This window comes from Arthrospiribacter ruber (assembly GCF_019343195.1).
Classification (GTDB): domain Bacteria; phylum Bacteroidota; class Bacteroidia; order Cytophagales; family Cyclobacteriaceae; genus Arthrospiribacter; species Arthrospiribacter ruber.
Map to the genome: position 1 here is coordinate 115,343 of NZ_RPHB01000007.1, position 57,671 is coordinate 173,013.

Genomic DNA, 57,671 nt, shown 5'->3' on the forward strand with positions numbered 1-57,671 from the left:
CTGCTGCGCTTCTTCTACTTCCGCTTCCGTATTGGTAAATGGATTGCTCTGACGGATCAAGCCATCCGGCAATTCACCTTCGGTACTTGCCACCACGCAGCAAACCGTAGCATCACCGGTCACATTCACCACAGTCCTGAACATATCCAATATCCTATCCGGTGCAATAATCAACGCCACACCTGCACCTGGTACTCCAATGGCCTCCAATACGATGATCAACATGATCAGTCCCGCACCCGGCACACCTGCCGAACCAATCGCCGCTAATGTAGCTGTCAAAACGATGGTCAATTGCTGAGAGAGTGTCAGGTCCATTCCCAATGCCTGTGCAATAAAAACTGCCGCCACTGCCTGGTAAAGACTGGTTCCGTTCATATTTATCGTAGCACCTAAAGGCAATACAAAACTACTTACCTGCTCAGAAACGCCGATTTCTTCCTCCACCAACTTCATGGTGACAGGAAGAGTAGCTGAACTGGATGAAGTAGAAAATCCCAGTAACATGGCCGGCCTCAAGGCCTTTAAAAAATGGCTGAAAGGTATTTTGGTAAAGGATTTCAACATCAAGGAATAGACGCCTACAATGATCAAAACCAATCCTCCCATTACTACCAAAGTGTACTTCAGAAGAGCCAAAAGCAACTCTACAGCAGAATCGGGATTATCTCCCGCTATTTCCACTATCAATGAAGCCATCAGGGCAAACACGCCATAAGGAGCTATCATCATGATGTACTCGACTATTTTGATGATCACATCGTTCAGCGCATCAAAGAAATCTGTAAATGTTTTCGCTTTGTCCTTAGGAATCTGGAGCAAGGCTATTCCTGCAATGATGGCAAAAAACACCACCTGCAGCATACTTCCGTTATCAGCTGCCGCTGCAAATAGATTTTCCGGCACGATATCCACCAAAGGTTGTAAAGGGCCTTGATCTTTGATGGCAGCGGCTGTATCCGCCTTGGATCCTGCCTGAGAATCAAATTGGGCCATCAGCTTGTCCCTAGTATCCTGTGGCAATTGATTGCCCGGTTTGAAAAAATTAACCAGCAAAAGGCCCAATGTAATGGCAATCACCGTGGTGATCAGATATGCCAAAATGGTCTTCCCTCCAATTCTCGAAAGTTTTGAAATATCGCCAAGGTTGGCCACTCCCACAATCAATGAAGCCAATACCAGAGGTACGGCAATCATTTTAAGGGCATTGATAAATACAGTCCCAATAGGTTTGATATAGAATACTGTGAACTCAGGTGAGAACCCAAACTGGATAATCACCAAACCAACTACGAGACCAAGAACCAGCCCCAAAATGATCTGGGTATGTAATGGTATTTTTTTGAACATATTATTTGGGTTAGCTTATTACAACTTATTTGTTCTGCTGATCAAAAGGTAATCAGCAAGTACCAAGGCGCACATGGCCTCCACTATAGGTACAGCCCTGGGGACTACACATGGATCATGTCTTCCTTTGCCCGAAACCGTAACCGACTCACCTAGCTCATTGACCGATTCTTGGTCCTGCATGATCGTAGCCACTGGCTTAAAAGCAACATTAAAGTATATATCCTGCCCATTGCTGATACCACCTTGAATACCTCCGGAATGATTGGTTTTGGTCTTGACCAGATCACCTTCTCTGTAAAAAGCATCATTGTGATCCGAACCTCTCATTTTGACCCCTTCGAAACCTGATCCATATTCAAAACCTTTGACTGCATTGATGCTGAGCATGGCTTTGCCTATTTCTGCATGCAAGCGGTCAAAGACCGGCTCACCCAAACCTGGGGGTACTCCTTTTGCAACACAGCTCACAATACCACCTACGGTGTCCCTGCTTTTCCTTACTTCATCTATGTACGCGATCATTTGCTCGGCCATTTCCCCATCCGGGCATCTTACAATGTTTTCTTCAGTATGCTCAAGGTTCAGTTCCTGATAGGTCTTGTCCAATCTTAAGTCTCCTACCTGACTTACATAAGCCTGAACAGAAATTCCAAAATGCCTTAGCATCATCTTGGCAATGGCCCCGGCAGCTACTCGGGCAGCCGTCTCTCTGGCGCTACTTCGCCCGCCGCCACGGTAATCCCGTATGCCGTATTTTTCAAAATAGGTGTAATCCGCATGAGAAGGCCTGAATTTATCAGCAATATGGCTGTAATCTTTACTTTTCTGATCGGTATTCATGATCACAATACCTATGGGTGTTCCTGTAGATTTGCCCTCAAATACTCCTGAAAGAATCTGGAACTCATCCTCTTCCTTTCTTTGAGTGGTTATCTTAGATTGACCAGGCTTTCTTCTTTGCATTTCCTGCCAGATGAAATCCTCATCTATTTCCAAACCTGCCGGACAGCCGTCTATCACTACACCCAGACCTTTACCGTGAGATTCGCCAAAGGTGCTGATCCTGAAAATTCTACCGAATGAATTACCCATTACTGTTTTTTCTGATAATCATGATGGCCAACAGTACCACTGATGCCAACAACAACAAATTGATAAAGATGGAAAAATAATACTTATATCTCTGGTATGAAAGTTTATTGCTTTCTACCTCAATTAAATCATACAAACCACCTAGGCGCTGTCTTGAAATGGCTTGATTGACTTTGGATTCCCCTACCACATTGATCACAGCGGATGGACGCAAGGTGTCGTACCTGGCTTCCACTGGATTAAAGTAAATCCATTCAAAATGGTCTCTGAGGTTTACCTCGCCAGGTTCATTGACCGTGAGGTAATAATTGTACTCTTTGATTCCGGTGACCTTTCCACCACCCCTGTTGATCTGCTGCCTTACATTGGGGTCAAAGGTGTTCAATTTATGGATTTGCTTAGTTCGGGGCGGAGAAATGGCACTGATATTTCCCTCTCCGCTGATGCCAAAGTTATAGGTAAACCCTTCCCCGGTCTGGGCTTCGGTTTCCCTGATGTTTTCCCTCAATTGAAACACACCCACACTGACTTCATTTCTGAGAGGATGCTGAGGCAAAGGTTTAACTTTGACAGCTTTTGCAGAGGAGTAGAAAGTCTTAAAATCCTCCATCCTATTACTTCCGAAAAAAGTAGGATTTCTGGCTACACGGTACTTTATCATTTCCCAAGCGATAGAAGGTATGGTAATTTCACCATCAGAAAAAGGAAAGAAAGTCGCCTCGTAAACTTTGTACTTCACCCAGTTTTTACCATTGATGGTAACTCTTTCGGGTTGGATATTGGTAATGTTGAAATTCTCTTCCCAAGCATTGGAAGGTTTCATTTTTTTGAGGATATCATCCAGCTGTCTTCCAGGTTCATAAAATTGAAAAGGAGCCTGATTGGTTTCGGACATGTAAAATGCCAGACTTACATTGAAGCCTTCACCCACAAATACCTCCGACTTATCCACCGAAGAAGCAAAGAAAGCATCATCCTCTATTTCTATAAATTCAGGTTCTTCTTCCCTCCTGTCCCTCCCAAACATATCATCAAAAGCATCAAAAGCCCCTGACCTTCTTTGGCTGGACCTTGGATCACCGACAGTGATGGTTTTGCCAGGGCTTCTTACATCTGACCCATTGACTTTGATAGTAAAAGCATCAAGCGTAAATGTTCCTTTTCGGGCAGGTTTATAGTACTGAATAACACTGTTGGTACTCGTAACCTGCCCATTGATCACATTCATGGACGAGGACTGGGAAAGTCCTTGTTTTTGAAACCCTGTGATCTCCGGAAACTCATCATACGACTTTATTTTGTCGTTAGAAATAGTTACTTTTATACTGAATGTTTCATTGAGTCCGATTTCCTCCGGACCAAGTTCTATGGTCACTTCCTGTGCCTGAATATTATGGAAATTAAATCCCATCAGGCATACAAGAAAAAGGGTGACAGCCGTTCTTATCATAACTAGGTGTTCAACTTAGTGCCGCAAATTAACTTTATATTTTAAACGCAACAAACCATTCATAGTATCGTATCAATGCTTAATGTTGTTTTAACTAACCTTAATAAATTCTTTAACTATGCTAGAGTATGTGAAAACCATTTTAATGAAAGTCAGCTTTGACGGGAGGCTCTTCGAGAAAGAGTTGCGAAAGGCACTGAATCTACTTATCCCTGATGAGATTCAGTTATTCAAAGAATGGTGTTACAGTAAGTTTTCCAGCAAGTATGAGCCGGTCTTGAATAAATACTTTATAGGCTTGGCCGGATAAAATTTCAAAACCCCGCTCGTCGGGGTTTTTTTATTCTTTTTTGAGAAACCTGACATTCCGCATCAATCCCTCATATTTTGTCCTTTTTAATGCTGATTTTTGAAAAACCTTCCCAAAAGTTTCTTTTGTCATTTCTTCCCAGTCCCTTTCCCCAAAATTCTTCAGCTCAGGGTGTGGAAGGAATTCATCTTCCTGATGTGGCTTAGAAAAGCGGTTCCATGGACACACATCCTGACAGATATCGCAGCCGAAAACCCAATTTTCCATTTTTCCCTTAAATTCTTCCGGAATAGCTTCTTTCAGCTCTATGGTCAGGTAAGAAATACACCTGGACCCGTCCACTACTCCGGCCTGCACAATAGCATCTGTAGGGCATGCATCCAGACATTTGGTGCAGGTTCCACAATAATCCTTTGCCATTGGAGGATCGGGGCTGACCTCCAGATCAATGATCATTTCTGCCAAAAAAAAGAAACTTCCCATTTTTCTGTTCAAAAGAAGGCTGTTTTTGCCCAGCCAACCCAAACCTGATTTCTGGGCCCACTGCCTCTCCATCACCGGAGCCGAATCCACAAACACCCTACCTCCAAAGTCACCTATTTCCTCCTGTAGTTTTTTCAGCAGTAATTTCAGCTTGTCTTTAATGACAAAATGATAGTCCTTTCCATAAGCATATTTGGCTAGCTTCAGGTCTTCCTTTCCTTCAGGTAGTTGATCTTGAGGATAATAATTGTACATTAGGCTGACTACAGTTTTGGCACCCTCGACCAGCTTGGTGGGATCCAATCTTTTGTCAAAATGGTTGGCCAGATACGCCATTTGCCCATGATAATGCTGATTCAGCCAGTTTTCCAGCCTAGGAGCCTCATCTTCTAAAAAACCTGCCTCCGAAATCCCACAAAAATCAAAGCCCAGAAGCTTGGCCTGGGATTTTATAATCTGGGCATATTTTTCTTTTTTCATCAATACTATCTTGCGGGATTTACGATGTACGCATTACGATTTACGAGGCCTTCCGATTAACATACCCTTTTCTACCTACTCCAACCGTCTTAAATCTTAAATCTAATGTCTTATATCTCACGTCTCATGTCTGGACAATTTACGATTTGCGATATACGATTTACGAGGCCTTTCGATTATCAAACCCTTTTCTACCTACTCCAACCGTCTTAAATCTTAAATCTAATGTCTTATTTCTTAATAATTTACGATGTACGCATTACGATTTACGAGGCCTTCCGATTATCACACCCTTTTCTACCTACTCCAACCGTCTTAAATCTTAAATCTAATGTCTTATATCTCAAACCTCGCCTCTAAAAAAGACTCCCCGTCTCTCCTCCAAAATTAGGTTTTAACTTCAAATGCTTATAAGCAAGCTCTGTGGCCATCCTTCCTCGAGAAGTCCTCTTCATATAACCTTCCTGAATCAAAAAGGGCTCATAAACTTCCTCAATGGTCTCCGCTTCTTCCCCACAGGCTGTTGCGATGGTGCTCAGGCCTACTGGACCTCCTTTGAACTTTTCTATGATGGTCAGAAGGATCCTGTTGTCCATTTCATCCAAACCATTTTCATCTACATCCAGGGCATCTAGTGCTATTTTAGCAATTTCCAGAGTGATCTTGCCATTTCCTTTGATTTCTGCAAAATCCCTTGTTCTCCGGAGCAGCATGTTGGCGATTCTTGGTGTTCCTCTACTTCTTCTGGCTATTTCATAAGCAGCCACATCATCTATAGGAGTTCCTAAAATCCCTGCTGACCGACCTACAATATCTGTGAGTAATTTGGCATCATAGTATTCCAGACGGGAATTGATCCCAAAACGGGCGCGAAGCGGTGAGGTAAGCAAGCCTGATCTGGTTGTTGCCCCGATCAGCGTAAAAGGATTGAGGGAAATCTGCACAGACCTGGCATTAGGACCTGAGTCCAGCATGATGTCAATCCTAAAATCTTCCATGGCAGAATAGAGGTATTCTTCTACCACCGGGTTTAGCCGGTGAATCTCATCTATAAACAGCACATCTCCATCTTCCAAATTGGTCAATAGCCCAGCCAAATCTGAGGGCTTATCCAGTACCGGCCCAGAAGTAATTTTGATCCCAGCTTCCAGTTCATTGGCAATGATATGGCTGAGGGTCGTTTTCCCCAAACCGGGAGGCCCATGAAGGAGTACGTGATCAAGAGGTTCCTGCCTTCTCTTGGCCGCCAGCACAAAAATCTTCAGGTTTTCCACAATTTTGTACTGACCTGTAAAGTCATCGAAACTCAAAGGACGCAAAGCCCTTTCGATCTCTTTGTCCGAGGAGTTCATCCCCTCTTTGTCTCCGCTCAAATAATCTTCTCTCATGTGTTTTTTCGGCTCTCGTACAAAGATAGGAAAATAGAATAAGGCTAAAAGTCGTGGAGAAAGATCGGTATTTTTGCAATTTTGTTGCAAAAATGAGAAAATGGAACTTTATTTTGAAAATAAGCTTTAACTTTCGGGAAAATTACCGATTCATGCGCAGTACCGCCAATAAAAACATCATATATTCTATAATTCTTCTTTTACTTGTCTCTGTGGTTTACCTGTATAGGCAAAATCAGCAACAGCCAGATGGAGAAGAAACAGTTGAGGAAACTTCAGGGCGTATCACTTTTTCGGGTAATACCATGGGTACTTCTTACAGGGTAGTTTACTTGGATGGTGGCGAGAGAAATTTCAAAGGAGAAGTTGATTCTTTGTTAAAAGTCTTCAACCAATCCCTGTCTACCTATATTGACAACTCTGAAATAAGCCGATTCAACAGGCAGGATACTTTACAATTTGAATCTCCTTTCTTCCTCAACGTCCTAAAATCCAGCAAAGAGGTCTATGAAAAAACTTCAGGGGCATTTGATCCTACAGTAGGCCCTTTGGTCAACCTTTGGGGATTTGGGCCAGGTGGTCCACAACTAAAAGACAGCGTCAATATCAACCAAATGCTTCCTTTGGTCAATTTCAGAGCGGTGGATTTTGACTCTTCTGAGGTGAGGAAAAAAACCGGAATGTACCTGGACTTTAGCGCTATTGCCAAAGGTTATGGTGTGGATGTGGTAGCGGATTTCCTGACCGATCAGGGCATTGACAATATGCTTATAGAAATCGGCGGAGAACTGGTAGCCAAAGGTACCAATGATAAAGGTGAAATCTGGAAAGTAGGGATCAATAAACCAGAAGAACTTGGACGAGCTGACCAATTGGTCAGTATCATAGCTTTGGACAATAAAGCTTTAGCCACATCGGGCAATTACCGCAATTACTATGAAGCCGATGGTATGAAAATTTCCCATACCATAGATCCATCCACAGGAAGACCCGTGAGACATGGACTCCTGAGCGCTACTGTGATAGCCAAAGACTGCATGACTGCTGATGCCTATGCCACCGCGATGATGGTCATGGGAACTGAGAAGTCCATAGCCCTTCAAAAAAATATGGAAGACCTCGAGATATTTTTGATTTTCAACAATGAAGACGGAGAGTTGGATTTTTATGCCAGCGAAGGCATCAAACCCTACCTTTCCTTTATAGAAGACTAATACAAATGGCATTTAATTTCACACTACTCTTTCTTACCGCTATCATTGCAGGCGGACTTGCGTATTTCATACCCAATTGGGAAGAAAGACTTTTCAAACTCGTTTTGGTTTTTGCAGGTTCGTACCTCTTTGCTATCACCGTATTACACATCCTTCCGGAGCTGTTTGTAGAAACCGAAGCCCCAACCAAGATGGGACTTTATATTTTGATGGGCTTTTTGTTGCAACAAATTCTTGCCCTTCTTTCCACAGGAGTAGAGCATGGACACATTCACCATCCCAGCCATGTGCATCAAGGTGCCAATTTAGGAGTATGGACGATTATGATCGGTCTTTTCATGCATGCATTTCTGGAAGGCACTTTACTGTCCCATGATGGCGCATTGGTTCATCACATGCACGACCACTCTCATGAAGGCCACTCCCATCACCATCACCACCATCATGGTAACAATAACCTTCTTTTTGGCATCCTATTGCACAAAGGTCCCGAAGCTTTTGCTCTTGTTGCAGTATTGATGACTGCCTTGAAAAAAAGGTGGGTTTTTGCGTTACTGATAATATTTGCTTTAGCCTCACCCGCAGGTATGCTACTAAGCCACTACTTGTACGAGAGCAAAATTCTTGGAGGGGAAACCCTAAATGTATTCTATGGAATGGTTGCCGGAGGATTTTTGCATATTTCCACCACCATTTTCTTTGAAAGCAGTCCGGACCACCGGTTTCATTTCAATAAGGTTTTGGTGAGTATTTTAGCCTTTGGCTTAGCCATATCGCTGGAAATGTTACTTTGAAATTTTTGTTGCGTTTTCAATTGATTTCCCCTTATTTTATTTGGATAAGACATACATTAAGGTAGCAGGAAGCATTTATTGCTAATATGATATACTTTCGCTAAATTGGTATATCAATCCAAATAAACCCAAATGGAGAAGCCAATCTGTCCCAAATGTGAAAACGTCAAAGTAGTAAAAAGTGGAATTCTAGGTGGTAGACAACGATTCAAATGCAAAAAATGCGGCTACCACTTCACGGTAAACAAACTTGGCAAATCCATTGATAAATACTACGTAGTCAAGGCACTTCAACTTTATATTGAAGGGATCTCTTACAGAGAAATCGAAAGAATATTGGGTGTGAGCCATGTTTCGGTCATGAACTGGGTGAAACAATACAAAATTAAAGCTCCGGAAAACTACGACTACCGTCCAACTTACAAAGTACTCAATCATACAGAATTGGTAAAATACATGGCCCAGAAAGAAAATCTGACTGATACGGGTATGCTCATCACCGAACTGGGAGATAAATTTATGATCATCAAGTGGGAAAGGTTTAAAAACCGTTAAACCAAATTTTATTTTATTAGCTATAATTTTTTTACGAATATATATGTCCACTTTTTCTTTTGTCAATCATCTTTTCAAATTGGATGCGTCTTATCCGGGATTCGCTCAAGGGTAAGAAATTGACAAAAGACCCAAATACCCATGCTTGCCAAATCTAAATGGATTATCACCCTCTTGACTTCCAGCCTACTGGCATTCAATGCCTTTAGTCAGGATACACTTGCTTTTTTCAGCACGGCCAAAGATGAAATGATGGTAGACCATTCATACAAGCCCTTGACTTTGAACCTATCCGATGATGGATCCAAATATGTCAGGTTTTTGATTTGGAACCAGATGTGGGCAAGGGCCACTCAGAATAATCCCGGAACCCTTGATGTCGCCGGTAATCCTTCTTCATTCAGCACAGATATCGGCATCAGGAGGGCTAGGTTTTTGGCATTTGCACAAGTATCACCCAGATTTTTGGTATTGACCCACTGGGGCATCAACAATCAAACCTTTACCAATGGAGGTGTGCCCGGCGGGGGAATAACCGGAAATCCAGGACAAATCCCTGTCTCGGTCAACCCTGAAACAGGGCAAGGAACTGCCGCAGGCATGTCAGCCAAAAAACCTCAACTGTTTTTCCATGACATCTGGACTGAATTTAAAGTAACAGATGCGATTTACATAGGAACGGGATTGCACTATTGGAACGGGATCTCCAGAATGAGCAGCCATAGTACACTTTCCTTTATGACCATAGACGCACCCATCTTCAACTGGCCGCTTATTGAGCTCACCGATCAGTTTGCCCGACAGTTTGGATTTTATGCCAAAGGCCAGTTTTCAAAATGGGATTACCGGATTTCTTTAAACAAACCCTTTTCAGTGGGCGCAGGCGGAAGATTTGACGAAGGCAGGCAAGTCCCGGTGGCAGCCAATATTGTCAATGACAACTGGGCCACACAAGGATATATTGCCTATCAGTTTCTGGAGACCGAGAACAATAAACTTCCATTTTTTGTAGGCTCTTATCTTGGAACCAAAAAGGTATTCAATATCGGAGCAGGCTGGCACCATCATCCAAAAGCTACATCCTCTCTAAGCGAAAGAGGAGATAGAAAGCTCCATGACATCGCCCTTTTTGGCTTGGATTCCTTTTTGGATCTCCCAATTAATCCTCTAAAAGGAACTGCATTGACAGCCTATGCTGCACTCTATCACTTTGACTTTGGACCCAACTATATCCGAAATATAGGAATTATGAATGTCGGCTTTGGACCGGGATCATCACAGAACGGCGCAGGAAACAGCCAACCTACTATCGGCACTGGGCAGATTTTCTATACCCAAGCAGGTTACCTTCTTCCCAAAAGTATCCTGGAAGAAAAAGGCAGGCTTCAACCTTTCGGCGCTTTTACCTACAAAAACTTTGAATACTTTGACACTGGCAACGCACAGTTTGATATAGGCCTGAACTATTACATTAATGGGCATCAGGCTAAAATCACTGCTCAGTACAGCAACAGACCGATTTTTGAGAATTACCGAAAATCAGGTTCAGCAGGTGAATTCATCCTACAGACCCATCTCTTTCTATAAAAAAACAAAACAACCCAAACAATGACCTCACACAAAACAAAAATGAAAGCCTATTGGAAAAGAAATCTCCAATTGCTACTGATCCTTCTCAGTATATGGTTTACAGTATCCTTTGGATTTGGGATACTACTGGTAGACCAGCTCAATCAAATTAAAATCGGTGGATTCAAACTGGGATTCTGGTTTGCACAGCAAGGATCCATATACGCATTTGTTCTACTCATATTTGTATATGTGTACCAGATGAATCAATTGGACAAGGAATTTGATGTCAACGAAGAATAAAAAAGAGCAATTATGGAAATTCTGACTTGGACATACATATTGGTAGGAGCCTCATTTGCGCTATACATAGGAATAGCTATTTACACAAAAGCTGGTTCTACAAAAGAGTTTTATACGGCAGGAGGTGGTGTATCTCCATTGGCCAATGGAATGGCAACAGCCGCAGATTGGATGTCTGCAGCGTCATTCATTTCTATGGCGGGGATTATTGCGTTTTCGGGATATGACGGATCTGTATATTTGATGGGATGGACTGGAGGCTACGTGTTGCTTGCACTCCTTCTTGCTCCTTATTTGAGAAAATTCGGCAAATTTACCGTTCCTGATTTTGTGGGTGACCGCTATTATTCCAACAAAGCCAGGGTAGTGGCGGTAATTTGTGCCCTGTTTATCTCTTTCACCTACGTGGCCGGACAGATGCGGGGAGTAGGAATTGTTTTCTCAAGATATCTGGAAGTAAGTATAGAATGGGGCGTGATCATAGGGATGTGCATCGTGTTTTTCTATGCAGTGCTTGGCGGTATGAAAGGCATCACCTACACCCAGGTAGCACAATATTGCGTATTGATATTCGCATACATGGTTCCGGCCATTTTCATTTCCATGCAGCTTACAGGAAATCCCATACCTCAACTTGGATTAGGTGATACTGTATCTGACGGAACATACCTTTTGGATAAGCTCGATGGTGTGCTGAGTGAAATGGGCTTCCATGAATACACAAGTGGACGAAAAGGAACCATGGACATCTTTGCCATTACATTGGCCCTAATGGTAGGTACGGCAGGTTTGCCACACGTGATCGTAAGATTCTTTACGGTACCTAGGGTAAAAGATGCCAGGCTTTCAGCAGGATACGCCCTTGTTTTTATTGCCATACTGTACACCACGGCTCCAGCGATAGCTGCTTTTGGTATTTACAATGCCATCGATACAGTAGCCGGACAGCCTGTAGACCAATTGCCCGTATGGGTGCAAAACTGGCAAAAAACCAATCTGATCAGTGTCAATGACATCAATGCAGATGGTATAGTCCAATACACACCTTACGCAGATACCAACGAACTCCATATAGACAAGGATATCATGGTGCTGGCCAATCCTGAAATAGCCCAATTGCCCAACTGGGTCATAGGCCTGGTAGCAGCAGGGGGAATGGCGGCTGCCCTGTCCACTGCTGCCGGATTACTTCTGGTCATTTCTACAGCTGTATCCAGAGATCTTTTCCGCACATTCAAACCTAACATGACCGAAAAAAGAGAGTTGTCCATTGCCAGAATCTCAGCAGCTGGAGCGGTGGTTCTTGCAGGATATTTCGGCATCAATCCTCCGGGTTTCGTGGCTGAAGTTGTAGCCTTCGCCTTTGGATTGGCAGCAGCCTCCTTTTTCCCGGTAATCATCATGGGGATATTTTCCAAGAGAATGAATAAGGAAGGTTCCATAGCAGGAATGGTCTCAGGCTTGTTGTTTACCATGGCCTATATCATCTATTTCAAATTCATTTCTCCCGAATCCAATACTGTGGACAATTGGTGGCTGGGCATTTCCCCAGAAGGAATAGGTAGCATTGGGATGCTGGTCAACTTCATCACCTGTTATGCGGTATCCATGCTCACTCCAGAGCCACCTATAGAAGTGCAGGAAATGGTCGAAGATATCAGGGTTCCGAGAGGCGCAGGTAAAGCGCATGCACATTAATTCCTTATCAACAAAAGCAAACTCCGGCTATGTATTAGTCGGGGTTTCGCTTTTTTACCAGATCCAAATAGAGTAATTTGAATCATGCAAATGACGCCAAAATGAAAGAAGCGCTGAAAAGCCAATATTTGTGGACAGTTTTCTTTTTGGGTATGTTTTTACTCAACTACCCATTAATGGCCATATACAATGTGGACCAAAAACTAGCGGGTATTCCTCTCCTGTATTTCTCTGTTTTTTCTATTTGGGTATCACTCATAGGCCTGACTTATTTGGTGGTAAAAAAAACAAGAACTGATAAAAATGCTTGAAAGTGGCCTGATCATATCGTTCACATTCGGTTATTTGGCATTGCTTTTTGCCATAGCCTGGTTTTCTGAAAAATCAGCCGAAAAAGGACGAAGCCTGGCCTCCAATCCATATGTTTATTCCTTATCTCTTGCAGTGTATTGTACTGCCTGGACCTATTATGGGTCTGTAGGGAGAGCGGCTACCAATGGTCTTGAATTTCTTACCATTTATATAGGCCCAAGTCTGATAGCCCCACTTTGGTGGATAGTGATGAGAAAAATTATCAGGATCAGCAAAGTACAGAGAATTTCCTCTATTGCGGATTTCATCTCAAGCAGGTATGGAAAAAACATCACACTGGGAGGTATAGTCACTGTATTCTGCCTTTTGGGAATCCTTCCCTACACCAGTATTCAGATCAAGGCCATTGCAAGTTCTTTTGATATACTTCAGTCATCAGGTGCATCTGTGCAAATGCTGAACACACCAATTTATCTTGATACAGCTTTTTATTTATCCATGGGCCTGGCTTTGTTTACCATACTTTTTGGCACCAGAAATGTCGAAGCCACGGCCAAGCATGAGGGCATGGTGATGGCAGTGGCTTTCGAATCCATTTTCAAGCTTATTGCATTTCTGGCTGTAGGGATATTCGTCACCTATTTTGTCTATGATGGGTTCAGGGATATTTTTGATCAAGCCGAATTGAGGGGCTTAGGCCAACTCTTTGTACTTTCTGAAGAAAGTAGCGGTTCAGAATGGTTTTGGCTGAGTGTGCTGTCGATGATGGCTATTCTCTTTTTGCCTAGACAGTTTCAAATGGGTGTCATCGAGAACAGCAACGAGCAGCATCTGGATAAGGCCATGTGGCTTTTTCCGCTTTACCTGCTACTGATCAATGTGTTTGTCATTCCTATAGCCCTGGGAGGTCTTGTCCATTTTGACACCAACACTATTGATGCGGACACTTATGTGCTGGCCTTACCCATCACCTATGATCAAGGCTGGCTGGCGCTATTGGTGTACTTGGGAGGATTTTCAGCTGCCACGAGCATGATCATTGTCTCTACCATAGCTTTGAGCAATATGGTGAGTAACAATTTCGTGATGCCCATTATCCTTTCGAACGAAAAATGGAGGAAAAATTACCAACATCAACTCGGAAGTATCCTGGTATGGATAAGAAGAGTCACCATTCTGAGCATTATTCTGGCCGCTTACCTGTATTACAGGGAAGTTTCGGGTTACTTCTCTTTGGTATCCATAGGCTTGATCTCATTTGTTGCCATTGCTCAGTTTACCCCAGCAATTATTGGTGGCATTTATTGGAAAAAAGGGGCCAAATCAGGAGCCCTGGCAGGAATCGTGGGCGGGTTTGTAGTCTGGTTTTTCACTTTGGTAGTACCCACTATGGTTACTGCCGGTTTTTTACCTTCCTCCATCATGGAGCAGGGACTATTTGGTCTTTCTGCCCTGAGACCCTATCACCTCCTTGGCATGGAAGGCATGGGATACGTCAGCCATGCGCTGTTTTTCAGTCTATCACTCAACCTTGCCCTATATGTATTGCTGTCACTTTATTCGGCACAATCCTCTAAAGAACACAATCAGGCGGTGGTGTTTGTAGACATATTTAAGTACAGCACCTCTATGGACAGCTCCATCATCTGGAAAGGGCAGGCATACCTTCCGGATCTGAAATCCCTCTTGGAAAATTTTCTGGGAGAAGAAAGAGCAGAAAAAGCCCTGATAGATTTTTCCCAAAGAACAGGCCGTCAACCTGGAGTGAAGAATTATGCCGATCCTGAACTGGTAAATTATTCTGAACGCTTGCTCTCAGGCATCATTGGCGCAGCTTCAGCCCGGATTCTCGTAGGCTCCGTGGTCAAAGAGGAAGAGATCAGCATGGAGGAGGTCCTGGACATTCTCAAAGAAACACAGGAATTAAAAAGTCTAAACCTTGAACTGAAAAAGAAAAGCAAGGCACTGAAAAAAGCCACTGAGGAACTTCAGGAAATGAATGAAACCCTCAGACTCAATGACATGCTCAAGGATGAGTTTATTTCTACGGTCACCCACGAAATGAAAACCCCTATTACCTCGATCCGTGCCTTTTCAGAAATTCTGATGGACGAAGACCTCCCTGATGAAGACCGGCAGCGGTTTTTGGATATCATCATTCAGGAAACGGATAGAATGACGAGGTTGATCGATCAGGTATTGGACTTGGAACGCTTCGATTCGGGCCGACAAAAACTCAAAATAGAACAGGTGGATGCAAGGATTCTGATCCTTCAGGCTACAGAGAGCATGATTCAGGTTTTCAAAGAAAAAAACCTGAAGTTTGAACTTGACCTTCAAATTGAGGAACTTTATCTGTCCCTGGATGAAGACCGAATCAAGCAGGTCATTCTCAACCTTCTTTCCAATGCTTCCAAGTTTGCTTCTTCCAAGGTGCTGGTAAGAACTTACTGCAAGGATAACAATTGGCTGGTGGAAATATGGGATGATGGCAAAGGAGTGCCGGATGAGGACATTCCTTTCATCTTTGACAAGTTTTTTCAGGCAAAAAACCAAACCAGCAAAAAACCGATTGGCAGTGGCCTTGGATTGGCCATTTCCAAAAAAATCATCGAATACCACCTAGGAAATATTGAAATAATCCGAAAAGAGGAGCAGACCTGTTTCAGGTTCTCTATTCCTCTCGAACCAGAGTTACAAATGAACCAAAACTACCCCAATACCCATGAACAAAATACTGATCGTAGATGACGAACCCAATATTCTGCTTTCTTTGGAATTCCTGTTTAAAAAAGAGGGATATAAAGTGTACATCGCCAGAGATGGAGAAGAAGCGATGGGAATAATAGATGAAAATATTCCCGAATTGGTCATTTTGGACATTATGATGCCTAAAGTGGACGGCTATGAAGTCTGTCAATACCTCAAAAAGATGTATTCCGAGGTGAAAATCGTCTTTATTTCGGCCAAAAGTAAACCGCAGGACATACAAAAAGGCATGGCTTTAGGAGCTGACCTTTATGTGACCAAGCCCTTTTCAACCAAAGAACTGGTAGGAAAAATCAAATCATTACTGAATTAATCAATCAAAAAACCTATAAATAACTAATATAATGAGTGATAGAATCCATACCCTTAGTGGTTATTTTCATGAATATCAAAAATCCGTAACCGAGCCTGAAAAATTCTGGGCAAGAATCGCTGACTCTTTTCATTGGCAGAAAAGGTGGGATCAAGTCCTGGAGTGGGATTTTGAAGGTCCGGATGTCAAATGGTTTGTCAATGGCAAATTGAACATCACTGAAAGCATTTTTGAGAAAAACCTTTTTACACATGGTGACAGGACTGCGATCATTTGGGAACCCAATGATCCAAATGAAGAAAGCCGAAATATCACTTACAAGCAACTGTATAAGGATGTCTGCCAATTTGCAAACGTGCTGCTTTCAAAAGGTATCCAAAAAGGAGACCGCGTAATCATTTACATGCCCATGATTCCTGAAGCAGCTGTAGCCATGCTTGCCTGTGCCAGGATAGGGGCCATTCATTCTGTGGTGTTTGCAGGATTTTCTGCTTCGGCCTTAGCCGACAGGATAGTTGACTGTGAAGCCAAGGCCATACTTACTTCAGACGGAAACTTCCGAGGCAATAAGAAAATTGCGGTAAAGGCAGTGGTCGATGAGGCACTGGAAAAGTCAAGTGTAGATACTGTCATTGTATGTAAGAGAACCGGTCAGGATGTTATAATGAAGGAAGGACGTGACTATTGGTGGAGTGAGTGCCTGGAAGGCATATCCACAGACCACAAAGCAGAAACTGTAGACAGCGAAGATCCATTATTTATCCTGTACACTTCCGGCTCTACCGGGAAGCCAAAAGGAGTAGTCCACACCACAGGAGGATACATGGTCTATACCAAGTATTCCTTTGAAAATGTCTTCCAGTATTCCCCAGGAGATGTGTATTGGTGCACTGCCGATATTGGTTGGATTACCGGGCATTCCTATATCGTATACGGCCCCCTTCTGGCGGGTGCTACCACCCTAATGTTTGAAGGAGTGCCGACTTTCCCGGATGCAGGCCGGTTTTGGGCTGTGATAGACAAATACAAAGTAAACCAATTCTATACCGCACCTACAGCTATCAGGGCACTTCAGGCACATGGTACAGAGCCGATAGAGCCATACAGCTTGGACTCCCTGAAAGTTTTGGGATCTGTGGGAGAGCCTATAAATGAGGAAGCCTGGAGATGGTATTATACCCATATCGGAAAATCAAGATGTCCTATTGTGGATACTTGGTGGCAGACAGAAACAGGTGGGATCATGGTATCTCCCATTGCAGGAATTACCCCAACCAAACCTGCATACGCTACGCTTCCACTTCCCGGGGTCCAACTCTGTATTGTTAATGCCGATGGAAAAGAACTTACAGGAAATTCGGTAGAAGGAAACCTTTGCATCAAATTCCCTTGGCCATCAATGATCAGAACTACTTGGGGTGATCATGACAGGTGTAAGCAGACTTATTTCTCCACCTACAAAGGCATGTATTTCACTGGAGATGGGGTCAAAAGAGACCACGATGGATACTACAGGATTTTGGGAAGGGTAGACGATGTCATCAATGTTTCAGGGCACAGGATGGGAACAGCTGAGGTAGAAAATGCCATCAATGAACATCCGCTGGTTATTGAATCAGCAGTAGTGGGTTATCCACATGAAGTAAAAGGTCAGGGAATTTATGCTTATGTGATCTGTGACATGACCAACAGAACCGAAGAAAATCTGGTCAATGAAATAAAAGATACAGTAAGTAAAATCATCGGACCGATCGCAAAGCCTGATAAAATACAGGTGGTCTCAGGCCTACCCAAGACACGTTCCGGAAAAATCATGAGGAGAATCCTGAGAAAAGTAGCTGAAGGAGTTACAGAAAATCTGGGTGACACCTCCACATTACTGGATCCTGAGGTAGTCAAGGAGATTATTGATGGACGTAAATAATCCATGAATCCAATAATTATGCGGTTTGGAGTAAATCCCAGACCGCATTTCTTATTTTTATCAAATCTTTATTCCAATATTTCCTATCCAAAATATGTCAAACGTCATTATCAGAAGGGTCAAGGAGTTTTTGAAACTCTATCCTCCCTTTTCGTTTCTGGAAGATGCTCCTCTGGAGGAAGTGGCAGAAAGTGTGGAAATAAGGTTTTTTTCCAAAGACGAACTGTTGTTTTCAAAAGGAGATCAAGCACAAAACTGTTTCTTTGTCCTCAGGCAAGGCTCAGTTACACTTTTGGACACCAGAGACGATAAGAAGAGCATCATAGAAGTCTGTGATGAAGGTGACGTATTTGGGGTGCTGGCACTTTTGGGGCAAAGGCCCTATATCCTTTCGGCGCAAGCTACAGAAGATAGCCTTGTGTATGCCGTTCCGGTTTCTGTTTTTGAAAAATTACTCAAAGAAAACAGCAGAGTCAGTCTGTATTTTGCGGCAGGATTTGCCTCAGGGCAGGTGGTCGTCAGAAATGACTTATCCGAGTCACAAAAGGCCCGCTCTGTTCTTCAAAAAAACCAAGAAGACCGTGGCCTTCTGATCTTTACCGGCAGGTCTGATTTCAATTATTCCAAAGATGTACTTTCATGCGGTCCCCAAACCAGCATAAAAGAAGCTGCCTCCTTGATGGAATCCAAAAACGTAGGCTCCATAGTAATCGTCAATGAACTTTTCCACCCACTTGGAATCATCACGGATAAGGATATACGCAACAGACTCGTTTCCAAAGGACTTCCTAATACGACCCCAGTCTCTGACTTGATGAGCTCACCTGTTTTGACCAAAAAGCAGGATTCGGATTTTTCTGACTTATACCTTACCATGGTCAAAAGCAGGCTTCATCACCTGATTTTCACAGAAAATGGAACCCCTGAAAGCCCTGTCACAGGAGTATTGTCAGATCATGATCTGCTCCTCTCTCAGGGAAATAGTCCTGCCGTACTTATCAAGGCCTTGATGAATACCGAGGACATTGCAGAAATGGCTGCCATCCGAAACAGAGCAGAAAGCTTACTGAGATATTATTTGGAAAATGAAGTCACCATGGATTTCGTGGCGAATATCATTTCGGAAATCAACGATATCATCATCGAAAAAGCTATACGCATTTCCCAAAATCAGCTTGAAAAAGAATTTCCGGAACAAAGCCAAGTGAAGTTCTGCTTCGTCTCTTTGGGAAGCGAAGGAAGAGAAGAACAGCTGCTAAGGACAGACCTCGACAACGCCATCATCTTTGAAGATGTACCAGAGAATGCATTCGAAAAAACCCAACAGTACTTCCTTGAGATGGGAGAAAAAATAGTGGAAATTTTGCTGGCATGTGGGTTCCAGCCTTGCCCAGCCAAAATGATGGCCAATAACCCCTTATGGTGCCAACCACTTGCTGTATGGAAAAATTACTTTTCGGACTGGATCCTTAGCCCAAATCAGAATGCATTGATGAAGGCTACCATCTTTTTTGATTTCAGAGCCATCTATGGTACTAAAAGGTTTATTTCCGTTTTAAGAGAGCACATTTATCGCGAAATCTCCTCCAAAAACATTTTCCTTAACTTTCTCGCCAAAAACGCACTTCTCAATCCACCACCGCTCGGTTTCTTCCGAAACTTCATATTGGAAAAATCAGGCGAACAGAAAGACAAATTTGATATCAAACTACGGGCCATGATGCCTCTTGCTGATATTGCCCGCCTCTTGATCCTGAGTCACAATGTGGTGGGGATCAACAATACTTTCAGGAGGTTTGAAAAACTGGCCGAACTCGAACCCAACCACAGCGAACTGATGAGGGAAGCGGGAAAAGCATACGAAATTCTGATGCGGATGAGGGCTATCGAAGGGATTACCCACAACAATTCCGGCAGGTATATCAACCCTGAAAAGCTTGGAAAACTGCAAAGGCAAATGCTCAAAAATACTTTCTACCCCATAGATGAATTACAGAAAATCATCAAAGTGAGGTTTCAACTTGACTATTTTGGAAGCTGATATGAGGTGGTGGAATTTTTTATTTTCAGGTACACAGCCAAAGGCAGACTTTGTCACCGCTTATGAGGAAAAAAACCAGGAGAAAACCCCTGGTAACAGGCCCATTAGTCAGCTGAACTTTGTGGTATTGGACACCGAAACCACAGGCCTTAATTCTGAAAAAGATGATTTGGTATCTTTTGGTGCCGTCTTGATTCGGAATGAAAAAATCCTGGTCAACAGCAGCAGGGAATATTTTTTTACTACCAATATTTTAAATAGGGAATCCATTAAAATCCACGAAATCATTGAGCCCAAAAACCCCGTATCCGATGAATTTTTTGCAGAAGAGTTCCTTAAATATATTGACAAGCATATCATTGTAGGACATCATATAGGCTTTGATCTCAAAGTGATAGAGAGAAAACTCGCACCATTTGGCTTCAAAAATTTCAAAAACCCTATTCTGGATACCCAATACCTTGCAACAAGACTGGAAAAGGGATATCATTATGACCTTAGAACGGGAAAACCCGGGGAATACAGCCTTGACAGCTTATGTGAAAGACATGAGGTACCCATAGATGACAGGCACACAGCGGCAGGCGATGCTTTTCTTACTGCCCAACTTCTACTAAAGCTGCTCAAAAAAGCAGAGAAAATCGGAGTGAAAGACTTCAAAAGCCTCATGAGATAATCAATCAGGAAATATTTTTTAACTTTTCCTTTAGTGAAAAAATATGGAGCTGCTTTTTTGGCTCCCTATATTCCTTACAAAAATCAGTGTGGTAGTGATGCTCGGAAAGGAACCTAATCTGGATTTCAATCCATTCTTTGGGAGAAAAAAAGGGGTTATCGAACCTGATTTCCCTAAATAGCCTATCACTTCCCAGCTCAAAAAGATCCGTCCCAAGATATTCCAGATCCGCATCAGCCACTATCTTTTCCAAAAGGTTGTGTGGGGTTTGAGGAATTCTGGTGGCCATCACCATACCACAGACTGCTTCAATTTCATCCTCATTGAATCCGTATCCCGGAAACTCTTCCCTGATAATTCCACACCCAAGAGCCTCGTGCTCTTCTTTTTTGATCAGAAATCCTGCATCATGATACAAGGCAGCAAACTTGACCAACTCGAGCTGATCTCCATTCACATTTTCCTTTCCGGCGATTTCCACCGCTTTGTTTACTACATATTGTGTGTGCTGTGCATTGTGGTAGGTAAGCTTCCCCGGCAATTCGGAATCCAAACGCCGCAAAAATTGCTCTCTTAAAGTTTCGAATGCTATCATACATCAATGCTGACCGCTTTTCCTTTTGATCAATCCTCCTTTTACTTCCTTGATACTCTGGATGTAAAAAAAGGCCTTGGGGTCTATCTCTGTTACTGCTTCTTTGATCCTGTGGATTTCCAGTCGGGTCACTATGGTCATGATGATATCCACATCTGCTTTGACATCAAAGCTTGTCGGTAAATATCCCCTTTCACCTTTGTAGACCGAAATAGCCTTCCCAAATTCATTGACTATCAACCCTTTGATCTGATCAAAATCCTTTGAAATGATAGTCATGGCAGTGTATTCTTCGAATCCGTCCACTACATAGTCCGAGGTTTTCATGGCCGTGAAGTACACCAAAATCGAATACATCCCTGTCTCAATGCCAAACTTATATGCCGCACCCAATATGATCAGGGTATTCATCACCAGAATGATTTCTCCAGATGTAAACCCTGATTTCTTTTGGGTATAATATCCAATCACTTCCAAGCCGTCTATGACACCGCCTCCACGGATGACAAAGCCAATGCCCAATCCGATAAAAAACCCTCCAAATACGGCAATCAAAACCTTATCTTCTGTTACGGGAGGAATTTCAATAAAATACATCCCAAGAGCCAATAGTATGACTGCAATCAGCGCTTTCAAACTAAAGGTCTGACCTATTTTGCTGTATCCTATAATCAAAAAAGGGAGATTGAAGAAGATCAGCAACCAGCTGATATGGATGTCCGAAAATCCTTTGACCAGAATAGATATACCTGTGACTCCTCCATCCAGAAAGTTGTTGGGTACCATAAATCCTTGGAGTCCGACTACGGCAAGAAATACCCCTAAAACAGTGTAGGTAATGGACTTTAGGGAAAAAACGGATTTCCAATTTATCTTTTTCGACAGGGCCATATACTGGATTTTGGTTTTGAATTTAGGGCATATTTTGGGATATCAAAAAATTAATTCTTATTCCAGAACTTCAAAAGCGAGTAGAGGAAGCTGTTTGTTCTTCAATTTGAGGCTACCAACTTCTTTGCATTTAAAAGATTCACGGACCAGTTCGTAGCATTTTTCCGGTATAAGAATCTGGTTTTTATCTGCCGATGCCTGCAGCCTTGCAGCTACGTTGACTGTATCCCCTATGACTGTGTAGTCAAGCCTTCTGAGGGTTTTTGAACCAATATTTCCCCACACCATGTCCCCTGTATTGATGCCAATAGATACCTCAGGCGAATAGTTTTTGGAATTGCCTTGGATACCACTTTCCTTGATCAGGTTTCTGATGGCAAGGCAGGCATCTATCGCCCTGTCCAAGTGATACTCCCCTTTGAATGTCGCCATGATGGCATCGCCCATAAATTTGTCCACCACACCGTTTTCTTTGATGATTTCTTTCACCATGATATCAAAGTAGGCATTGAGCATTCCTACAACTACATCAGCCGGTTCATTTTCACTTATAGAAGTAAAGCTACAGATGTCTATAAAGCAGACCGTACCATCTTGGATTTCATTTTCTGCCAAAGCCTTTTCGATTTCTTTAGAGCCCATGAAGTTGAGCACGGTTTCATCCACATACATTTTGAGTATGTTGTTCTCCTTAATTGCCCTGAGGGTATCTCTTAGCTGACGGACGTGCTTGATGGTTTTTTCGATGGTGATTTCTAAGTCTGCAAAATTGACCGGCTTGGTCACGAAATCGAAAGCTCCCCGGTTCATCGCTGTACGGATATTGTCCATGTCCCCATAGGCCGAAACAATAACGGACTTCAGGAGTGAATTCTGTTCGCTGATTTTAGTAAGTAGCGTCAGTCCGTCCATCTCAGGCATGTTGATATCACTCAGCACCATGTCGATGTCCTGATGTGCCTGAAGCTGTTCCAAAGCATGCCTCCCATTCATGGCAAATACAAACTCGTACTCGTTTTGTCTGATTTTTTGCCTGAACTTCTGCCGGATCAATACTTCCAGATCTTCCTCATCATCCACCACCAATATCTTTGCCATCGTATTCATTTTATAAGTTGGTCAATTTATTGATTTCTTCTTTCAGTGAATCGAAATCTATGGGTTTTGTAAAAAACTCCTTGGCTCCGGACTGTATGGCTTTTTCGTAATTTTCCTTGTCTCCATAGGCAGAAATCATGCTGACATTGATTTCAGGAAATTTTGCCTTGATTTTATCAAGCAGTTCCAACCCAGTCATACCCGGCATATTGATATCAGAAAATACATATACAAACTTGGGGGGATCCTCCGAAGATAGAATTTGCAGGGCCTCATCACCGGAAAAAGCAAATTCAAGGGAGATATCCCCTTTTCTGATTTCCTTTCTGAATTTTTGTCTGAAAAGTGTTTCTACATCCTTTTCATCATCTACAATTAGAATTTTCATGACTCATTTTTTATTTAGTACTTATACCTGATCAAAATTGACAGTTTTGTACTACAAACATTAATTAAAAACATCAACCTTTTCCTAAAAACACAGCATAATACGTCGGTACTCTTAATATGGGTTTTTTATATTTTTCTGAAAAGGTTTTAAATTAGCGAAACTAAACAATCAGCCCCAAAAAACCTCATTTCCTGATAACCCTCCTAAAAAATCCCTGGTTTGTTCATAGCCTTTTTTCACTACTTTTTCCCACTTGCTATCATCCAAAAGGGATACAGCCCTCAGGTTCATTTCAAAATACAATGACACTTTGGACTTGGTAATTTCCGCTTTTTGCTTGCTATTTAGGGTCATGGAATTGACCAAAACAGAGGTAAGGGCCGGATTGTCATATTTTTTGTCTTTTGCAAAGGCTTCTTTGAGTCGCTCCCACTTTTTGGAAAATTCTTTAGCCGCCACATCTTCCGGTTCAGAACCATTAAGCGAAATGGCAATGATGTGCTTGACCGGGTAGCGGTACATGGGCTCTACAGGCAGATTGTCCGAGACTCCTCCGTCCACATATACCTGATCTTCTATAACCACAGGAGGAAAAATGCCAGGCAAAGCAAAGCTTGCCTGAACCTGCTCCCAAATCTTACCTTTATTGTGTACCCTGATCTGCGAATTGGAAAGATTGGTAGAGACACAGTAAGAAGTGACCCAAAGGTCTTCCAAGCAGGATTCACCGAACAATTTTTTGAAATAAGCTTCAATTCCTGTTTCAGTAGTATTGGAGAACATCTTGAGAAAAAAATCATTGACCCCTTCATCCTGGGCAGTAGATTGCTGGCAAATCTGTTCTATTTTTTTAAATTCAAAATCAGCATAGGTCATGGCAATGCCATAAACCGCCCCTGCACTTGTACCCCCCACAAAATCCACCTCAATCCCAGCATTCAAAAGTGCTTTGACAGCTCCTACATGTGCATATCCTTTGGTACCGCTACCACCCAAAACAAGTCCTACTGCCCTATTGGTAAGCATTCGGCTGAGCCTTCGGAGGTCTTTGGGATTTTCTTTCCTGATATGAAGATGCAAGTTTACCGGCCTTTCCTCAAGCCACTCTTTGGTGTTGACGGGCCTCGGGGTGTCTTTTTCGTGTAGGAGAACGAGAATGGTTTTTTTATTCAACACTCCAGGCTGATACAGGCCATTGGACTCCTCCAGTTCGGAAAGCTTGCTTTCTGCCTCAGAACTACTTAGCACCACAACCAAGTCCGCATAAATCAAGCAATGCTTAGTCCATTCAGGCTCGCTTCCATTACAATACATCAGGTTGGTTCCTTTATGGGATTCCAATGAATCAAAAAGTTGCCCAATAGGGGTTTCCTTTTTTGAGTATACCTTGGCCTCCAGAAAATCATGGGTAAGCTGGGTCCTAAGCGCTTCCACAAATGATGAAATATCTTCATTCTGCTGCAGGTGAAAAATGGCTATATTCTTTGGGGCAGCTTCTACATGTTGTTGCAGGATATTTCTACGCAATCTTTTGATTACAAATCGGGTAAGAGCCGCTGCAAAATCTGGGCTTTTACTCACTATACTTGCGTATTGTTGTTTGTTTATTTCAAGTACGCTGGATCTTCTGACAGCCAAAACAGAGGCCATTCTGGGCTCACTTGTAAATAAAGCTATTTCCCCAACAGGCTCTCCTTCACCAATATCCCCAAGAATCACCATCTTGCCCTCATTGTCCTGCAAAGCCCTCAACCTTCCAGAAAGCACTACATAAAGCTCATTTTGGACATCTCCTTGTTTGAAAAGGTATTCACCTGTATCCACGGTCTTCAGGGTACCGCTTTCAAAAAACTCTTTTAGAACCGCCTCATCCACTTCTCCAAAAAGATTGCCTAAAAGTTTCTGAAAATAAGGGTCAAAATTGGATGCATTTTCCATAGGTCATTTTTTCTTAATTTAAGGTGATTTTTTTGAAATCGGTAATCTAATTTTAAATATGGTTCCTTTCTCATTTTCACTTTCAACCTCTAAAGCCCCTCCATGAGCCTTGACAATATCATAGCTTAAAGACAAGCCAAGACCGGTGCCCTGTCCTGTTGGCTTGGTCGTGAAGAAAGGTTGGAAGATTTTTTCCCTGATCGATTCCGGAATTCCAGACCCATTATCTGAAATGTTAATTTCCAGTTCATTGTCCCCTAGCTGGGTGGAAACAGTGACCTCAGGTTTATAATCTACATTTTTGCCAGAATTTCTCAAAAGCTTGCTTTTTTCGTTACAGGCATAGAAAGCATTGTTGATCAAGTTGAGAAACACCCTACCAATATCCTGCGGGACAATTTCAATTTTAGGCAAACTAGGATCAAGATCAGTTAAAAAATTGGCGTTGAAAGTTTTGTCTTTTGCCCTCAAACCATGATAGGAAAGCCTTAAGAATTCATCTGCCAAGGCATTTATGTCAGTGAGTTCCTTTTGACTCTGACTGTTGCGGCTATGCTGAAGCATGCCTTTGACTATTCCGTCTGCTCTTTTACCGTGATGGTTAATTTTTTCTAAGTTGACCTTCAGGTCTTCAAAAATATACTTAACCTCCTCTAGGTCGCCCTTTTCGAGTTCTTGTTGCATTTCTTCTACCAGCTCAGAACTGACCTCTGCGAAATTATTGACAAAGTTGAGGGGGTTTTGGATTTCATGTGCAATTCCTGCGGTAAGTTCACCAAGGCTTGCCATCTTTTCGGCATGGATCAACTGACTTTGTGTGGCCCTAAGTTCAGCCAAAGTATTTTCAAGTTCTTCCTTTTGCCTGGTAAGGGCTACAGTTCTTTCCTCTACGTCCTTTTCAAGCTGGGCTTTTATTTTCTGGGTGATTTCAAATTCACGCTCCCTTTCGATAGCAACCAGTCTTTCCGCCTCTCTGATTCTTCTCTGCTTTCTATAGGTAAAATACATGACTATAGCCCAGATAAATGCGAAAAATGAAGCTACATCGAAAATCATATCCACTTTTTTGTAAAAAGATTTGTCGATGGCTTCTATCAAGTCACCGACCACAGAGACGGCAATCAATGGGATGACAGCAATAAAAAGTGGTTTGGTATTTTGAAATTCATCATAATTCAGTACCAAATAGGCAACTCCGCCTATTAAGGCTATGCTTAGTGCAGAGGTAAGCAAAGAAGGAATGACACCTGTGCTCCCAAATAGCAACAGGAAGATGGCCAACAAAAAGCCAAACCAGATGTATTTCCTCCATTCCTGTGAGACATTTGCAGCCTTGGCATTTTTATGCAGATAGTAGAGGAGGATAATGGTAACAATATTTTCTAAGCCCATTTGCTATTGAAATTTGTGCTGGAATAAAATCAATAGGTTAAGTAACTAAATTAATGCGAGTTAGTCTAGCATTTTTGGAAGAGTGATTGAAAAACAGGTGAAAGTTTGTTTTTTTTTATTTGAATAAGCCCTGATGTCATTTGAAATTCAATCAACTAAAAAGTAAAACCAAAGTGCTTTTACTATATCAAATCTTAGCCTTACACATAACCCCTTTACCTACTGATCAGATCATTGAGAAAGAATTATTCTTAATTTGTAGAAAGAAAAAAAGCCAATCATCAATTCTCTATAACCTGGGGCAAAGAAGTCTTCCAACCCGTTTTCAAAATTCGTACTTTATCATAAAACTCCTTCTTGTAATTTTCTCCAAATAGGATTGGACTACCGTTGACCCAAACATAGTTCTGGTTGAATTTTTTCAAATGCGTTAAATTGATAATGCAAGACCTATTCACACGTTGTAAGGTCGGAAAGGGGAATTGTTCAGCGAACTGTTTCAGACAAAGGGAAATCGTATATTTTTTCCCATGATTTGTGAAGATATGAATCACCCCTTTGTCCGCTAAAATCTTTTCAATCTCCTCTACACTTATCCTGTGAAAACAGTCCCTCTCTCTTATATAAAAGCAATCTGGAAATTGCTTTTCAGTCAGTTGCCCGGAAATCTGGGTACACAGTATTCTTCTTAAAGTAATTAAAATTTGCTCATCTGAGCTCGGTTTTACCAAAAAAGCCTCAGGGTAAAGCTCCAAAGATGTTTTGATCAAAGCGCTAATAACTTCAAATGAAGAAGGGATATTTTCCAACAAAAAATACAGGGGCCAAAATCCCTCATCAAAAAATTTAACTTTTCCCTTTCACCAGAAACCAAGGATTCAGTAAATCTTCCTTATTGTAGGAAAGTTCTTCTTCGGAGTTCCATTTAAGAACCTTTCCTCCCGCAGCCTTGACTATAGCATGTGCCGCGGCGGTATCCCACTCCATGGTTGGTGCAGGCCTTGGGTATAGTTGGGCTTTCCCTTCGGCCACAAGCAGCAATTTCAATGATGAACCCATGCTGATCAGTTCGGCTTCAGGATAATTTTTGAGAAACTGCCGGGTAGCTTCGTTGAGATGAGAACGGCTGGCCACTATCCGGTTGACGGTTTGGAAGCCGCTTGCCTGTATGGCTTGAACTGCCCCAAATGCATCTCTTTTCCAAGCCCCATTTCCGACTTTTCCCCAATACAAATCCCCAAGAACAGGGGCATATACCACTCCAAAAACGGCTTTTCCATTATCTATCAAGGCAATATTGACCGTAAATTCTCCATTTCTTTTAACAAACTCCTTGGTCCCATCCAATGGGTCCACCATCCAAAAATAATCCCAGTTTTTCCGGTTCTGAAGAGGGATTTTTTCACCCTCCTCTGACAGTATGGGTATTCCGGTATTGGCTAATCCTTCCATGATAACTTTATGGGCGGCCTTATCTGCCAAAGTCAGAGGAGATTGATCCGGCTTCAATTCCAATCCAAGATCGGTCTTTTGATAATACTCTAAAATCACTTTCCCGGCCTGTACGGCAGTTTTCTTTACAGCTTCAAGGTCAAATTCAAAATGAGGCATCAATACTATTTTAAAGGAATATTTTCTAATCCCCAAGCTAATCAGTATTTTGAATAATATTTAATCTTACCTTGTCAAAGTAGCAGATTAGGTCAAGCCTGCCAGGTTTATGAGCCAAATCAGTTTTGAAATTTATCGTGTCAAAAAAACCTGGCAGGTTTTTTCTTGTCATTTTCTAAGATGACAAAGTAGGGTTAGACGCTCAGGTTAGTTTTAAATGATCACTATGAAAAAATTGATTTCCACAATCCTTGCTATCTCACTTATATTTTCGGTTAGGGCTCAAGAAAAAACAGAGACAATCAAACAAATTTTTGAAAAAGCAGGAACAGAGGGTTTTTCCGGTGTATTGCTATTGGCAGAACAGGGAGGAGCTTTTTTTGAAGAAGCAGTAGGGTACAGGAATTTTGAAAATGAGGTAGAACTACTGACCACGGATATTTTTGAAATGGCCTCGGTCTCCAAACAGTTTACCGCCATGATGGTAATGATGTGCCAGGAAAAAGGCCTGTTGCAATTTGATGACCCCATTGACAAATACTTAGAAGTCCCCTACTCGGGTATAAGCATCAGGCATCTTTTTACCCATACCTCGGGATTGCCGGACTATCAGGAAGTAATGGATAAGCATTGGGATAAAAGCAAGGTAGCAGGAAACGAGGATATCTTGGAATACCTTCGGGAATACAATCCTCCCATGTTATTTCAGCCAGGTGAGCGCTACGAATACAGCAATACGGCCTATGTTTTTTTGGCAAGTATAGTAGAAAAAGCCACAGGGGAAGACTTTATTGACCTTTCCAAAAAATGGATTTTTGAACCTTTGGAAATGTCCGATACCGATATCCGGACTTTGGAAGAAAAAGCCAATGTTGAAAACTTCGCTGCAGGTCATCTAAAGGATGAAAACGGAGAATATGTCAATGCCAACAAATTCCATGATTCCGACTATACTGTATGGCTGGGCAACAGAAAAGGTCCGGGCAGAATCAGCAGCACGGCCCAGGATCTGTTGAAATGGGATCAGGCTCTATATACAGAACAATTGGTTTCAAGAGAAACACTTGAGGAAGCTTTTTCACCCATGAAGTTAAACGATGGAAGTGAAAGCAATTACGGTTTTGGTTGGGACATCAGCGATGATGATCAAGTGGGGAAAATTGTCTCTCATGATGGTGATAACCCGGGCTACAGAACCAAAATCATCCGCCTGATCGATCAGCAAAAGACCTTAATATTACTCAACAACAATGCCCATCCTTACAAAGACCAATTGATGGAGGAAGCCTTGGAGGTATTGAAAAAATGGTAAAACTTGTTTCGGCCAGACCTTTTACACCTACCATTGACATAAATCGGAGTAATACGTCACCCTGAGAATTTAACATTTAGGGGAATGTTCAGAAAGGGTAATGACAAAATTACGTGTCATGCTGAGATTTTAAAATTTGGCATTTACAGATAATCAAATGACAAATGGTTTCACGCAGCGTGCGCAGCGAGGTCGCAGCGATCGCCGCGAGAAATAGCTATTTGGCATTGGAAGCGGAGCTTGCAGAGTCGAAAGCCTGTCCCGCAGCATTGCGGAGCATCTCCTAAACTATGGGCGATTTTTCCTTTCTACCAATGACAGATATGGAGGAATCGTCATTCTGAACGTAGTGAAGAATCTCCTACTTTTAAAGAGAGGAGATCCTTCACCTCCGCAAGCTCCGGATCAGGATGACGTACACCAACTGTCATTTCCTTTCTGTAAATGCCAATTTTAATGACTCAGGATGACGTACCCCAACTGTCATTCTCTTTCCGTAAATGTCAATGCTAATAACTTAGCATAAACTAAGAAAAAATTGAACCACGACTTGTCCCGAAAATCGGGAAAAGCATACAAAAATCATATAAGATAAATCCTAGCTTTTAACCATTGCCCCTCCATCAATGGTGTAAACGGCTCCGGTAATCCAACATGCATCTTCAGATGCCAGAAAAAGTGCTAAGTTGGCTACATCTTCCGGACGCCCCAACCTTTGGAGTGGGGTGTTTTTACCAGCATCTTCCACGGCTTTTTCAGGGTCCTGAAATGCTACCGCAGAAGCATGGATAAACGGTGTATCTACAGGGCCCGGACAAATGCAGTTGATCCTTACTTCAGGTGCATAATCTACTGCTACCTGTTTGGCTAAAGCCACAAGGGCCGCTTTGGAAGCACAATAAGCCGGGTGGTTCGGGAAATTTTTAAATGCCGCAATTGACGCATTGATGAGTACATTGGTATTATTGCTTTTTTTCAATTCAGGTAATCCTGCCTTCAAAAGGTAAAATGCTGCATCCACATTGACAGCAAAAGTTCTGTGCCAGCTTTCTGAGGACAATTCTGTCAGCGCACCCAGACCAAGAGTACCTGCATTGATGGATATCCCGTCAATTTTGCCAAATTTTTCTAAAGCGGTTTTAACCAAGTTCTGATTGTAAGATTCCTCGGCCACGTCCCCAGGGAGGAAAAAAGCTTTAGCACCCAATCCTGTGATTTCATTGAGGAGAAACATACCCCTTTCTTCATTTCTACCGCCCAAAATCATTTTGGCCCCTTCTATGGCAAACTTTATGGCTATCGCCCTTCCCATTCCCGAAGTAGCTCCTGTAATGATAAAAACCTGATCTTTAAGTTTCATAAAGTTTTATTCAATAAGGAAAAAGTTCCGGGTTTGACTGTCTCAATTTGTAGCATCTGAATTCGGTTATAGGCTTATCAATTACGGCTGCAGCCAAATACATTCTTGTTTCGGGAAGAAATTTAGCATTTAAAAGCACCACTGAGATTTTTTCATCACCATATACCGTCTGCAGTTTCTGAAATCCGGTACATCTCCCCGCTCAATGACAAACTTGGCCTTGGCATCATAGTCCAGGTTTTCAAAGTCCACATCCCAAAAAATCCTTTTTTCGAATACCGGTTTTTCTTTATGTCCCATTTGATTCAAGTTTTTTTAAAATTACGAAATACGATATACGATTTACGAGGCCTTCCGATAATCTTACCTTCTCACTTGTTTCCAAGCCCATCTTGTTTCCTCAAATGTTCGGAAAAGCCTTTATCTCTTGTTTCTTGTCTCTTGTTTCTTGTTTCTTGTCTCTTGCCTCTTGTCTCTTGTTTCTTGATTCATTATTCATTATTCATTATTCATTATTCGAAATTATGAAATATCGAATATCGAATATCGAATGATGAATTTCGAAAGCACTGGGTCTATAACCGCTCCCTTCTGGTCTTTTTAAAATTACGAAGTACGATTTACGATTTACGAGGTTATTCGATAATCTTACCTTCTCACTTATTTCAAGCCCATCTTGTTTCCTCAAATGTTCGGAAAAGGCTTTATCTCTTGTTTCTTGTCTCTTGTCTCTTGTCTCTTGTCTCTTGTTTCTTGTCTCTTGTTTCTTGTCTCTTGTCTCTCACTTCTCATCCTTCCTCCTTTTAGTTGCACCTTAACAACCCCTACCTCATCAGTTAATCAATTCAACAATTACACAATTAATCACTTCCACTTTTTCAACCTCACATCTACCTCTCCCAAAGCCCTAATATGAACGGTGATGGCTTCCTCATCGGGATAGATGCCTTCGATTTTCAGATCCGGCTGTACAATGCTGAAATCCGCAAAGTCGGTAGTGATATTGCCTTGGCTTTGCAGTTCTTTCTTGGCACTGTCCAAGATTTCTCCTATGGATAACACAGCCATTTTTTTGATCTGTCTCTGTACTTTCCCTTTGCGCAGCCTGATACCCAAGTTAGTTAAAAAATCGCCTGTATCCACATCAAACTTTGGATCGGTAAAAACCAAAGTCTGACTCTCTTCGTCATATTCAGGCTTTCCAACAAAGAACATCCTTCCGCTGATATCATTTTTATTGTCTCTAATGGCTACAAAGTCCATACTGAGCAGGGTATTGTCGCCAAACTGCTGGGTTCTCAGATTGGTAGGCAGCAATACCGTGTTTTTATTGGTTCTTATCTTTTGTCCATCAAAGGTCTCATTCAAGTATGCATCCAAATCGGAATAGGGAATTTTCAAAGGCAAAACCAAATCAAGGTAATTGTCCTTTTCTGCGGCTTTGGAAATTGGAGGAAGGGCTGTTTTGGCCACATCTGGCTTTTGTCCCAGTTTAGAATGCATCTCTCCCTCTATTCCCATGTACAGAACAAGGTTTTGGTCTTGGGTAAACTCTTCCTTAATTGAAATACGCTTGGGGACTGAGTAAAAATGAGCTGTGATCCCTGCTTCTTCAATGGTGTAAGGTTCAGAAAAAGCATCCCAGGTAGATTGGGCTATCTCTTTAAAGTCAAAACTGGTCAGGTTTGCAGCTTTGAGCTGGTTGTCAAGCACGTTTTTCAACTGATTTTTCACCAAAGGCTCAAGATTGATTTCAAATCCTAGCAGGTTGTAGCTGAGGGATCTGCCCCAATTGTCTATATCGATATTGCTTACATTGAGCTGCCAATCTGTTGCGATTTCGGGTTTAAAGCTGATTTCTGGAGCCAGGTTTTCATTGAAAGGAAAATTGGTCGAGAGGTTCTGCCCAAAGACCCGCTTTTCTATTTTGAGGTCTCCTCTGGCATTCATGGGTACTTTGACTTTGATCAGGTTGTTTTCCTCTGCCCTTATACTGAGTAAGCCGGTTCTGTTGATATCCAAGTCCGCTGTCAGACCTGATCCTAGATCCAATCCCCGATCGGCAAACAGTTTGCTCCCCACTTCTTTATTCAGGTTGTCCTGCAAAAAAGAGAGGGGAATAACCACGGGCACATTGATCTTGGAGACAGCCTGAGGAGCAATTTGCAATTCACTGACAGCAGGTGGACGCTCCGGTCTAATGCTTCTACAAGAAAAAATAACAAGTACAATCAATATGGAGCTAAATCGGGTGATGCGCATGTAAGGTGTAAGTATGATGTTTTTTAAAGATGTCAACGGATTTATAAAGGAACTATTTTTAAGCCAAATTTATTTAACCCATATCTGAATTAAGAAATATTAAGAGATGAATTGGGAAAAACTTGAGGATCTGACGCAGTTGACGCAGATAAAAAATTTGAGTAGGGAAAAGCCGGTATTGATTTTCAAGCATTCTACCAGGTGCAGCATCAGTAGCATGGCATTGGACAGGCTAAGAAGAAACTGGCAGGATGCAGATTCAGAAAAAATCAAACCCTATTATCTTGATTTGATCAGCTTCAGGGAAATCTCCAATCAGATTGCAGAGGAATTCGGCATCATGCACCAGTCTCCACAGGTGATTCTGATCAAAGATGGAAAAGCGGTGTACGACAACAGCCACATGGGTATCAGTTATAGGGATATCATGGAGTTGGCTTGAATGCCAGCTTACAAAGCTTTGAAAAAGTATTTTTTTACGGTTAAGTTTTATACAAAATCTACATAAAAAAAACGCCGGCATTCACCGGCGTTTTTTAATTGAGTATGATTTACAAAGATTAGTTGAATGTATATCTTACACCAACCTGCATTCTCCAAACATTGTTAATGCTATTGGAAAGTCTGAAGGTCTCACTAATGATATCATTCGTACCAGGATTTGTGGTAATTCTATAAACTGGCTCACCGTTAGCATTTACTCCTCTGTAAGAAAGCGGGGTTGTTTGCCAATTGAATTGAGGTACACCCCACTCAGAATTCAACATGTTACCAAAGTTCAAGATATCAAATCTCAACTCAAGTCTGTTTTTCTGATCATTGGTAATGTTCAACCTTTGAGCGATACTAAGGTCAAATGTATGAACCCAAGGTCTTACACCTGCATTTCTGTCGATAACACTACCTCTAAAGTTTCTCAATACTGGATCTTGGTCAATATAAGCGTCAAACAAAGCAGCCTGATCAGCAGCAGTATAGGTTACACCACCGACTGAGAACTCTTGCCAGTTCAATTCAGAAGCATTGTTAGGCACATAAATAAGTCTGTTTTGAGCATCTCCAATATTTCCAGGGTTATTTAAGCCTTGAGAGTTTGCCATTGTGTAAGACCATCTTCCCGCATTACCACCTTCATAGAACAATGAAATAGTAGTGTTGTTGGTGTTGTAGGTCAAAGCAGAGATTAATCTATGAGGCTGGTCAAAATTAGCAAAACTCAATTCAGGATTATTTCTATCAGATACAACAGTTTGTGGCCATAAAGATTGTGCCTGAGACCCACCTGTCGCATCAATATCTCTTGCTCTTGACAAGGTATACGCCGCCATTACATCAAGCCCGTTCTCAAATACTTTTGATAAGGAAACAGTAGCTGATACATAATCAGGAAGCACTTGAGAGTTTGTTAAATAGAATACTTGTCTGAAGAATGGATCACCTGATGGCCCGAACAGCCCAGGCTGTTGTGTCCAGTAAGGTCTTTGATCAGGTCCATTCCAAGTAGCATCTGGTTCCCTTACAACAATATTTTGAGCAACTGGTGCAGATACATCTCTTGAATAGATAAAGTCAAATGCACCGATAATTCCAAATGGCAGTTGCTTGTCAACACCTAAGCTGGTTCTCCAAACTTGAGGTAGCCTAAAGTTTCTGTCAGTAAGATTAAGTTCCTGAGAAAGTGTTTGTCCTGGATTTTCAGGATTGTAAGCAGTCACGTCTGGGTTAAATGTAATACCTGCGTCTATAACTTCCTGTCCTTCAAATCCTTGAAGACCTCTCACCACACCTGATCCGTTAACTTGGTTTGACAACCAAACGAATGGAATTCTACCAGAGAATACCCCTGTACCACCTCTAAGTACTGTAGATCTGTCACCGTTGACATCCCAGTTGAAACCAACTCTCGGAGAGAATAGTGGATTTACTTTAGGGAAAACAGAAACGTCTGGTACTAGAGACTCACCGTTAGGTAGGGTAAAGGTCACATTTCTTGCATCTAGCAATTCGTTTCTTGGGATTTCGATTGGATAGAAAGGAAGATCAACTCTTAGACCACCTGTCACTTTCAATCTTGGATTGATCTGATATTCATCCTGAACATAGAATCCAAGCTGACCAAATCTCGTGGCATCAGTAGGTGGTGTATTAGAACCATCCAGGGCAAAGGATTTTGCAAATGCATCAGGAAATACATTGGAGTTTCTGTTTATAACAGCATCTACAAACCTGTCATAACCAATAAATCTGTAATGGCCATTGAATACCGGGTTAAAGGCATTATCGAAAGTCATGAATTCAAAGTTACCTCCAAAAGTATACGTATGTCTTCCTTTGTACAAAGAGAAGTTATTTGTGACGTTGAAAATGCTATTTTCAAGTAAGTTACCTACAGAGAAAAGTTCATTACCCATTGACATGTAGTACAAAAGGTTACCAGCATCATCTGGCTCAAGAACTTCTATGAAAGGAAAAGCTTGTCCACCTGGGATACCTCTTCTAGGATCAGCAATTGACGTGTAACCAACGTTCAACTGATTAGACATATTTGTACCAATTCTTGAGTTCAATTCAGCAACCCAAGAATTAACCGTTCTATCATTGGTGTAATTAGCATTTCTAAAGTTGATAGCTTCAACACCAATACGGCTAGAGTTACCAATCACACTCATGTTTCTTGTTGATCTTACGTTAGTAGGTACATCAGTAAAGGCAGTGAAAGAGTTATACCTTACAGTAAGTTTATTGTTTTGGTTAATATTATAGTCCAATCTGATGTTCAACCTGGTTTGTTCTGAACCAAATGAATAAGAATCAGGTGCTCCAACATCATAACCATAAATACTTTGTAATTGATCCCTTACAAAATTAGCCTGCTCGATTGGAACTCTGGAAATAAATTGTCCATCAGGAGTTTCACCTGGTCTACGTGCTCTTCTCAACAGTGAAGGACTCAACTCTGTCTCTTCTTCATAATTGATAAAAAAGAACAATTTGTCTTTGATGATCGGACCTCCTAATCTGAATCCCATAATTTCATTTCTTGCATCATTCTGAGGCAGGAACGTATCACCAATTTTGGTGCCTTGCATTTGGTCATTTCTCAAGAAATAGTATGCAGACCCCCTGAAAGTGTTGTCTCCAGATTTGGTGATAGCGTTTACACCAGCACCAGTAAATCCACCTTGTCTTACATCATAAGGAGCAAGGTTGACCTGAATTTCTTCGATAGCATCAAGAGAAACTGGGTTACCACCGGCAAACTGACCAGAGCCTAATCCAAAGTTGTTGTTATAGATGTTACCATCAATCGTAAAGTTATTGAACCTTGAAGAAGTACCTGCAAAAGAATTACCATTTGACTGAGGAGTCAATCTAGTAAAATCATTTACACTTCTGTTAATTGTTGGTAGCGCATTGATTTTATCGCTTCCTAGGTTCAAAGCTGCACCAGTTCTGTCAGCATCAAGGATTCCACCTCTTGTTGTGACAACTTCTACAGCTTCTAGTTCCATTCCATCCGATAAAACAGCATTAATATTATAGTTTTGACCAAGTGAAAGATTGATGTTTTCCAATACCCTGTCTTCAAAACCAACAAAGGTTATGGTAACAGTGTAAGGACCACCAACCCTTACATTCGGTAGAACGAAACGTCCGTCCACGTTGGAAACCGCTCCGTATCTAGTTCCTGACGGCGTGTGTACCGCCACGATGTTTGCTCCAGGAAGTGTCTCACCGGAATCATCCGTCACAATCCCCTGCATACTTGCAGTCGTAACCCCTTGCGAATAGGCTGACCCGGCCGAAAAGACCAGCATCAACACCGCAAAAAGACTCTTTAGTAATGATTGCCTCATAATTTTTGTTTTTTGTGGAAAATTGAAATATAGTTTAGAATTAAGTTTGTTTTCCGAGTACAAATGTAGAGGTCTTATCCAAGTTTTTATTTTAGTAATTGTTAAGTTTTAACATTTATTCACAGCATTACTTAACAATTCCTTAACATTGGTTTACGAATGAAATTCCAAAAACCGCCTCAATTATATATTTCAATCGTTTTAATTGCTGTGAAATTAAAAAAAAATTCAATTTTATTTTTTAACCCTATTTTTGTGTTAAGAAATCTTTAACCCAATGTTAAGCGGTATCTTCGTGTAAAAAAGCAGAATTTTAGGGTATATTCTCCCTATATTGGGCAACAAACCCCAATACTAAAATGAAAAAAAGAAATTTGATTTGGCTATATCTTTTTCTCTTGGTCAGCATACTTGATATTTTATTTACAGCCAACGGACAATCTGAATTTAGATATTTCTCCAAACCCCTGATCATCCTTTCTTTATATGCTTATTTTATTGCGTCCACCATCGCTATCAAAGGTACTTTGCTCCGGAAAACAATAGGTGCTGCTTTGATCTGTTCTTGGATAGGCGATGTGTTCCTTCTTTTCCCAAATTTCTTTCTTTACGGTTTGGGTGCATTTCTGCTTGCCCATCTTTGCTACATTTTTGCTTTCAAAATCGCACAAAAAAATCCATTTTCTATTGGACAGGTCAATTTCATAAGGCTTTTTTTCTACAATCTTCCCATATATATCATTGCAGCCATTGCCTATTTCCTTATACAGCCAGGCTTGGGCACACTCAAAATCCCTGTAATCATCTACCTCATTGTCATCGTACTGATGGTCACTGTTGCCAGAGAGAGGTTTGGAAATACCAATCCTGTTAGTTTTTGGCAGGTATTTATCGGCGGTTTTTTGTTTATGGTATCAGATGGCATCCTTGCTTTGAACAAATTCTTTCAGCCTTTTCCGGAAGCAGGCGTTATGGTGATGGGGACCTATATCCTCGCACAACTTTTGATCGTCAGAGGAATTATGGCTCATGGCCAAGAGTATAAAGTGGTATCTCCGAAAAACAATCCTTAAAAGCAGATAAGTTCTTGTACCAAATCAGTCAAATAGATTGTAATGGACCGGTTTCTGGCTTGTTAAGTAGAAAAACAGGCATTTATAGAAAGGGAATGACAGTTGGTGTACGTCATCCTGAATCGGAGCTTGCGGAGATGAAGGATCTCCTCTATTTAAAAGTAGGAGATTCTTCACTACGTTACCATTGACATAAGTCTATTTATGATTTAGTTCAACCCCTTTAGGGTTGGGCCTCAACTCTATTTCATGTATTCCCTGGGTTGCTACCCAGGGCTATTCATAGTTTAACCCCTTCGGGGTTTTACTCAATAGTCATTTTCTTTCTGTAAATGCAAAATTTTAAAATCTCAGAATGACGATCCCTCCATATCTGTCAATGGTAGGAAACCAGACAAAACCATCATTGAGCAGTTTTACAAAGTCAGGTTGATATTCAGTAGTCCAAAATCAAAAAAGCCTGCTGAAAAATGATTCAGCAGGCCTTCATTTGCTTTAGCAGATTATGCTTTTTTTAGCTCTTAGGCAAAACCACCGTATCTACTACGTGGATTACACCATTTGACTGGAATACATCAGCGATCGTTACTTTGGACTGATTACCATTCTCATCAGAAATGTAAAGGTCTTTGCCTTTCATCCAAGCGGTCAGTTCACCACCACTCACCGTTTTGAATTTGGCTTTTCCATCTCCTTTTTTGATGGCTTCTGCGATTTCTTTAGAACCCATTTTGCCTGACACGACGTGGTAAGTCAAAATATTGGTCAATGTGTTTTTGTTTTCTGGCTTTACCAAAGTCTCAACAGTTCCTGCAGGGAGCTTTTCAAATGCTCCGTTGGTAGGTGCAAATACGGTGAATGGGCCTGCAGACTGTAAGGTCTCCACCAAACCCGCAGCCTGCACGGCTGCTACCAAAGTAGTGTGGTCTTTAGAATTCACTGCATTTTCCACAATGTTTTTGGAAGGATACATAGGTGCGCCACCTACTTCTACTGTTTTTTCTTTTTGGGCGAAAGCTGAAAAAGCATTCAGCACAAACATGGTCAGAATAGCGGCTTGAAATAATCTCATGGTTTTCATAATAAAATTGGTTTAAATGATTTGGAAGGATTTACGCAAGCTGCCATTCATTTGGATTTGGGGAATGAAAAAAATGTATTTACGCCATATTGTTTTAGATTTGTGCCTCTGATTAAAAACAAAAATATGCATCAGGAAAGAATTGAAGCCATCAAGAGAGAAATTGCCAAGGCAGATGCCGGCAATCCGGAAGAGCTTGAGGCTTACAGAATCAATTATATCAGCAAAAAATCTGTAGTAGGAGAACTCTTCGCTGCAATGAGGGACATTCCCAATGAGCAGAAGCGTGCCTACGGACAATTAGTCAATGAGGTCAAACAGCTGGCTGAAGAGAAATTTCAGGAACTGATCGAAAAAGTGAATTCATCTGCTTCCAAAAGCAAATCCACAGATCTGGACCTTACGCTTCCTCCATCCAATATCCATGTTGGGGGGGTGCATCCATTGACTGCCACGAGGCAGAGGATCATTGAGATTTTTGAAAGAATTGGATTCAACCTGTCTGAAGGCCCTGAGATAGAAGATGACTGGCACAATTTTACTGCCCTGAATTTCCCGGAAAACCACCCGGCAAGAGAAATGCAGGACACATTTTTTCTCGAAAAAAATCCTGATATAGCTCTCAGAACACATACTTCATCAGTGCAGGTACGGGTGATGGAAAACCAAAAACCTCCAATCCGAACACTTTCCCCAGGAAGGGTATTTAGAAATGAGGCCATTTCGGCCAGAGCCCATTGTATTTTCCATCAGGTAGAAGGACTTTATGTGGATGAAAATGTAGGCTTTGCCGATTTGAAAAATACACTTTATCATTTCGCCAAAGAGATGTTCGGCAAAGAAACCAAAGTGAGGTTCAGGCCTTCTTTTTTCCCATTTACAGAACCCAGTGCCGAGATAGATATTTCCTGCCAGCTATGTGGCGGCAAAGGCTGTAATGTCTGCAAAGGCACAGGCTGGGTAGAAATCGGCGGTTCAGGAATGGTTGATCCCAATGTATTGGAAAATTGTGGCATAGATTCTAAAAGGTATACCGGATTTGCCTTTGGCATGGGTATAGAACGTATTGCCATGCTCAAATACCAAATCAAGGATTTAAGGCTCTTCACTGAAAACGACGTACGGTTTCTGAAGCAATTTAGATCTATGGTTTGACAACCGAGTAATATTAAAATTGCCACAAAAACACAGAGATACCAAATAGACTTATCCTTGTCATTTTGAACGAAGTGAAAAATCCGTGTTTGCTTGTAATAAAAAGACCCCTCCTACCATTGACAAAAGTCTATTTCTGATTTAGTTCAACCCCTTTAGGGTTGGGTTTCAACTTTATTTCATTAATTCCCCGGGTTGCTACCCGGGGCTATTCATAGTTTAACCCCTGCGGGGTTTAATTCAATAGTCATAAGCTTTCTGTAAATGCAAAATTTTAAATTCTCGGGTTGACAAGGTGAAGTCCTCACCATTTCTGATATTCTAAAAGCATCACCTGCTTCACTGCACCTTGTTGTCCGTGAGCTGTGCCTTCGGACTGCTTATAAAAATGTTTAAAACTCCAACCCCACCTTTATTTTGCCAAAGGGCCTTTACAGCGAAGAGTTGTTAATTGACTCTAACATGTATGGTTTCTAAAAATGAGGAAACTTCCTCTAAAAGCTCCATATTTTGTACTACTGCATTGCCTAATACCACCAGATCAGCCCCTGACTGATAGGCTAGTTTGATTTTTTCCAAAGAGTTCAGCCCTCCTCCCACAATCAAAGGAGCCTTGATTGCATTTTTCACCGCTCTAATGATTTCAGGAGAAACAGGATCAGGTGCACCGCTACCTGCATCAAGATAAAAGTACTTCAATCCCAAAAATTTACCGGCCAGCGCAGTAGCCACAGAAAGCTCAGGATGGTGATTGGGCAAAGGTATGGTTTGGCTGATATAGTGCACGGCAGTTTTTTCTCCTCCATCGATCAGCATGTATCCGGTCGGGAGAATTTCCACACTGCTTTTGGCCAATTCCAGCGCAATACTCACATGCTGTCCGATCAATAGATCGGGGTTACGTCCTGAAATAAGGGAAAGAAACAACATACCATCTGCTTCATCTGAAAACTGCATAGCACTTCCAGGAAAAAGAATGACAGGGATCTCTGCGCATTGCTTTTTGATAAGCTGTATGGTTTCTGAAATATTGTTTCTCTGCAAAAGACTTCCGCCCAAAAAGAAAAAGTCAATTTTCGCCTTTATGGCTTTTTGTATATTTTGGGAAAAAGAGGTGTAGCCATCCACATCATCCGGGTCAACCAGCCAGGCAAGACCTTTTTTACCGCTTAGGTAAAGGCTTTCAAATTTATCCCCAATGGACTTACTCATCCCCTTTTTCGATGTCCTTTTGGGTCATCTGTTTCAAAAACTGCTGCTTGCCATAATTGATCAACACAGGAAGTAAAAGTGCACCAACTCTTCCGAGGAAACCGGATCTTTGTTTTTGCGTAAGCTTTCTTTCCGTTTCTTCATCCAGCAGTCCTTCTCTTTCCAAGACCCTGAGGACTTCCTTAGTCTTTTTATTTTTCTTGCCCGATAGCATCCTGATTATGGAAAAAGCAACTACTCCTCCCACCAATACTCCAGCACCTACTTTGACCCAATCCTCAGATTCCTGTTTGGCAAGGTTGAGTTGCATGCTTAAAGTCTGCTCGAGCTCCTCAGCTTTTTTCTTCAAATCCTTACTCATTGCTTTTTACTTTTTCTGCCAAAAATAAACCCTATTACAAACTGCTTTATGGAAATGAGGAGTCCTTTTGCATCTTTAAGGAAGAGCAGTAGCAAAAACAAAAGGAGGTATATAAATGCCACATATAGAAACCCTTTGTAAGTCGAATAAAGCTGTTCACTCAAGTAAAAAGCCAAGGAAATACTGGCAAATAAGAGCATCAGTAAAGAGGCGATCACCATGGCGACCAAAACCACAATCTTGGTAATAATGGCCGACACCCTGTCACTGACCTCGTCTTTGATCAGCTCTATCCTCACTTCTATGAGTTGTTTAATGGTCTGTACAATTTCAGAAACATTGATCATAAAAAACTTTCGTTGGTTGATTAATTAGCTTCCAATATACAGCAAAAAGCTGGCATCAAAAACTTTCGGAGGTTTCTGGCTCTTGATTTTCGGTGTAGTACGTAAAGGTAAGTACTTTCTCCAAAGCAGCCTTGATGGCTTTATTGATGGGCATATGGTCTTCAGCCATATTGCTGTCAATATTGCTCAGCTTCCTGTAAGTACCTGCACTGGAAGGAACAGGCAAGCCTTCATTTACCGAAGTAGCTGCCTTCCTATACAATTCTTCCTTTTCAGCTTTGATCTTTTTGCATGTAATGATTTCCTTTTTCCCTTCTTTGCTGACCCTGGCAGATGAACCAAACAACCTGCATATAAGTCCCCTGTTTTGATAATCCGAACAAAAACCGAAAGCACCATCTTCAGAAAAGCTTTTATACACAATACAGAAATCTTCCGCGCCGGTGTTCTCCAGGATTTCCAAAGCTACCTCAGCTTTACCTTTTTCATACAGGTCAAATGCCAACGGTAAAAACTCCAATGGAGAGGCACTGATTTTGGGATTGGCGCAGCACTTCCCGCAGCCTGGGATGCAGCCCAGCTGACTTGCCCCGATAAAGGACTTAATTTCACCGTCAAGCTCATCAAACAAGACCCTGACTTCCTGAGACTTCTCCCGTAAATTCATATATTCAGATTAAAAGCCCGCGAAAGTAGCTAGAGTTTCCCATCTACACAATACCTATTGTCAACGGGATGAAAATTTTTTGGTTTATCGCTCATTTATTTAGGGTGCTTTTTTCTATCCTTTGGATTAGTCCTATCTTTAACCGCTTAAAGTAAATTTTTAAGCCTTTGACAATTCAGTAAAAGGAAAAGACATGAGCAGCAGATTTGACAATTTTGACGAAAAAAGAGAAGAAAAAATAAGAAAAGCCTTCAAAGAAAGAGATTGGAACGAAATAAAAAGTACAGACTCCTGGGTGATTTTTAAGGTGATATCCGAATTTGTAGAGGGTTTTGAGAAGCTCTCAAAAATAGGTCCTTGCGTTTCGGTATTCGGTTCCGCCAGGACACCAGCCGACCATCCACACTACAAGGTAGCCGAAGAACTATCGGCAAAACTGGTACGACATGGATACGGCGTCATCACCGGTGGCGGCCCTGGAATCATGGAAGCAGCTAATAAAGGTGCCGCATCAGAAAACGGTCGATCTGTGGGGCTTTGCATTAAATTACCTTTTGAAGCAAAAGGAAATATCTATATAGACCCTGACAAGATGATCATGTTTGATTATTTTTTCGTTAGAAAAGTCATGTTTACCAAATATTCCCAGGGATTTGTGGTATTGCCTGGAGGCTTCGGGACTTTGGATGAGCTATTTGAAGCCATGACGCTTATACAAACTATCAAAATCGGACGTTTCCCTATTGTGCTCGTTGGCAAAGCGTATTGGTCTGGGCTAATAGACTGGATCAAAACCACGCTGCTCGAACAATACAATTACATCAATGCTGAAGATTTAGACTTGTTTATAGTTGTAGATGACGCTACGGAAGCGGTCAAGGTTATCGATGAATTCTACAGCAAATACTTGCTTACCCCTAATTACTAATGCGTCAAAAAATCCACTTATATATCCTTTATACTCTGATCGGGGTTTTGTTTGTCCTTTTGTTTTTCAAGTCTTCAGAAAACCAGGAAAATACCCTTCATGCCGAGGAAATCACAGTAGAGTCCAGCAGTGGAGAGCTTATCACCTTTGCCATTCCCGAACCCAAAGTCCGTACTTTTGATCTTCCTGAGGAAATCACTTTTGCAGGAGAATCTGTTCCTCTGGACATTCCAGATGTTATGGAGCGTTTCGAAAGGGAAATTTATGTAAATGCCTATTGGCAGTCCAACATGATTCTTCTGATGAAAAGGGCAAACCGCTACTTACCTACCATTGAGAAAATTCTTAGGGAGCAAGGAGTACACGATGATTTCAAATACCTGGCAATGGCAGAATCAGGATTAATGAATGTGGTCAGTCCTGCCGGGGCAAGAGGATTTTGGCAGTTTATGCCTGCCACTGCCAAAGAGCACAATCTGGAAGTGAGCGATGAAGTGGATGAACGATATCATCTGGAAAAATCCACCCTAGCTACCTGTAAATACCTGAAATCTTCTTTTGCAAAATTCGGCAATTGGACGGCCGTAGCTGCAAGCTATAACATGGGCATTACCGGATTTGGGAAAAGACTTCAGGAACAGAGACAGGCCAACTATTATGACCTACTCTTGGTAGACGAAACCAGTAGATATGTTTTCAGGATTCTTGCTTTTAAAGAAATCTTTGAAAACCCACTGAAATACGGGTTTGACCTGAAAGAGAGCCAGCTATATCAAACTCCGGTTTACAGGGAGCTGATCGTAGACAGTGACATTCCAAACCTTGCTCAATGGGCCATACAACATAACAGCAACTATAAAGAGCTCAAGCTTCATAATCCTTGGCTCAGGTCGACCAAGCTTCCGGTCAGACGTGGAAAAGAGTATGTCATCAAACTTCCGGCGGTGAATTAATTTATATCCTCTAAAAGTTTCGGCCAATTTCCTTAACTTATAGCCTCTTAATTTAAGTTTATGAAAAAAATTTTGTGGGGCTCGTTGATATTTTTGGCCATTTTGGCTTTTGTCCTCAGGGCCGTGCCTTTTTTAATCACACTTTATCTCAATCAAAATGCCAACCGCATTGTGAGCAACATGATTACCAGAACAGATACATTTGGAAGTCATGAAGTTCATTTTGGAGACATTGTCCTGGATTACAATTACAATGGCACTTTTCTCCGCTTAAAAGACATTGAAGTTACACCACCTAATCTCGAAGATGAGGACCATGTCAAAGTAAACCTCCACATAGATGCGCTCAACATTACCGGATTCAGTTGGATCACGTTCCTGTTTCAGAATACCATTTCTGTAGATTCTGCCTTTGTTGATAACATCAATGTTATTTCTTCCACTCCTCCCATAGATTCTCTGATCAATGGTAACAATGGTGAAGAAAACACCGACTCCGAACCCAACGGACAGTATGACGCCATAAAAGTCGCTCATTTTGAAATCAAGGACATGACCGTCAAACTGATGGACAGCTCTAATGATTCTCTTCGGATGTCCATGGTAGATATGGACCTTCAAGCCAAAAACTTCATACTTACCAAAGAAGACATCCGTGACAAAAAGGCCCTTTTTGATGTAGAGTCAGTTCACGGGACGATTGAGACCGCGGAGTTTCACTTCGACAAATTCAGGCAATATACCAGAGTAGAAGATATAGAATTGGACACACAAACCGGAGAAATGCTTTTTGGCTACATTGGTTTATTGAACAAAGAGGGCCGATATGAATATACTGCTCAGTTTGACTATGACCAATCATGGTTGGAAATAGACAAAACAAGCATGAAACTCCACGGGGTCAATTTCCATGAATATTTCAGAACAAGTATCCTTGAGGTAGATACCATCATCGCCAAGGACATGTACCTGGAAACCTTCAAAGACAAAAGGAAGCCTGAAGACAAAAGCCGAAGGCCTAAAATGATCAATCAAGTACTGGAGGAGTTGGAACAAAAAGTCCACGTCAACCATCTTTTTCTGGACAATGCCTATATCAAAATCGAAGAGAGACCTGACAATGACGCCCCAAAAGCAGGTCACATTTTCTTCTCCGAGGTCAATGCCCATGCTACCAACATCAGCAACATTTCCGAACGGTTGGAAGAAAAAAAAGAAATTCTGATCAATGCAGATGGCAAACTTATGGGAGAAGGCTTGCTGGAGACCAAAATTACCTACTACATGGAAAAGGACTTGCACGACTTCAGGCTTAGTGGCACCCTTCATGACTTTGACATCACCAAAGTCAATACCATGGTAGAACCGGAAGCCAAAATTGGTCTGAAATCGGGCAAAGTCACCAGACTCGATTTCAATATAGCTGCCAACGATTATGAGGGCAGTGGGGAATTGATTTTTAGATATGAAGATCTTGAGATTGAAATTCTGAACAGTGATTTTGAAAGTGACAACAACCTTCTGAGAAAACTAGGCGCATTTATAGCCAATAAACTCGTCATCAAATCCAACAATCCTGACAAAAGAGGGAATCTTAAAAAAGGAGATGTTTACTTTATGCGGGTACAGCACAAGTCAATGTTCCATTATTGGTGGCAGTTATTATTTTCCGGTCTACGGTCTACCCTCACGGGAGAAGAAATCTCCGATATGAGAGAAAAGGCCAAAGCGGAAAGGGCAGGTGAAGAAAAGTCTGGAGGAATCCTCAATATCTCCTTTGGCAACAAGGACAAGGAGGATAAGCCCAGCCGGAAAGAAAGAAGACAAGCCAGGCGAGCAGAAAAAGAATAAAACCAATAATTAAACCCTTGGACCATGAATTAGGTTTTATGTTTGGAATCACTTCGGATTCCCCATCTTTAATCCGTATTTTTGCGAGCTTAAATCCATGCATACATCCTCCATGTCAGACCTGTTAATAGAGAAAAAGGAAGAGTTGATTGAAATCTTCGGAGCAAGGGAACACAACCTCAAAAACATTGACCTAGCCATACCTCGCAACAAGCTCATTGTCCTTACCGGATTGAGTGGGAGTGGTAAAAGTTCACTTGCCTTTGACACTATCTATGCAGAAGGGCAGAGAAGGTATATGGAAAGCTTTTCTGCTTATGCCCGTTCTTTTTTGGGAGGAATGGAAAGACCGGACGTGGATAAGATCAATGGACTTTCACCGGTAATATCCATAGAGCAAAAAACTACCTCGAAAAATCCAAGATCCACAGTAGGTACTGTCACAGAAATCTATGATTTCATGAGGTTGCTTTTTGCTAGAGCCGGTGTCGCCTACTCCTATCTCAGTGGTCATAAAATGGTAAGACAGACCGAAGACCAAATTATTGAGCAGCTTTTTGAAAACTTCCGTGATAAGAAACTGTACATCCTAGCTCCTGTCGTGAAGGGAAGAAAAGGACATTACAGAGAACTTTTTGAACAGATCAGAAAGATGGGCTTTTCCAAGGTCAGGGTGGATGGAGTAGTCATGGAGGTGCAACCCAAAATGCAGGTGGACCGGTACAAAATTCATGATATAGAAATTGTTGTGGACAGGATAGTAGCGGATGAGAGTGACCGCTTTCGTATCAGCCAATCCTTAAAGACCGCGCTTCAACATGGTAAAGGAATCATTATGCTGAGAGATGAGGAAGGGAATATTCATCATTTTTCAAAATACCTCATGGATCCTACCACAGGACTTTCCTATGATGAACCTGCGCCAAATACCTTTTCATTCAATAGCCCCTATGGTGCCTGCCCGACCTGTAATGGACTTGGGGTCACAGATGAGATTACCAAGGAAAGCATCATTCCCGACCCAAGTCTCAGCATCACCAGGGGAGGTATCGCTCCATTGGGAGAATACAGGGATGTGTGGATATTCAAAAAAATAGAAGCTATCCTCAAACATTACAAATGCAGTATTTCCACACCAATAGCCAAATTACCAGATGAAGTGGTCGACATCCTACTCTATGGTGACAAAGTAGAAGTGGCGGTGGATTCTGTCAAATATCCGGGAACCAAATGGCACACCACGTTTGAAGGCATAGTCAATTTTCTACAGAAACAACAAGAAGGAGGAACAGAAAAAATCCAAGACTGGATAAGTGAATTTACCATTACCAAGACATGCCCTGATTGCGATGGGTTCAGGTTGAAAAAAGAAGCCCTGCATTTCAAGATTGATGACAAGCACATCGGTCAGTTGGCTGAAATGGACATCACCTCACTGGGGCAATGGTTCGAAAACCTGGAAGAAAGACTGGATGAGCGTCAGAATACCATAGCCAAAGAAGTCCTTAAGGAAATCAGAAAAAGAATCGGCTTCTTATTGGATATAGGACTAGATTACCTTTCCCTGAACAGGCCTCTGAGAACCCTTTCCGGGGGTGAGGCCCAGCGAATCCGCTTGGCTACGCAGATAGGTACCCAATTGGTAGGGGTGCTGTATATTCTGGATGAACCTAGTATTGGACTGCATCAAAGAGACAATGTCAAGTTGATCAAAGCTTTGCAGGATCTTAGAGACCTGGGGAATACAGTAATCGTCGTAGAGCATGACAAAGACATGATGTTGGCAGCTGATTTTGTCATAGACATTGGTCCGGGAGCGGGTAGACATGGAGGGCAGATAGTGGCTGCGGGAACACCCAAGGAAATTTTGGATAAGGACAGCCTCACCGCAAAATACCTCAAGGGAACTGTCAACATACCTGTACCTGAAAAAAGGAGAAAAGGAAGCGGGGAAAGTCTTATCCTCAAAGGAGCAAGTGGCAATAATCTCAAAAATGTAAATTTAAAACTACCTTTGGGCCAGATGATCTGCGTGACGGGGGTATCGGGATCAGGCAAAAGCTCACTGATCCATGAGACCTTATACCCTTTGCTCAACCAGCATTTTTACAAATCAAAAAAGGAACCTCTTCCCTACAAAGGTATTGATGGACTTCAGCATCTTGACAAGGTCATTGAAGTGGATCAGTCCCCGATAGGCCGAACTCCCCGGTCCAATCCTGCCACCTATACCGGTGTATTTACAGACATCAGGGCATTGTTTACCGAACTCCCAGAAGCCAAGATTAGAGGCTACAAGCCGGGAAGGTTCAGTTTCAATGTGAAAGGTGGAAGATGCGAAGACTGTGAAGGAGCTGGAATGAAGCTTATAGAAATGGATTTCCTTCCTGATGTGCATATTCCATGCGAGACCTGTAAAGGCAAGCGGTACAACAGGGAAACCCTGGAGGTAAGGTTTAAAGGCAAATCCATTTCCGACGTATTGGACATGACAGTGGAGCAGGCGGTTGAATTTTTTGAAAACCAGCCAAAAATCCTCAGAAAAATCAAAACCCTCAATGATGTAGGATTGGGCTATATCACTTTGGGACAACACGCCACCACACTTTCCGGAGGTGAGGCCCAGCGGGTAAAATTGGCTACAGAACTATCCAAAAAAGATACAGGTAAAACTTTCTATATCTTAGATGAACCTACCACGGGACTTCATTTTCAGGATATAGAACATCTACTGCAAGTGCTTAATAAATTGGTAGACAAGGGAAATACTGTATTGATAATTGAGCATAACATGGATATCATCAAAGTATCTGATCATATCATTGACCTTGGGCCTGAAGGTGGAGCATTGGGCGGTCAGATTGTAACTGAAGGTAGTCCTGAGAAGGTGGCGACACATCCCAAAAGCCATACCGCAAGATTCCTCAAAGAAGAATTGAGTTGACCACGGTATATAACCCTCCATTGCGGATAAGACTCCCTGCTGTAAAATTTATAGTGTGCGGATGTTTGGCTTGACTATATTTGATGTCATAAGATGAACAGGATCCGCTTATATTGGAGTTTACAGGTTTTAGGTTGGTCATTTCTGGCCTTGATCAATCTTTTCTTTGTCTCTTTGGACAGGGGAATCACTCCTATACAGGTAGGTGCATTTTTTTCACTCTCTGCATTTTATCTGTTTTCTACCCATATTTTGCGGAATATTATCAAGAAGTATGGTTGGTTCAATCTGACTTTTGGAAGATTATTGTTTTATGCATTCATAGCCGTTTTGGCTTTATCCCTAGCCAATACCATCGCCCAGATTATCCTCAATTGGATTTTTGGCACATTGAATCCAGACGAGGATTTCAGGCCTGTGGTGATTGCGGGCAATATATTTGTGAGCTTCATCTTTTACACTTTGTGGACCATGATGTATTTCCTGTTTCATTTTTTGGACAATTACAATCAGTCTTTGAAGTACCAGGCAAAAATCAATGAAATCCAGCTCAATCACCTTAAGAGCCAATTGAACCCCCACTTTATCTTCAATGCGCTGAACAGCGTAAGGGCATTGGTAGATGAAGATCCTACCAAGGCCAAATCTGCCATTACTCAATTGTCCAATATCCTGAGATTTTCTCTTATGATGGATAAGAAAAGGACAATCGATTTTGAAAATGAATTCAATACCGTAAAAGACTATCTCAATCTGGAATCTATACGTTTTGAAGAGCGGCTGGAAATCCGGTACGAAATTGATCCGACAGCCTACGACTACAAGGTCCCTCCCATGATGTTGCAGACTATTGTAGAAAATGCAATCAAACACGGAATCTCCAACAGGGTAAAAGGAGGATTGATCCAGGTCAAATGTTACGAAGGCTTAGGTGATGGTCTGATCATACAGGTAAAGAACAGCGGACAGCTGAAAACCAATGCATTAATCAAGAAAAAAGAAGGTGAAGGACATGGGATAAGTAATACCATCCAACGCCTCAAATTGATATATGGCAATAGATCTTCCTTCAAAATATTCAATTCCGGGAACGATTTTGTCATAACTGAAATAAAAATTCCAAAACAAAACCTTACATTGGGTTAAAATTTGACTAAAAAATGCGAGCACTTGTAATCGACGATGAAAGATTGGCCAGAAAAGAGCTGATCAACTTACTTTCCCAATTTGACCAGGTAGAAGTGGTCGGCGAAGCAAACAACGTAGATGATGCCAAAGACAAAATAGAATCCCTCAATCCGGATGTGGTATTTTTGGACATTCAGATGCCCGAAAAAACCGGCTTCGATCTCCTGGAAGAGCTGGACAATGTCCCCCATGTCATTTTCACTACAGCTTATGATGAATATGCCCTGAAAGCATTTCAGGTAAATGCCCTGGATTATCTCTTAAAGCCTGTAGAGACCAAAAGACTGGGTGAAGCGATAGAGAGGCTACAAAAGAAGCTATCTGATGCGCAGGAAAGACAGGACAGCGCTCTGGAGTCACAACAAAACAAAAAACTTACCCTAAACGACCAGGTTTTTGTAAAAGACGGTGACAGGTGTTGGTTTGTTAAACTCCAGAATGTAAGATTGTTTGAATCTGATGGCAACTACATCAAAGTGTATTTTGACAACAACAAACCCATGATACACAAATCACTCAATGCCCTGGACGAAAGACTTGACGAAAAGTCCTTTTTCAGAGCAAGTAGAAAGCACATCATCAATCTAAGTTGGGTTGAAGCTATCGAGCCGTGGTTCAACGGTGGACTGGTAGTAACGCTCAAAGGCGGTGACAGGATCGAAGTAAGCCGCAGGCAAGCTGCAAGATTTAAGGATATGATGAGCCTTTAAGCGTATTCATACGTATACCACAGCAATAAAATCGCCTGTTTTATTGATTCTCAAAACCAAATTTTGTAAATAGAGCTATCTATTGGTTTTGTATCTTAAAAAATCTACTTTATAAAAATTTTAACGCTTAATTTCTCAAGTAAGCACTATGAAAGAGGAAAGAATTTTAATCGTCGAAGACGATATCAATATTGCTGAAAATATTGAGGAGATTTTGGAGCTTCTAGGATATGTCAATATTGACACAGCCAATTCAGCCAATCAAGCCATCAAGGTGGTCAAAAAATACCGCCCGGATTTGGTCTTTATGGATATCAAACTCAAAGGAGACAAAGATGGAATTGAATTAGGCGAAATCATCAAGCAAATGGTAGATGCTCCATTGGTTTTTGTCACTTCTTACTCGGATCCTACCATCATTGAAAGAGCCAAAAGAATCAATCCCGCCGGCTTTATAGTAAAGCCATTCAACACCAATGATATCCATGCTATAGTAGAAATAGTCCTGTACAACAAGAGGGCAAAGCCTGCTCCGGTCAGTTCCGCCACTGTAGCGAATAAAGATGAAAGTCCTTTCTTGGTGACTGATGCAGTTTTTATCAAGTCTGACAACGCCTATGAGAGAGTCCCTTACAAGGACATCTACTATGTGGAAGCCAATGGAAATATGGTTACCATTTACTGTAAAGGAAGAAACTTCACCATCAGAAAATCCATGAAGGATATGGAAGAAAAACTCCCTTCCCATTTGTTTTTGAGGGTTCAGAAATCCTTTATCGTGCAGTTGGCACAGATCGAGAGCTTCAATACCAAAGACATTTCACTCATATCAGGACCGGTAATTCAAGTCGGAAGGCAGTATTACAATGGCTTCCTGGCCAAGTTGAATACCATCACAGAAAGTTGAAAAAAAGGCGTGCATAGCACACCTTTTTTTTGTCAAAAAACCAAACAATCAACTAAACTGTCATATCAAATAGAACTCATGTTTTCCTGAGGACATCATGAAAGTTCCGTTTCTCAATAGCTCCTTGAATTTTCCTTCGATTTCAGATTTCTCTCCGTAAAACTCTGCCACCACTTCTCCATATTTATTGATAAAAGTAATGGTAGGAAGTGCCTTGATCTGAATATCTTTCAAATCCACTTCCAAGTTCTTCATCGTTTCGCTGGATTCTCCAAGGGAATCATTTACCACCACTTTGGCAGTCACCGCATCAAAAGTATCCACTTTTGCTTCCGCACTGGCAGACCACAATATGGTTATCGCCATCAACAGGCCTAATAAGGCACATACATTTTTCTGAGTTAAAATAGTTGGTTTCATATTCGTAAGGTTTATATTACAATTTCAGCTATTTCTTTCATACCAAAATCCGCCCCAAATTCTCAACTAATTGATTTACAGCATTTTAACCGCATACAGTTACTGTTAACCTGTTCGGTAATGGACAGAAGATTTCGCTAAATGATACAAAACATATGATCGAAAAAGTTCCCAAAAAGTTGCATGAAAATGATAAAAAAATTAAAAATTTCGATGGAACACAGAATATTCCATCGAAAGTTATGAAATATTACCACATCTACAAAAGATCATTCGCTAAATTGGCCAGCTCGGATCTTTCTCCTTTTTCGAGCTTGATATGGGCATACAAAGGATGGTCTTTGACCCTGTCTATCAGATAAGACAGGCCATTACTCTGCGCATCAAGGTACGGCGTGTCAATCTGGAATATATCTCCGGTAAATATGATTTTGGTATTTTCACCAGCTCGGCTTATGATCGTTTTTATTTCGTGGGGAGTAAGGTTTTGTGCTTCATCCACTATAAAGAAGATATTGGACAAGGAACGTCCACGGATATAGGCAAGCGGCTGTATCACCAACTTTTCCTGATTGACCAATTCTGTGATCTTCTGATATTCTTTATCTGATTCCTTAAATTGGTTTTGGATAAACTTTAGGTTGTCCCAAAGGGGCTCCATATAAGGATTCAATTTGGATTTGATATCTCCGGGAAGGTAACCGATATCCTTATTGCTCAAAGGGACAATCGGTCTGGCAAGAAAAATCTGCTTGTAGTCTCTCCTTTGCTCTAAGGCTCCTGCCAATGCCAACAAGGTCTTGCCCGTTCCGGCAACACCTTGTACGGAAACCAACTTGATTCTAGGATTGAGTATGGCATGCAAGGCAAAAGTCTGTTCGGCATTTTTTGGCTTCACATTATAGGCGAGTTTCTTGTCTACACGCTCCATGGTATTTTCTTCCGAATTGTAGTAGGCCAAGACGGAATTCTTATCACTTTTCAGAATGTAGTAAGCGTTTGCTTTCCTTTTTCTAGTGCCAAGTATCAGTTTTGCTTCTACATGATGCTTTTCGTAGAGTTGATTGATCGCATCCGGATCAACTCCCTCCAGGACGTAGCGACCGGTGTTTTCAAGTTCCGTAATGTTTTTGATTTTACCTGTCTCATAATCCTCAGCAAATATTTCAAGAGATTTTGCCTTTAGCCTAAGATTGATGTCCTTGCTTACAAGGATCACCTTTCTGTTTTTCTCAGTTTCTTTGAGGTGAAGGGCTGCATTTAGAATCTTATGATCATTTTTCTCTTCCCCAAAGACAACATTGGCATTTACCTTATTTTCCGGATTCATCAGCACCCTGAAATTGCCCTTGGTTTTGCCATTGAGCGGCGTCCAGTTGTGGATCATATTGTCCTTGGACAGTTTATCCAGCAAGCGGATAAACTCCCTCGCTTCAAAGTTTTTGGTGTCATTACCCTTTTTAAACTGATCGAGCTCTTCCAATACAGTAATAGGGATGACCACATCATGCTCGGCAAAATTCATGATGGAATTATGTGCATATAAGATTACAGAAGTATCCAGCACAAAAATTTTACGGTCTTTATCGGATTTAGCTCTTGGCATAAATGGTAAAATTTTAGCGGTTAATAGTTAGGAATAAGTTAGAAAAATAAAAGTTAGATTACCATTTATATAAAGAGAAATAAGAAAGTTTAAGAATTAGGCAATGTTATCCATTTGAAAGTCAAGCTAATAAATTTTCAATTGTATGTTATTTTTCTGTTAACTCAAGAAAAATGTAAAATCCGGATTTATATCTCAATTAATATCAAATCTAACTCTTTCATTTTAGGGAAAGCATTATCCGCAGTTAAAGAGGGATGCCGTAAACCGATGAAGTTGAGGCTACGACTGTATCCGATAATTTTTATAGAATAATTCTTTCTTAATTATATCGACTGCTCCTTTATTTTTACATTCCATTCAATTAAAAAGCAATCCTCTAATTATCATTTAGAAAAAAACAGCGTACCCTAGAACAAGCTAGGATACGCCGATAAAATACAAAGCTGAAGTTTACTTTCTTCCTCTAAGCTCAGATTCAAGATCCATCAGGAAAGCATCGATGGTACCTGGCTTGACATGCGGCATGACCACAATTTTAAACCACTCGGGCTCAAACTCATAAGAGTTGGCCACCAGGTAATACTTATGCGCCAAATCTTTAGACATGTATTTGGCTTTAATCGCGATGATGTTGAGATAAGGATTTCGGAAGTATTCTACTCCCATCCTCTCCAGTTTTTTACAGATCCGCTCCGATTTGTCACATAATGTTTCCATTTTGTATTTCCATCCTTCGGAGCCATGCACCTGTAAGATCATCCACATGGAAATTGCATTGGCCCCGGACCTGCTTCCGCTTATTGTAAAATCTTTACCGGGAATGTATTGTGCTTCATCTGTTTTGACAAAATCAAAATATCCTTTTCGGATCAAAAATAACCCCGTCCCATAAGGTGTCTGCAGCATTTTATGCCCATCCGCAGTGATGGAATTCATGTATGGGTTTTGGAAAGTAAACCTGCTCGTAGGATTGGTAAAAGGATATATAAACCCTCCATAAGCCGCATCCACGTGAATTTTGAAATTCACATTGAGGTGGGTAAAGTAATCTCCCAACATGTCAATGTCATCTACAGAACCAAACATGGTGGTAGATAAATTGGCTATGACAATGAAATATTTGATCCCATCCTTCTGGGCAGCTTTAATTTTGGTATCAAGTGATTCTCTGCTTATTTCTCTGGTGTCCGGATCGACCTCTAGAATAATATTGTTGAGGTTGAGCAGATTGGCACCCTTTGGCATAGAATAATGTGAATCCTGACTGTAGACCAGCCCTATTTCCCCAAGCCTGGCACCAAATTCTTTTCTAAAGTAATTGCGGTAAATCCACATGGCCTGGATGTTTGCCTCAGTGCCTCCTGTAGCCACATAGCCATCTTGCTGATCTGTATCTCCATTAAAAATTTCTTCGGCTACTAGCTTGATCAATTCCTTTTCGATCCTTTGTGTCCCTTCAAATACTTCCAAAACAGATTCTTCATTAAGCGTGTGTACGCCGATATGGTTGGGGTTTCGGACCATTGCCGACATGTATGGGGCATCTTTGAGGAATGGAGCATCAGGGTAAAACTCTGTCGTATCCAAGTAAGTCCCCGGTATACCCAAAATTGGCCTGTCACCTCTATAATCGAGGTTTTTTTCCAGTGCCGTAAAAATATATTCTTTTATCTGTTCGTGTGTCTTTTTCTTCCAATACATGGTATTAATGAATTAATAGATGAGAAATCAATTCCAAATCTTCCAGGCTGCTTCTGCCTGAAGTTCCAGCATTTCCAATCCATTTTTCACTAATGCACCTCTTGCCTCTAATGAGCGCATTAAAAAGGTTTTTTCCGGATTATACACCAGGTCATACACCTTATGTTTTCCCGAAATGGCTTCCAGGTCTATTTCCGGCATTTCTTCTGTGTTGGGAAAAGTACCCAAAGGTGTGGTATTGACAATGAGATGATGTTCTTGAAGCAATTCAGGATTATTCCTGAGATCTTGGTAAGTGATGCTATCCTGTGCAGCAGAAGCCCGTCTGGACACCAGCTTATACGCAATACCCAGTCCCGCCAATGCTTGTATCACGGCTTTCGAAGCACCTCCGGTTCCCAAAACCAATGCATTGGGCCTTGTTCCTGAAAGCCATTTTTCCAAAGAATTTTTGAAGCCTATATAATCAGTGTTGTAACCTTTAAGCTTACCATTTTTGATCTGAATACAATTGACAGCACCGATCTCACGACAAGCCGGATCCAGATCATCCAAAAAACTGATCACCTTTTCTTTGTAAGGAATGGTGACACTCAAGCCTTTGAGTTCGGGATTTTCCTGGATAATGGTAGGAAAAAGAGAGATATCCGGGATTTCATACAAATCAAAACGGCAATCCGGTATCCCTTCCTTTTCAAACTTAGCATCGAAATACCTTTTTGAAAAGGAATGACCCAATGGATAACCGATCAACCCAAACTTGTTCATTTTCTTGATATATAATAAGCACCTCTTTCTATTCCCAAAACCAACAGTATGCCAAAGGAGAAAGCCATTATTGCATACAAAATTAAGGATTCTTCACCGGTAATGCTCATATAGTTTTGAGGCATTACATTTTCAGTCACAAATGGCTTTTGGACACCTGAAGAAGAAAGCCTATAAGAAATGACATTTTTCCATGGCCAGATTTTGTTGATGGACCCCAGCATTATCCCGGAAAGGAAGGCAAGTGTCAGGTCATGGTATTTTTTGAGAAACCAGGAAATCAACCTACTGAATGAAAGCAACCCTGTAATGCAGCCAAGTGCAAAAAGCCCTAATACAAGCACATCTCTGTCATTTACCGCTTG

At 41.5% G+C, this 57,671-nt stretch carries 51 protein-coding genes (2 of these 51 running past the window's edge); 24 read left to right on the plus strand and 27 right to left on the minus strand.

Translation table 11 applies throughout. From position 1 onward, the window contains the following. The 3 genes in view from EGN73_RS15195 to EGN73_RS15205 are tightly spaced (at most 18 nt apart) and all read right to left on the minus strand, a layout consistent with a single transcriptional unit that may run on beyond the window. Positions 1-1,350, minus strand: partial view of a dicarboxylate/amino acid:cation symporter gene (locus EGN73_RS15195; protein WP_219291650.1) — the 5' portion only. Its footprint begins 6 nt before the window's first position; only the first 1,350 of its 1,356 coding nucleotides appear in the window; it begins with the start codon at positions 1,348-1,350; the stop codon falls past the left edge of the window. Positions 1,351-1,368: 18 nt separating this feature from the next. Further along, the gene (aroC, locus tag EGN73_RS15200; RefSeq protein WP_219291653.1) at positions 1,369-2,445 is read right to left on the minus strand and encodes a chorismate synthase; all 1,077 of its coding nucleotides are present in this window, start codon (positions 2,443-2,445) and stop codon (positions 1,369-1,371) included. Further along, a complete protein-coding gene (locus EGN73_RS15205) occupies positions 2,438-3,895 on the minus strand; it encodes a BatD family protein (protein ID WP_219291656.1) in 1,458 nt (485 codons plus the stop codon). Before EGN73_RS15205 ends, aroC begins: the two co-directional genes overlap by 8 nt. A gap of 118 nt (positions 3,896-4,013) precedes the next feature. Here EGN73_RS15205 and EGN73_RS15210 point away from each other — a divergent pair, with 118 nt between their 5' ends. Then, positions 4,014-4,205, plus strand: a complete 192-nt coding sequence (locus EGN73_RS15210; RefSeq protein ID WP_219291659.1) for a hypothetical protein — start codon at positions 4,014-4,016, stop codon at positions 4,203-4,205. A gap of 30 nt (positions 4,206-4,235) precedes the next feature. Here EGN73_RS15210 and queG read toward each other — a convergent pair whose 3' ends face one another. Continuing rightward, positions 4,236-5,168, minus strand: a complete 933-nt coding sequence (gene queG / locus EGN73_RS15215; protein WP_219291663.1) for a tRNA epoxyqueuosine(34) reductase QueG — start codon at positions 5,166-5,168, stop codon at positions 4,236-4,238. Positions 5,169-5,524: 356 nt separating this feature from the next. Next, positions 5,525-6,556, minus strand: coding sequence for a Holliday junction branch migration DNA helicase RuvB (gene ruvB / locus EGN73_RS15220; RefSeq protein ID WP_219291666.1), 1,032 nt, complete (start codon positions 6,554-6,556; stop codon positions 5,525-5,527). A 152-nt stretch (positions 6,557-6,708) separates the two neighbouring features. On the opposite strand from ruvB, the gene EGN73_RS15225 reads away from it, so the two are divergent. From EGN73_RS15225 to EGN73_RS15280, 12 genes are all read left to right on the plus strand, one after another. Next, positions 6,709-7,770: an FAD:protein FMN transferase gene (locus EGN73_RS15225; RefSeq protein WP_219291669.1), complete on the plus strand. Its 1,062-nt coding sequence runs from the start codon at positions 6,709-6,711 to the stop codon at positions 7,768-7,770. 5 nt (positions 7,771-7,775) lie between these two features. Then, positions 7,776-8,564 carry a ZIP family metal transporter gene (locus tag EGN73_RS15230; protein ID WP_219291672.1) on the plus strand — a complete coding sequence of 263 codons (789 nt, stop codon included), beginning with the start codon at positions 7,776-7,778 and terminating at the stop codon, positions 8,562-8,564. 132 nt (positions 8,565-8,696) lie between these two features. Continuing rightward, entirely contained in the window at positions 8,697-9,119 is a 423-nt protein-coding gene (locus EGN73_RS15235) for an IS1/IS1595 family N-terminal zinc-binding domain-containing protein (RefSeq protein ID WP_219291675.1), read from the plus strand. A gap of 141 nt (positions 9,120-9,260) precedes the next feature. Continuing rightward, on the plus strand, positions 9,261-10,706 hold the full coding sequence (locus tag EGN73_RS15240) for a porin (protein WP_219291678.1): 1,446 nt from the start codon (positions 9,261-9,263) through the stop codon (positions 10,704-10,706). A gap of 21 nt (positions 10,707-10,727) precedes the next feature. Beyond that, positions 10,728-10,991 (plus strand): DUF4212 domain-containing protein, encoded by a 264-nt coding sequence (locus EGN73_RS15245; protein ID WP_219291681.1) that lies wholly within the window; start codon positions 10,728-10,730, stop codon positions 10,989-10,991. A gap of 12 nt (positions 10,992-11,003) precedes the next feature. Continuing rightward, positions 11,004-12,689, plus strand: a complete 1,686-nt coding sequence (locus EGN73_RS15250) for a sodium:solute symporter family protein (protein ID WP_219291684.1) — start codon at positions 11,004-11,006, stop codon at positions 12,687-12,689. 101 nt (positions 12,690-12,790) lie between these two features. Then, a complete protein-coding gene (locus EGN73_RS15255) occupies positions 12,791-13,000 on the plus strand; it encodes a hypothetical protein (protein WP_219291687.1) in 210 nt (69 codons plus the stop codon). Further along, positions 12,993-15,752, plus strand: coding sequence for a sensor histidine kinase (locus EGN73_RS15260; protein ID WP_219291690.1), 2,760 nt, complete (start codon positions 12,993-12,995; stop codon positions 15,750-15,752). Before EGN73_RS15255 ends, EGN73_RS15260 begins: the two co-directional genes overlap by 8 nt. After that, positions 15,727-16,083 carry a response regulator transcription factor gene (locus EGN73_RS15265; RefSeq protein ID WP_219291693.1) on the plus strand — a complete coding sequence of 119 codons (357 nt, stop codon included), beginning with the start codon at positions 15,727-15,729 and terminating at the stop codon, positions 16,081-16,083. The genes EGN73_RS15260 and EGN73_RS15265 overlap by 26 nt, the downstream gene beginning before the upstream one ends. A gap of 31 nt (positions 16,084-16,114) precedes the next feature. Next, entirely contained in the window at positions 16,115-18,007 is a 1,893-nt protein-coding gene (acs, locus tag EGN73_RS15270) for an acetate--CoA ligase (protein WP_219291697.1), read from the plus strand. Between the two features lie 94 nt (positions 18,008-18,101). Next, positions 18,102-20,048 (plus strand): DUF294 nucleotidyltransferase-like domain-containing protein, encoded by a 1,947-nt coding sequence (locus tag EGN73_RS15275; protein ID WP_219291700.1) that lies wholly within the window; start codon positions 18,102-18,104, stop codon positions 20,046-20,048. Continuing rightward, a complete protein-coding gene (locus tag EGN73_RS15280) occupies positions 20,038-20,724 on the plus strand; it encodes a 3'-5' exonuclease (RefSeq protein ID WP_246611605.1) in 687 nt (228 codons plus the stop codon). The genes EGN73_RS15275 and EGN73_RS15280 overlap by 11 nt, the downstream gene beginning before the upstream one ends. Positions 20,725-20,728: 4 nt before the next feature. Here EGN73_RS15280 and EGN73_RS15285 read toward each other — a convergent pair whose 3' ends face one another. From EGN73_RS15285 to cysQ, 8 genes are all read right to left on the minus strand, one after another. Further along, positions 20,729-21,319 carry an HD domain-containing protein gene (locus EGN73_RS15285; RefSeq protein WP_219291703.1) on the minus strand — a complete coding sequence of 197 codons (591 nt, stop codon included), beginning with the start codon at positions 21,317-21,319 and terminating at the stop codon, positions 20,729-20,731. Positions 21,320-21,322: 3 nt separating this feature from the next. Further along, a complete protein-coding gene (locus EGN73_RS15290; RefSeq protein WP_219291705.1) occupies positions 21,323-22,210 on the minus strand; it encodes a YitT family protein in 888 nt (295 codons plus the stop codon). A gap of 57 nt (positions 22,211-22,267) precedes the next feature. After that, entirely contained in the window at positions 22,268-23,308 is a 1,041-nt protein-coding gene (locus tag EGN73_RS15295; protein ID WP_219291708.1) for an adenylate/guanylate cyclase domain-containing protein, read from the minus strand. A 10-nt stretch (positions 23,309-23,318) separates the two neighbouring features. Further along, positions 23,319-23,696 (minus strand): response regulator, encoded by a 378-nt coding sequence (locus EGN73_RS15300; RefSeq protein ID WP_219291711.1) that lies wholly within the window; start codon positions 23,694-23,696, stop codon positions 23,319-23,321. 171 nt (positions 23,697-23,867) lie between these two features. Further along, positions 23,868-25,637: a patatin-like phospholipase family protein gene (locus tag EGN73_RS15305; protein WP_219291713.1), complete on the minus strand. Its 1,770-nt coding sequence runs from the start codon at positions 25,635-25,637 to the stop codon at positions 23,868-23,870. An 18-nt stretch (positions 25,638-25,655) separates the two neighbouring features. Then, on the minus strand, positions 25,656-27,029 hold the full coding sequence (locus tag EGN73_RS15310; RefSeq protein WP_219291715.1) for a sensor histidine kinase: 1,374 nt from the start codon (positions 27,027-27,029) through the stop codon (positions 25,656-25,658). Positions 27,030-27,310: 281 nt separating this feature from the next. After that, positions 27,311-27,841 (minus strand): LytR/AlgR family response regulator transcription factor, encoded by a 531-nt coding sequence (locus tag EGN73_RS15315; protein ID WP_219291718.1) that lies wholly within the window; start codon positions 27,839-27,841, stop codon positions 27,311-27,313. 34 nt (positions 27,842-27,875) lie between these two features. Beyond that, complete coding sequence (gene cysQ, locus EGN73_RS15320) at positions 27,876-28,640, minus strand: 3'(2'),5'-bisphosphate nucleotidase CysQ (protein ID WP_219291720.1); 765 nt, start codon at positions 28,638-28,640, stop codon at positions 27,876-27,878. Positions 28,641-28,866: 226 nt separating this feature from the next. On the opposite strand from cysQ, the gene EGN73_RS15325 reads away from it, so the two are divergent. Then, complete coding sequence (locus EGN73_RS15325; protein WP_219291722.1) at positions 28,867-29,952, plus strand: serine hydrolase domain-containing protein; 1,086 nt, start codon at positions 28,867-28,869, stop codon at positions 29,950-29,952. 598 nt (positions 29,953-30,550) lie between these two features. On the opposite strand, the gene EGN73_RS15330 is transcribed toward EGN73_RS15325, so the two are convergent. The 3 genes from EGN73_RS15330 to EGN73_RS15340 form a co-directional block, all read right to left on the minus strand. Further along, positions 30,551-31,312 carry an SDR family NAD(P)-dependent oxidoreductase gene (locus EGN73_RS15330; RefSeq protein ID WP_219291725.1) on the minus strand — a complete coding sequence of 254 codons (762 nt, stop codon included), beginning with the start codon at positions 31,310-31,312 and terminating at the stop codon, positions 30,551-30,553. A 129-nt stretch (positions 31,313-31,441) separates the two neighbouring features. Next, entirely contained in the window at positions 31,442-31,612 is a 171-nt protein-coding gene (locus EGN73_RS15335; RefSeq protein WP_219291728.1) for a DUF6922 domain-containing protein, read from the minus strand. A 564-nt stretch (positions 31,613-32,176) separates the two neighbouring features. Then, a complete protein-coding gene (locus EGN73_RS15340; protein ID WP_219291731.1) occupies positions 32,177-33,574 on the minus strand; it encodes a DUF4403 family protein in 1,398 nt (465 codons plus the stop codon). 106 nt (positions 33,575-33,680) lie between these two features. Between EGN73_RS15340 and ytxJ the strand changes: the two genes are divergently transcribed. Then, complete coding sequence (ytxJ, locus tag EGN73_RS15345) at positions 33,681-34,016, plus strand: bacillithiol system redox-active protein YtxJ (RefSeq protein WP_219291734.1); 336 nt, start codon at positions 33,681-33,683, stop codon at positions 34,014-34,016. Between the two features lie 118 nt (positions 34,017-34,134). On the opposite strand, the gene EGN73_RS15350 is transcribed toward ytxJ, so the two are convergent. Then, entirely contained in the window at positions 34,135-37,431 is a 3,297-nt protein-coding gene (locus tag EGN73_RS15350; RefSeq protein ID WP_219291737.1) for a TonB-dependent receptor, read from the minus strand. Between the two features lie 359 nt (positions 37,432-37,790). Here EGN73_RS15350 and EGN73_RS15355 point away from each other — a divergent pair, with 359 nt between their 5' ends. Then, complete coding sequence (locus tag EGN73_RS15355; RefSeq protein WP_219291740.1) at positions 37,791-38,504, plus strand: lysoplasmalogenase; 714 nt, start codon at positions 37,791-37,793, stop codon at positions 38,502-38,504. 514 nt (positions 38,505-39,018) lie between these two features. Here the strand turns inward: EGN73_RS15355 and EGN73_RS15360 are convergent. Then, a complete protein-coding gene (locus tag EGN73_RS15360; RefSeq protein WP_219291743.1) occupies positions 39,019-39,585 on the minus strand; it encodes a fasciclin domain-containing protein in 567 nt (188 codons plus the stop codon). Positions 39,586-39,711: 126 nt separating this feature from the next. Here EGN73_RS15360 and pheS point away from each other — a divergent pair, with 126 nt between their 5' ends. Then, positions 39,712-40,740, plus strand: a complete 1,029-nt coding sequence (pheS, locus tag EGN73_RS15365) for a phenylalanine--tRNA ligase subunit alpha (RefSeq protein WP_219291746.1) — start codon at positions 39,712-39,714, stop codon at positions 40,738-40,740. Between the two features lie 447 nt (positions 40,741-41,187). On the opposite strand, the gene EGN73_RS15370 is transcribed toward pheS, so the two are convergent. The 4 genes from EGN73_RS15370 to EGN73_RS15385 are packed head-to-tail and all read right to left on the minus strand — an operon-like array spanning position 41,188 to position 43,327. Beyond that, positions 41,188-41,952, minus strand: coding sequence for a phosphoglycerol geranylgeranyltransferase (locus tag EGN73_RS15370; RefSeq protein WP_219291749.1), 765 nt, complete (start codon positions 41,950-41,952; stop codon positions 41,188-41,190). Further along, positions 41,945-42,313 carry a hypothetical protein gene (locus tag EGN73_RS15375; RefSeq protein ID WP_219291752.1) on the minus strand — a complete coding sequence of 123 codons (369 nt, stop codon included), beginning with the start codon at positions 42,311-42,313 and terminating at the stop codon, positions 41,945-41,947. Before EGN73_RS15375 ends, EGN73_RS15370 begins: the two co-directional genes overlap by 8 nt. After that, on the minus strand, positions 42,310-42,660 hold the full coding sequence (locus EGN73_RS15380; protein ID WP_219291754.1) for a phage holin family protein: 351 nt from the start codon (positions 42,658-42,660) through the stop codon (positions 42,310-42,312). The genes EGN73_RS15375 and EGN73_RS15380 overlap by 4 nt, the downstream gene beginning before the upstream one ends. A gap of 55 nt (positions 42,661-42,715) precedes the next feature. Beyond that, entirely contained in the window at positions 42,716-43,327 is a 612-nt protein-coding gene (locus tag EGN73_RS15385) for a YkgJ family cysteine cluster protein (RefSeq protein WP_219291757.1), read from the minus strand. Between the two features lie 193 nt (positions 43,328-43,520). On the opposite strand from EGN73_RS15385, the gene EGN73_RS15390 reads away from it, so the two are divergent. From EGN73_RS15390 to EGN73_RS15420, 7 genes are all read left to right on the plus strand, one after another. Next, a complete protein-coding gene (locus EGN73_RS15390) occupies positions 43,521-44,255 on the plus strand; it encodes an LOG family protein (RefSeq protein WP_219291760.1) in 735 nt (244 codons plus the stop codon). Beyond that, positions 44,255-45,208, plus strand: a complete 954-nt coding sequence (locus EGN73_RS15395) for a lytic transglycosylase domain-containing protein (RefSeq protein WP_219291763.1) — start codon at positions 44,255-44,257, stop codon at positions 45,206-45,208. The genes EGN73_RS15390 and EGN73_RS15395 overlap by 1 nt, the downstream gene beginning before the upstream one ends. A 60-nt stretch (positions 45,209-45,268) precedes the next feature. Further along, positions 45,269-47,059 carry an AsmA family protein gene (locus EGN73_RS15400; RefSeq protein WP_219291766.1) on the plus strand — a complete coding sequence of 597 codons (1,791 nt, stop codon included), beginning with the start codon at positions 45,269-45,271 and terminating at the stop codon, positions 47,057-47,059. Positions 47,060-47,156: 97 nt separating this feature from the next. Further along, on the plus strand, positions 47,157-50,003 hold the full coding sequence (gene uvrA, locus EGN73_RS15405) for an excinuclease ABC subunit UvrA (protein WP_246611606.1): 2,847 nt from the start codon (positions 47,157-47,159) through the stop codon (positions 50,001-50,003). A gap of 93 nt (positions 50,004-50,096) precedes the next feature. Next, entirely contained in the window at positions 50,097-51,149 is a 1,053-nt protein-coding gene (locus tag EGN73_RS15410; protein ID WP_219291769.1) for a sensor histidine kinase, read from the plus strand. Between the two features lie 14 nt (positions 51,150-51,163). Then, a complete protein-coding gene (locus EGN73_RS15415; protein WP_219291772.1) occupies positions 51,164-51,901 on the plus strand; it encodes a LytR/AlgR family response regulator transcription factor in 738 nt (245 codons plus the stop codon). Positions 51,902-52,049: 148 nt separating this feature from the next. Then, entirely contained in the window at positions 52,050-52,808 is a 759-nt protein-coding gene (locus tag EGN73_RS15420) for a LytR/AlgR family response regulator transcription factor (RefSeq protein ID WP_219291775.1), read from the plus strand. Between the two features lie 60 nt (positions 52,809-52,868). On the opposite strand, the gene EGN73_RS15425 is transcribed toward EGN73_RS15420, so the two are convergent. The 5 genes from EGN73_RS15425 to EGN73_RS15445 all read right to left on the minus strand — a co-directional run. Continuing rightward, a complete protein-coding gene (locus tag EGN73_RS15425; protein ID WP_219291778.1) occupies positions 52,869-53,228 on the minus strand; it encodes a hypothetical protein in 360 nt (119 codons plus the stop codon). 259 nt (positions 53,229-53,487) lie between these two features. After that, on the minus strand, positions 53,488-54,834 hold the full coding sequence (locus EGN73_RS15430; RefSeq protein ID WP_219291781.1) for a PhoH family protein: 1,347 nt from the start codon (positions 54,832-54,834) through the stop codon (positions 53,488-53,490). Positions 54,835-55,287: 453 nt separating this feature from the next. Next, positions 55,288-56,538 (minus strand): pyridoxal-dependent decarboxylase, encoded by a 1,251-nt coding sequence (locus tag EGN73_RS15435; protein WP_219291783.1) that lies wholly within the window; start codon positions 56,536-56,538, stop codon positions 55,288-55,290. 27 nt (positions 56,539-56,565) lie between these two features. Next, positions 56,566-57,306, minus strand: a complete 741-nt coding sequence (locus EGN73_RS15440) for a shikimate dehydrogenase family protein (RefSeq protein WP_219291786.1) — start codon at positions 57,304-57,306, stop codon at positions 56,566-56,568. Beyond that, a protein-coding gene (locus EGN73_RS15445; RefSeq protein WP_219291790.1) for a DUF368 domain-containing protein crosses the window boundary here: on the minus strand, positions 57,303-57,671 show its 3' end. 567 nt of this gene lie beyond the right edge of the window; 369 of the gene's 936 nt are visible here — the last part of the coding sequence; its start codon lies off the right edge, out of view; the stop codon is at positions 57,303-57,305. The genes EGN73_RS15440 and EGN73_RS15445 overlap by 4 nt, the downstream gene beginning before the upstream one ends.

Bases quoted from the DNA above. Each gene is read 5' to 3' on its own strand.
- EGN73_RS15440 (WP_219291786.1), bottom strand. From the start codon at position 57,306: ATGAACAAGTTTGGGTTGATCGGTTATCCATTGGGTCATTCCTTTTCA.
- EGN73_RS15305 (WP_219291713.1), bottom strand. From the start codon at position 25,637: ATGGAAAATGCATCCAATTTTGACCCTTATTTTCAGAAACTTTTAGGC.
- EGN73_RS15340 (WP_219291731.1), bottom strand. From the start codon at position 33,574: ATGCGCATCACCCGATTTAGCTCCATATTGATTGTACTTGTTATTTTT.
- EGN73_RS15245 (WP_219291681.1), top strand. From the start codon at position 10,728: ATGACCTCACACAAAACAAAAATGAAAGCCTATTGGAAAAGAAATCTC.
- EGN73_RS15205 (WP_219291656.1), bottom strand. From the start codon at position 3,895: ATGATAAGAACGGCTGTCACCCTTTTTCTTGTATGCCTGATGGGATTT.
- queG (WP_219291663.1), bottom strand. From the start codon at position 5,168: ATGAAAAAAGAAAAATATGCCCAGATTATAAAATCCCAGGCCAAGCTT.
- EGN73_RS15235 (WP_219291675.1), top strand. From the start codon at position 8,697: ATGGAGAAGCCAATCTGTCCCAAATGTGAAAACGTCAAAGTAGTAAAA.
- EGN73_RS15210 (WP_219291659.1), top strand. From the start codon at position 4,014: ATGCTAGAGTATGTGAAAACCATTTTAATGAAAGTCAGCTTTGACGGG.
- EGN73_RS15395 (WP_219291763.1), top strand. From the start codon at position 44,255: ATGCGTCAAAAAATCCACTTATATATCCTTTATACTCTGATCGGGGTT.
- EGN73_RS15370 (WP_219291749.1), bottom strand. From the start codon at position 41,952: ATGAGTAAGTCCATTGGGGATAAATTTGAAAGCCTTTACCTAAGCGGT.
- acs (WP_219291697.1), top strand. From the start codon at position 16,115: ATGAGTGATAGAATCCATACCCTTAGTGGTTATTTTCATGAATATCAA.
- EGN73_RS15425 (WP_219291778.1), bottom strand. From the start codon at position 53,228: ATGAAACCAACTATTTTAACTCAGAAAAATGTATGTGCCTTATTAGGC.
- EGN73_RS15225 (WP_219291669.1), top strand. From the start codon at position 6,709: ATGCGCAGTACCGCCAATAAAAACATCATATATTCTATAATTCTTCTT.
- EGN73_RS15385 (WP_219291757.1), bottom strand. From the start codon at position 43,327: ATGAATTTACGGGAGAAGTCTCAGGAAGTCAGGGTCTTGTTTGATGAG.
- uvrA (WP_246611606.1), top strand. From the start codon at position 47,157: ATGCATACATCCTCCATGTCAGACCTGTTAATAGAGAAAAAGGAAGAG.
- EGN73_RS15250 (WP_219291684.1), top strand. From the start codon at position 11,004: ATGGAAATTCTGACTTGGACATACATATTGGTAGGAGCCTCATTTGCG.
- EGN73_RS15310 (WP_219291715.1), bottom strand. From the start codon at position 27,029: ATGGGCTTAGAAAATATTGTTACCATTATCCTCCTCTACTATCTGCAT.
- EGN73_RS15300 (WP_219291711.1), bottom strand. From the start codon at position 23,696: ATGAAAATTCTAATTGTAGATGATGAAAAGGATGTAGAAACACTTTTC.
- EGN73_RS15400 (WP_219291766.1), top strand. From the start codon at position 45,269: ATGAAAAAAATTTTGTGGGGCTCGTTGATATTTTTGGCCATTTTGGCT.
- EGN73_RS15420 (WP_219291775.1), top strand. From the start codon at position 52,050: ATGAAAGAGGAAAGAATTTTAATCGTCGAAGACGATATCAATATTGCT.
- EGN73_RS15295 (WP_219291708.1), bottom strand. From the start codon at position 23,308: ATGGCAAAGATATTGGTGGTGGATGATGAGGAAGATCTGGAAGTATTG.
- EGN73_RS15290 (WP_219291705.1), bottom strand. From the start codon at position 22,210: ATGGCCCTGTCGAAAAAGATAAATTGGAAATCCGTTTTTTCCCTAAAG.
- EGN73_RS15265 (WP_219291693.1), top strand. From the start codon at position 15,727: ATGAACAAAATACTGATCGTAGATGACGAACCCAATATTCTGCTTTCT.
- pheS (WP_219291746.1), top strand. From the start codon at position 39,712: ATGCATCAGGAAAGAATTGAAGCCATCAAGAGAGAAATTGCCAAGGCA.
- EGN73_RS15375 (WP_219291752.1), bottom strand. From the start codon at position 42,313: ATGAGTAAGGATTTGAAGAAAAAAGCTGAGGAGCTCGAGCAGACTTTA.
- EGN73_RS15390 (WP_219291760.1), top strand. From the start codon at position 43,521: ATGAGCAGCAGATTTGACAATTTTGACGAAAAAAGAGAAGAAAAAATA.
- EGN73_RS15380 (WP_219291754.1), bottom strand. From the start codon at position 42,660: ATGATCAATGTTTCTGAAATTGTACAGACCATTAAACAACTCATAGAA.
- EGN73_RS15435 (WP_219291783.1), bottom strand. From the start codon at position 56,538: ATGTATTGGAAGAAAAAGACACACGAACAGATAAAAGAATATATTTTT.
- ruvB (WP_219291666.1), bottom strand. From the start codon at position 6,556: ATGAGAGAAGATTATTTGAGCGGAGACAAAGAGGGGATGAACTCCTCG.
- aroC (WP_219291653.1), bottom strand. From the start codon at position 2,445: ATGGGTAATTCATTCGGTAGAATTTTCAGGATCAGCACCTTTGGCGAA.
- EGN73_RS15260 (WP_219291690.1), top strand. From the start codon at position 12,993: ATGCTTGAAAGTGGCCTGATCATATCGTTCACATTCGGTTATTTGGCA.
- EGN73_RS15350 (WP_219291737.1), bottom strand. From the start codon at position 37,431: ATGAGGCAATCATTACTAAAGAGTCTTTTTGCGGTGTTGATGCTGGTC.
- ytxJ (WP_219291734.1), top strand. From the start codon at position 33,681: ATGAATTGGGAAAAACTTGAGGATCTGACGCAGTTGACGCAGATAAAA.
- EGN73_RS15255 (WP_219291687.1), top strand. From the start codon at position 12,791: ATGAAAGAAGCGCTGAAAAGCCAATATTTGTGGACAGTTTTCTTTTTG.
- EGN73_RS15360 (WP_219291743.1), bottom strand. From the start codon at position 39,585: ATGAAAACCATGAGATTATTTCAAGCCGCTATTCTGACCATGTTTGTG.
- EGN73_RS15325 (WP_219291722.1), top strand. From the start codon at position 28,867: ATGAAAAAATTGATTTCCACAATCCTTGCTATCTCACTTATATTTTCG.
- EGN73_RS15355 (WP_219291740.1), top strand. From the start codon at position 37,791: ATGAAAAAAAGAAATTTGATTTGGCTATATCTTTTTCTCTTGGTCAGC.
- EGN73_RS15285 (WP_219291703.1), bottom strand. From the start codon at position 21,319: ATGATAGCATTCGAAACTTTAAGAGAGCAATTTTTGCGGCGTTTGGAT.
- EGN73_RS15240 (WP_219291678.1), top strand. From the start codon at position 9,261: ATGCTTGCCAAATCTAAATGGATTATCACCCTCTTGACTTCCAGCCTA.
- EGN73_RS15330 (WP_219291725.1), bottom strand. From the start codon at position 31,312: ATGAAACTTAAAGATCAGGTTTTTATCATTACAGGAGCTACTTCGGGA.
- EGN73_RS15415 (WP_219291772.1), top strand. From the start codon at position 51,164: ATGCGAGCACTTGTAATCGACGATGAAAGATTGGCCAGAAAAGAGCTG.
- EGN73_RS15335 (WP_219291728.1), bottom strand. From the start codon at position 31,612: ATGGGACATAAAGAAAAACCGGTATTCGAAAAAAGGATTTTTTGGGAT.
- EGN73_RS15230 (WP_219291672.1), top strand. From the start codon at position 7,776: ATGGCATTTAATTTCACACTACTCTTTCTTACCGCTATCATTGCAGGC.
- cysQ (WP_219291720.1), bottom strand. From the start codon at position 28,640: ATGCCTCATTTTGAATTTGACCTTGAAGCTGTAAAGAAAACTGCCGTA.
- EGN73_RS15275 (WP_219291700.1), top strand. From the start codon at position 18,102: ATGTCAAACGTCATTATCAGAAGGGTCAAGGAGTTTTTGAAACTCTAT.
- EGN73_RS15410 (WP_219291769.1), top strand. From the start codon at position 50,097: ATGAACAGGATCCGCTTATATTGGAGTTTACAGGTTTTAGGTTGGTCA.
- EGN73_RS15430 (WP_219291781.1), bottom strand. From the start codon at position 54,834: ATGCCAAGAGCTAAATCCGATAAAGACCGTAAAATTTTTGTGCTGGAT.